Here is a 57,671-nt window from a genome sequence, read left to right as displayed (position 1 = left end):
GGAGCTTGGCCGACTCGTCGGCCGTCTCGTCGGAATAGTTCATCATCAATTCGTTGTAGCGCTCGATGATGGCGGTCTTGGCGGCGACGCCTTCCATGATGTTTTCGAACACGGTCTTGTCCGGATCGAGCGCCGGCTCCTGCGCCAGGTAGCCGACAGTGGCGCCTTCGGCGAGCCACGCTTCGCCGTTCCACTCCTTGTCGAGCCCGGCCATGATCTTGAGGATCGTCGACTTGCCCGAACCGTTGGGGCCGAGGATGCCGATCTTGGCGTCCGGATAGAAGGAGAGATGGACATTCTCGAGCACCTTCTTGGTGCCATAGGCCTTGTTGAGGCCGGCCATGTGATAGATGAACTGGCGTGCCACGCGCGCTTCCCTGAAAAACCGACTGGATTTGTCGAATTGAATGGAGGTTGGCCGCTATGTAGGCGATGCGGCGGCGAACGGCAATCGCTTTTGCCAGATCAGGCCAATCACACGGACAAGTGTGGACCGCTGCTCGTGCAGTCTGGGGGCTGTTCAGCAGCCCTTACTGGAACCCGATAGCGTCGACGGTGCCGGTCGGGCAGCCTGCCTTGTTGGTCGGCACCGAAGCCAGCAGCAGGTCCTTGAGCGCGCTGTTCGGGCCGATCGGGCCGGCGAGGCCGAGGGTCAGTTCGCCGATCAGCCGCCTGCCGCTCGACGGATCGATGACGCAGGAAACGCGCACGCGGTCCCCTGCTCCCGCCCCGAAGGCAGTATCGAAAGCGCCGCGGATCTGGTCGGCCGTCAGCTTGCCGCCGATGTTCTTGGCAAAGAGATCGCGCACCGGCGAACTGTTCACCGCGCGCATCAAATTCAGCGCGTCGGAGAAATAGTCCTGCTGGCTCTTGCCGTAGCAGGTGCCGTGCTTGATCCATTCATGCCGTTCGAGATGGGAGGCCGTTCCAGGCATCACCTGATCGAGTTCCGTGCGGGTGTTGGCGTCAAGATTGACCGGCGGCAGGTCTTTCCAGTGGGCCGGATTGTCGTTGGCCTTGTCGCTCGCCGTCGCCTGGCAATAGAAATTGCCATTCGGCTGCGGCCACAGGCCGTGCAAGGTGAAATGCGTGGCGTCGAAATCGCCGGCACTTTGTGCCCTGCATTCGGTCTTGTTCGACTTTGTCTCGCAAAACGCCGGCTGCCAGCTCAGCGCGAAGACGTATTCGGGCTTCCCCGATGCCGCCGGCTTGCCTTGCCCGTCAGGCGCGGCCGGCACGGTCGCCGCGCTGCTGCCGGAAACATGGCCGCAGCTGACCTTCACCCAGCGGCGCTCCGGATCGGCGCCCGGCACCAGGATGAGATAATGCGTCGGCGTATCCTTGTTGCCGGCAAGCAATTGATAGCTCTGCCCGGCATCGGTCGAGACATTGCCGGGGTTCTTGCCGTTCTTGATCGCTTGCGTCGCCGGACAGGCGGCGTCGGCGACGAAGCTGCCGCTCATCTTCACATCGGCATGCGCGGCCCCGGCCAGCGACGCCGCCAACATGGCCAATCCGAAAACGACACCGATGCGCATGGAGAATCCCCGGCTGAAGAAGTGGGCGACAGACTGAAGCTGTCTCCATGTCAGAATTGCGATATTTTGCTGACCGAACGCAAGAAACATCGTCGCGAAAAGCGGGTTTGCCGGATTGACGCATAATGTGGGCCGGCGCAAACAAAGCCAACGACGACAAAAGCAAGGGCGGGACCAGGCGGCATGTCATTCAGCCAGCAGCGCGTGGTTGCCTCGCCGACCGGTGCCGAGCTCAATCTTTTCGTCAGGCAGGCCGATGGCCGGGCACGCGCCGTCGTCCAGATCAATCACGGGCTAGCCGAGCACGCAGCGCGCTATGCCCGCTTTGCCGATTTTCTTGGCTCGCGCGGTTTCGACGTCTATGTCCACGATCATCGCGGCCACGGCGCGACCAAGGCGTCCGACGCTCCGCTCGGCAGGTTCGCCGACAGGGACGGTGCCGCCAAGGTGATCGCCGACGTCGACGTCATCCATGATCTCATCGCCCGCGAACGGCCGAACAGACCGGTCATCCTGTTTGGCCATTCGATGGGTGCGTCGGTGGCGCTGAACTACCTGTTGCGCCACTCGCCACGCGTTCACGCGGCAGCAATCTGGAACGGCAATTTCTCCCAAGGCCCGCTTGGGCAGCTTGCGCTCGGCATCCTTGCCTGGGAACGGATGCGGCTCGGCTCCGACGTGCCATCGCGCCTGCTGCCGAAACTCACCTTCCAGGCCTGGGGCAAGGCGGTGCCCAATCACCGCACAGTGTTCGACTGGCTGTCGCGCGACGAAGCGGAAGTGGCGAAATACATTGCCGATCCCTTGTGCGGCTGGGACGCTTCGGTGTCGATGTGGCGCGACGTCGTCGGTATGGCGCTGAACGGCGGCAAGGATGCCGGCTTTGCCGGTATCCGGCGCGACCTGCCCGTCAGCATCGTCGGAGGCGAGAAGGATCCGGCTTCCGACTATGGCAAAGGGATCACCCATCTTGCCGATCGCATGCGCAAGATGGGCTTTTCGAATCTGGTTTCAAAGGTTTATGCCGACACCCGCCACGAAAGCCTGAACGAGGTGAATCGCGACATTATCATGGATGATTTCGCCGCCTGGGCCGACGAAGTCCTCAAAGCGTGACGGATTGGCCCATTGCAAGAGCCGTGACAGCCGTTGCAGGGCTTGATAGAGGCTCTGCTTTCGCAGCAATCGCAGTGATTGCGGCAACCACGGTGATCCATGGCTGAGCCCCCGCTGAAAGGCGTCCGCGTCGTCGAACTCGCCCGCATCCTTGCCGGGCCATGGGCCGGGCAGTTGCTTGCCGATCTCGGCGCCGATGTCATCAAGGTCGAGAGCCCCGATGGCGGCGACGACACCCGCAAATGGGGCCCGCCCTTCGTCATGGGCAAGGACGGCGAGAACCTGTCGGCCGCCTATTACCATTCCTGCAATCGCGGCAAGCGCTCCATCGCCATCGATTTCTCGACCCCGGAAGGCGCCGAGACGGTGCGCCGGCTGGTCGCCACTTCGGACGTGCTGATCGAGAACTTCAAGCTCGGCGGCCTGAAGAAATACGGCCTCGACTATGACAGCCTGCGCAAGATCAACCCGCGCCTCGTCTACTGCTCGATCACCGGTTTCGGCCAGGACGGTCCGTACGCACCGCGCGCCGGCTACGACTTCATCATCCAGGCCATGGCCGGCATGATGTCGATCACCGGCGAGGTCGGCCGCGAGCCGCAAAAGGCGGGCGTCGCCATCTCCGACATCTTCACCGGCCTTTATTCGGTCATCGCCATCCAGGCAGCACTGCGCCATGCCGAGCAGACCGGGGAAGGCCAGCATGTCGACATGGCGCTTTTCGACACCCAGATCTCGGCGCTCGGCAACCAGAATTTGAACTATCTCGTCTCCGGCAGATCGCCGGTGCAGATGGGCAATGCGCATATGAACATCGCCCCCTACGAGGTGGTGCCGGTCCGGGATGGGCACATCATCCTTGCGGTGGGCAATGACGGCCAGTTCGCCAAATTCTGCGCTGCCGTCGGGCTGGACGACCTGCCTGCCAATCCCGACTTCGCCACCAATCCCGCCCGGGTCGCCAACCGGGCCAAGTTGCGCGAACGCATGGTCGAGGCGCTGAAGGTTTTTGATCGCGATCCGCTGCTGGCAAAGCTCGAAGCGGCCAGCGTGCCGGCGAGCCCGATCAACACGATCGGCCAGATGTTCGCCGACCCGCAGACGATCGCGCGCGGCATGCGGCTCGACCTGGACGACGGCCATGGCAATCTTCTGCCTTCGGTGCGCGCGCCGATGGTGATGTCGGGCACGCCGCTGGTCTATGAGCGCCCCTCGCCGCGCCTGGGCGAGCACACGCAAGAAATCCTTGCCGAACTGGAGAAGTCTGGACAATGAAGACCGGCGGACAACTCATCGTCGACGCTCTCGAAGCCAACGGCACCGACCGCATCTACTGCGTGCCCGGTGAATCCTATCTGGCGGTGCTCGACGCGCTGCACGATTCAGCGATCCGCACCATCGTCTGCCGCCAGGAAGGCGGTGCCGCCATGATGGCCGATTGCCACGGCCGCCTGACCGGCAAGCCCGGCATCTGCTTCGTCACCCGCGGCCCCGGCGCCACCAATGCCTCGGCCGGCATCCACATCGCCATGCAGGATTCGATACCCGTCATCCTGTTCATCGGCCAGGTCGCCGGCCACGCCAAAGAGCGCGAGGCTTTCCAGGAGGTGGATTACAAGAGGTTCTTCGGCGACATCGCCAAATGGGTAGTCGAGATCGACGACGCCTCGCGCATCCCAGAATTCGTCACCCGCGCCTTCGCGGTGGCGACATCGGGCCGTCCCGGCCCAGTGGTGATCTCGCTGCCCGAGGACATGCTGACCAGTGTCGTCGAAGCGCCCGTCGCCTTGCCGCACACACCGGTCGAAACGCGGCCCGGGGAAGCCGAACTCGATGCGCTTGAGAAATTGCTGGCCAAGTCCAAGCGGCCTTTCGTCATCCTTGGCGGCACGCGCTGGGACGCCGAGGCGGTTGCACAAATGCGCACGATCGCCGAGGCCTGGTCGCTGCCGGTCGGCTGTTCCTTCCGCCGCCAGATGCTGTTCGATCATCTGCATCCGAACTATGCCGGCGATGTCGGCATAGGCATCAACCCGAAGCTGGCCACGGCGATCAAGCAGGCCGACCTCTTGCTGCTGATCGGCGGCCGCATGGGCGAAATGCCCTCCTCGGACTACACGCTGCTGAAAAGCCCCTACCCGGCCCAGACACTGGTCCATGTCCATGCCGATTCCGGCGAGCTCGGCCGCGTTTACAGGCCGGCATTGGCGATCAACGCCTCGCCGTCCGCCTTCGTCGACGCTTTCGCCAAACGCAAGCCGGCCTCCGCACCCGTCTGGGCAGCCGAGACGCCAAAGCTGCATGCCGCCTATCTCGACTGGTCGACACCACCCGAAAGCGGCCCCGGCCCGGTCCAGATGGGCCCGATCATGAACTATCTCGAAAAGATGCTGCCCGACGACGCCATTCTCACCAACGGCGCAGGCAATTACGCCAGCTGGGTGCATCGCTTCCATCGCTTCCGCCGCTTCGCCACTCAAGGTGCACCGACGTCAGGCTCGATGGGCTATGGCACGCCTGCGGCAGTCGCCGCCAAAGAGCTGTTTCCAGAGCGCACCGTGGTCGCTTTCGCCGGCGACGGCTGCTTCCTGATGAACGGGCAGGAATTCGCCACTGCCGTGCAATACGACCTGCCGATCGTCGTCGTCGTCGTCAACAACGGCATCTACGGCACCATCCGCATGCATCAGGAGCGCGAATATCCCGGCCGCGTGGTGGCCACCGACCTCAAGAACCCCGATTTCGCGGCTCTCGCCCGCGCCTATGGCGGCCATGGCGAAACGGTTGAGAAGACGGCGGACTTCGCCCCGGCCTTCGAACGCGCCCGCGCCAGCGGCAAGCCGGCGATCGTCGAGATCAGGCTCGACCCCGAAGCGATCACCCCGACCCGGACGATGACCCAGATCCGCGACAAGGTTTGAGAGCCGACCGGGGCAAGTCGAGTTTCTTCACGTCCCCTCTGCCCTGCCGGGCATCTCCCCCTCAAGGGGGGAGATTGGCAGTTTCGTCGTCTCGCCCTTCTTCCAACACTGGCGATTGGCGAAACCCGAAGTACATTCGATCTCCCCCTGGAGGGGGAGATGTCCGGCAGGACAGAGGGGGCGCTGTCCCGCCAACCTTCAACGGTCAGCTACTTCGCCTTCTCGATCTGGCCGCGGACCTCCCCATTCGGGTTCGCTTTGGTGTGGACGTTGACGTAATACTTGCCGGCCTCAAGGTCAGCCGCCTGGGCATCAGTGAGCGTCTCCGACCCCTTGATCGGGCTCTTGAGTTTTTTGAACGGGATGACAGGGTCGGCGTTTTCACCCATCGCCGCAGGGCCATGGATATGCGCGGCCGTCGCCGGTCCGCTGAGGCCGGAATATTTGACGTTCCAGTTGAGCTTCTTCTTGGTCGTGTCGAAGGTGAAAGTGGCCGTGCCCTTACCCTTCGTGGTGACGGGCGGGCTCTGCTGGCTGCCGTCTAGTGTCGCCTTGAACTTTTCCATGGCTGCCAGGGCCGGCGATGCGAACAGGAAAGCGGTCGAAATGGCCAGCGCCGACAGCGCCGGTAAGAAGGATTGGGTGCGCATGAAGAACCTCCGATTGACTGTGCACGCGTCGCGGCTCCCCGGCGCGCGCATGCGCCAACGGAACGGCCTGGCGGCACAATGTATCCAACCACACGTTTTTGTGATGACGTATAGAGATCCTAGGGGCCGTCCTGTCCGGCTTTAGCGATAGCGGTCAGACCGCCGCCAGCGCCTGCGTCAGGTCGGCGATCAGATCGTCCGGATGCTCGACGCCGATCGACAGCCTGACCGTGGTCTCCAGCACGCCGATGCGCTGGCGCACCTCGAAGGGAATGCCCGAATGGGTCATGGCCGCGGGGTGACTGGCCAGCGATTCCGTTCCGCCGAGGCTCACCGCCAGCTTGAAGATCTGCAATCCGTTGAGGAAGGCGAAAGCCGCCTTCTCCCCGCCCTTGATGTCGAAGGAGAAGGTTGATCCGGCGCCGCTGCATTGCGCCCTGTAGGCGCGGCCGGCCGGCGTATTCTCGCCCAGAAACGGCAGGTAGTGCACCTTGTCGACCTTGGCGTGGTCGCGCAGGAATTCGGCGATCAGGCGAGCATTGTCGTTGGCCCGCTCCATGCGGATCGACAGCGTCTCCAGCGAGCGGCCGAGCATCCAGCAGGAATGCGGGTCGAGCTGCGTGCCGATCGCGCCGCGCAGCGCCTTGATCGGCTTGGTGATAGCCTTGCTGCCCATGGCGGCACCTGCGATCAGGTCGGAATGGCCGCCGACATATTTGGTCAGCGAATAAACCGACACGTCGGCACCATGTTCGATCGGCCGCTGGAACACCGGACCCAGCAATGTGTTGTCGCACACGATGATCGGCGTTGACCCTTGGCTCGCGCCGATCTCGTCGGCGATCTTGCGCATCAGCGCGAGGTCGACCAGGCTGTTGGTCGGGTTTGACGGCGTCTCGATCAGGATGACCGACACGCGGCCTTTCGCGACGGCCGCGTCGGCGGCCGTGCGCACCGCCGACTCATCCACGCCATCCGCGAAACCGACAGCACCGATGCCAAAACCGGAGAGCGTGCGCGTCAAAAGCGTCTCCGTGCCGCCGTAGAGTGGCTGCGAATGCAGGATGACGTCGCCCGGACGGGCATAGGCGAGCAGTGTCGTGGCGATCGCCGACATGCCCGATGAAAACAGGATACAGGCATCCGTCCCCTCATAAATCGCCAGCCGGTCCTCGACGATCTCGCTGTTGGGATGATTGAAGCGCGAATAGACCAGGCCGGAGGCGGTGCCGCTCGGCGGCTCCTTCCTGCCGGATGTGTAGTCGAAGAAGTCGCGTCCCTCCTCCGCCGACTTGAACACGAAGGTCGAGGTCAGGAACACCGGCGGCTTGACGGCGCCCTCCGACAGCTGCGGATCGAAGCCATAGCTCAGCATCAGCGTCTCCGGATGGAGCTTGTGGTTGCCGATATGGGTTTTCGACGGGCGTGGCGCGGTCATGGCTTTTCCTGCCTGTTCGAGTGAAATAGTGAACGGCAATTTATGCGATCTCGTTCCGCCAGTCCTTGCTATTTTTGGGCTCACATGGCTGCATCCCCGCAACAAATTGCCTGGAGAGACCGAAAATGCAGCAGAAGATAGCCGACGATTTCGACCTGAAAATCCTGCGTGAGCTGCGGGCCGACGCCCGCATCACCAACAACGAGCTTGCCGAGCGCATCGGCCTGTCGCCGTCGCCCTGCCTGAGGCGTGTGCGGCGGCTGGAGGAGACCGGGGTCATCAGAGGCTACACCACGCTGGTCGATCCCTCAGCCTTCGGCTGGAGCATGGTCGCCATCGCCACCATCCGGCTCAGCCGCCAGAACGAAGACGAGATCGTGATGTTCGAGGACGCGATCCGCGGCTGGGAAGAGGTGCTGGAATGCCACCTCGTCACCGGTTCGCGCGACTATGTGCTGAAAGTGGTGACGGGAAGCCTCGAACAATACGAGCGCTTCATCAAGGAAAAGATCGCGCGGTTGAAATGCGTCGCCTCGATCGAGACCAGCTTCGTCATGAACACCATAAAGGAACGGCGCCTCTGACATTTCTGCCGGAGGCGCCGCTTTCTGGATAGATGTGTTGCCGGCTAGGCTTACTTGACCGCTTTGTCGGTGATGGCGGTGGTGTAGGCGCCGGTCGGCTCCTTGGTGATGATCTTCTGGTCGAGCAGCGCCTTGGCGGTGCGCTCGTAGGTCGCCGGGTCAAGCTTGCCGTCGGCATTGTCGATCAGCTTGGCGACTTCGCTCATCATGCGCTTCTGGTGGTTTTCGTCCTGGCCGCCGCCGTCCATGACGATGCCTGCGGCTTCGTCATTGTTGTCGACGGCATATTTCCAGCCCTTCATCGAGGCGCGCACGAAACGCACCATCTTGTCTTCGAAGGCCGGATCCTTGAGCTTATCTTCGGACGCATAGAGCCCGTCCTCGAGCAGGTCGTTGCCCATGGCCGAGTAGTTGAACACGGTCAGCTGTTCCGGCTTGTAGCCGGCGTCGATCAGTTGCCAGTATTCGTTGTAGGTCATGACCGAGATGCAGTCCGCCTGCTTCTGGATCAGCGGCTGCACGTCAAAACTCTGCTTGAGCACCGTGACGCCGTCCGGGCCGCCCTCGGTCTTCAGGCCGAGCTTGTTCATCCAGGCGTAGAACGGATACTCGTTGCCGAAGAACCAGACGCCGAGCGTGTGACCTTTGAAGTCGGCTTCGGTCTTGATCGGGCCGTCCTTCGGGCAGACCAGCTCCATGCCGGCCTTCTTGAACGGCTGGGCGATGTTGACCAGCGGCACGCCCTTTTCGCGGGCAGCCAGCGCACCGCCCATCCAGTCGACGATAACGTCGGCACCACCGCCGGCGATCACCTGCTCGGGCGCGATATCGGGACCGCCCGGCTTGATGTCGACGTCGAGACCCTCGGCCTCATAGAAACCCTTGGCCTTGGCGACATAGTAGCCGGCAAACTGGGCCTGCGTGACCCATTTCAGCTGCAACGTCACCTTGTCGGCGGCCATTGCCTGGAAAGCGGCAAGCGACATCGCGCCAGCCAGAACGGGAATAATCAGTCTTTTCATTTTGTTACCCTCTGAAGTTAGTGCCCTAAACCCACCGCCCCTATCCACCACGGACAGAGGGATGCCAAAACGTGACGGCTCTTTCGACAAGAGCGACCACGCCATAAAAGACCGAACCCGCAAGTGCTGCAACTGCGATTTCGGCCCAGACCATGTCGATGTTCATCCGCCCGACCTCGGTCGAGATGCGGAAGCCCATGCCGACGACAGGCGTGCCGAAGAACTCGGCAACGATGGCGCCGATCAGCGCCAGCGTCGAGTTGATCTTCAGCGCGTTGAAGATGAAGGGAGCTGCTGCCGGCAGCCGAAGCTTCAAGAGCGTCGGCCAGTAGCCCGACGCGTAGGTGCGCATCAGGTCGCGCTCCATATGGCCGGAGGCGGCCAGACCGGCGACCGTGTTCACCAGCATCGGGAAGAAGGTCATGATGATGACCACCGCCGCCTTGGACTGCCAGTCGAAGCCGAACCACATCACCATGATCGGCGCGACGCCGATGATCGGCAGCGCCGAGACCATGTTGCCGATCGGCAACAGGCCGCGTCGCAGGAACGGCACACGGTCTGCGAGCACCGCGGTGATGAAGCCGGCGCCGCTGCCCACGACATAGCCGAAGATGACCGCCTTGAAGATGGTCTGGCGGACATCGGCGCCGAGCACCGGCAGCGAACCGGCGATGCGCGCGCCGATGGCACTTGGCGGCGGCAGCAGGATGAAGGGTATGCCGGCCCCACGCGTCACCGCTTCCCAGATGATCAGGATCCAGGCGCCGAAGATGGCCGGGATGATCAGGCGCAGCGCGGTGCGAGCCCATTTGGCGAACGGACGCAATGATGACAGCACCGCCACGCAGCGCCAGCCAAGCAGCCATGCGGCGGTGAGAAGCAGGAAGTACGGCGTCCGCGCCAGGCCTTCGAAACCGGTGATGCCTCCAATCAGCAGCCAGGCGGCCAGATGCGCGCCGATGAAAAGCACAACGGCTTCGACGATGGACGGTATTCTGGTCACCGAGATCAAAGCGGCGACAAGCAGCACGCCGAAAATCAGCCAGGTCGTCGCCACATAGGGGTATATCAACGTCCCTGCAGGCTGCGCCAGTGCATCGACTTTCGGCGCGGCGATCGGGCCGAGCGCCACTGCGATCAGGCACAGCACGATCGCCAGCACTGCCTGCCAGGAGGGTTTCAGCCAGTTCATGCCGGCCTCCCGCCCATAGCGCGGTCGACGAGGCGCCCGGCAATGCCGACCACCATGACCAGAAGGGCTGCCACCACTGAGCCAGCAACCAGCGCCGACCAGATGTCGATGGACTGGCTGTAATAGGCGCCGGCCAAGAGCTTGGCGCCGATGCCGGCGACAGCGCCGGTCGGCAGTTCGCCGACGATGGCGCCGACAAGGCTTGCCGCCACCGCCACCTTCATCGAGGTGAACAGGAACGGCACGGAGGCCGGCACGCGCAACTTCCAGAAGGTTTGCGAGGCACTGGCATTGTAGGTGTGCATCAGGTCGAGATGCATGATCTCGGGCGAGCGCAGGCCCTTCACCATGCCCACCGTCACCGGGAAGAACGACAGATAGGTCGAGATCATTGCCTTCGGGACCAGGCCGGTGATGCCGACCGCCGCCAGCACGACGATGATCATCGGCGCCACCGCCAGGATGGGAATGGTCTGCGAGGCGATGATCCACGGCATCAGGCTGCGGTCGAGCGTCGCCACATGCACGATGCCGACAGCGATGATGATGCCGAGCGCCGTGCCGAAAGCGAAGCCGAGCAGCGTCGACGAAAGCGTCACCCAGGCATTGTAGACCAGGCTGCGGTTGGAGGTGATGGGCCGCAGGAAGGTGTTCTCGAAGAAATTCACCGCCACCTGGTGCGGCGCCGGCAATGTCGGCTTCGGCTGCGACAGCGTCTTGCCGATGAGTTCGCTGAACGTGGATGTTTCACCGGCGCGACGATCGAGATCGCGCTGGAACGGCGTGTTGAGGATGACGGCGAAGACATACCAGAGCGCGACCACGCCAACGAGGATGGAGGTGACGGGAACGAGCTTATCGCGGAAGGTGTCCATCTAGCGGGCCTCAGCCGACTGGCGCCCTCCTCTCCCCAACGGGGAGAGGGTGGCCGGAGCGAAGCGGAGGTCGGGTGAGGGGGTAGAAATCTTTCCGTCAAGGCAAGCCAAGATCGTATCCAGGACCGCTCGACGTTCGGCCAAAACCTCATGATTCCAGAACCGGGGAACCGAATAACCTTGTCCGTTCAGCCAAGCTGTCCTGGAAGGGTCGGTTGGAGAATCTGCGTGCTGACTACCATCAAGTTCGACAATCAGGCTTACCTCGCGACAAACAAAATCCGCGATGAACGGTCCAAGCGGCACTTGCCTCACAAATTTGTAGCCATTGAGATGACGGCCTCTCAGCTCCCCCCAAAGCCTGTATTCAGCCTCGGTCTCGTCAACCCGCAGCTTTCGGGCGCGAGCGGTTGCCCCGACCTTTCTCTTGGTCGAATCCGTCGGCGCCGCCCCCTCACCCGACCTCCGCTTCGCTCCGGCCACCCTCTCCCCGTTGGGGAGAGGAGGGAGCCCGTCGTTTGCTCCCTCAATCGTCATAGCTGTGCCCCGCGCGCAGCCCGTCCCGCACCCGCGCTGCGATCGCCAGAAACTCCGGCGTCTCGCGGATGTCGAGCGGCCGCTCTCTCGGCAGCGTCGATTCGATGATGTCGCTGACACGGCCCGGGCGCGGCGACATGACGACGATGCGCGTCGACAGATAGACGGCCTCCGGAATGGAGTGGGTGACGAAGCAGATGGTCTTGTTGGTGCGTCCCCACAATTCCAGCAGCTGCTCGTTGAGATGGTCGCGCACGATCTCGTCCAGCGCGCCGAACGGCTCGTCCATCAGCAGCAGGTCGGCGTCGAATGCCAGCGCACGGGCAATCGAGGCGCGCTGCTGCATGCCGCCCGAGAGCTGCCAGGGATATTTCTTCTCGAATCCAGAGAGGTTGACGAGGCCGAGCGTGCGCTTGATCCGCTCGCCTTGCTCCGCCCTGGACAGGCCCATGATCTCCAGCGGCAGCCCCACATTGCGCTCGATGGTCCGCCACGGAAACAGCGCCGCCGCCTGAAAGACATAGCCATAGGCGCGTTTCTCGCGCGCCTGCTCTGCTGTCATGCCATTGACGGAAATCGCCCCCGAGGTCGGCTTCTCCAGATCGGCGATGACGCGCAGCAGCGTGGTCTTGCCGCAGCCCGAAGGCCCGATGAAGGAGACGAACTCGCCCTTGCCGATGGTGAGATCGACATTGGACAGCGCCTGCACCGGCCCGTCATTGGTCTGGAAAGTCAGCCCGAGTTTGCTTGCCGCGACGACGGCTGGCGAATTCCCCGTCATCGGCTGCCGCCTGCCTGTTTCCGTTCCTGCGGCTGGAATCCGATTGCTTTTATCGCGATGTTGTTTTCCACTTGCCCTGTCCCATTTGGCCCTGTCCCTCTGACCTTGTCCCACGCGATCGACGCCCGGAGTTTCCCCGATGTCGCCCAAACCCACTTGTCATCTTATCCGCCCTGAAAGCACTTATGAAGGCAAGCAGGGGCTGACCTATTTCGCCGGCATTGCCGCCGAGACCGTCGGGGCCTCCGGCATCTGCATGCACATGCTCACCATGCCGCCCGGCGCCCGCGCCAAGGCGCATATGCACGAGAGCCACGAGACGGCGATCTATGTGCTCTCCGGCGAAGTTCACACCTGGTATGGCGACCGGCTCGAGCATCATATCGTCGTCAAGGCCGGTGATCTCTTCTACATCCCCGCCGGCGTGCCGCATCTGCCGGCCAACCTGAGCGGCGCCCCGTCCTCTGCCGTCATTGCGCGCACCGATCCCAACGAACAGGAGAGCGTCGTCCTGCTGCCGGAACTGGATGCGCTGGTCGCCGGAAGCTGACTTCGCCGGGCTAGGCGCCCGTCGGCCAATTGCTAGAGGTTTGCGCCCGCCAGCTTCGGCAATCATCGGCACCGAGACACTTCCCCATAGACGGTGCCGTCCGTATCCGCGATCACCAGTTTCTTGGCGTTCTTGGTGCTGTGCTTGATGATGAAGGTGGCGGGCGACTTGCCCTCTTCGCCTTCGGCCTCGCACTCCGCCTTCACCACAAGCGAGCCGTCGGCCTGGACCCTATTGCCGGTGAAGGTGCAAGCGCTCGTCGCCGTGATGAAGTCGGTGTTGGTTAGAAGCAGCATGTCCTCGGCGTAGACTTCCTGGCCGTTCTTGTTGATGCAGCCGGACTTGTTGCCATAAGGTTTGGCTAGGTCGATGCTGGCCGCCGACACTTGGCTGGCCACCAGAACCAAAACTGCCGCGAAAAGAAGTCCCCCGCGCCGCACCTCAAACCCCGGTCGCCGGGATGCCGGTGCGTTCCACCTTGCGCGGCGCGGAGATTTCCTTCCACGTCGACAGCGCCCGGTTGACGGCCGCATTCGGCTCGCGGCCGACGAATTCACCATGGCCGGGCTTGGCCTTGACCTCGGACTCCTGGATCGACAGTTCGCCACGCGAGAACACGAACCGCGGCAGGCCGGTCACCTCGAAACCCTCGAAGACATTGTAGTCGATCACCGATTGCTGCTTCTTGGACGAAATTGTCTTCTTGCGCTTGGGATCCCAGACGACGATGTCGGCGTCGGCGCCCTCTACGATGGCGCCCTTCTTCGGATACATGTTGAGGATCTTGGCGATGTTGGTCGAGGTCACCGCGACGAACTCGTTCATCGTCAGCCGGCCGGTGTTGACGCCTGTGGTCCACAGCACCGGCATGCGGTCTTCAAGCCCGCCGGTGCCGTTCGGGATCTTGGTGAAATCGCCGACGCCGTTGCGCTTCTGTTTGGTGGTGAAAGCGCAATGATCGGTCGCCACCACCTGCAGCGAACCCGCCTGCAGGCCGGCCCACAGCGAGTCCTGGTGCGATTTGTTGCGGAAGGGCGGGCTCATCACGCGGCGTGCCGCATGGTCCCAGTCCTTGTCGAAATACTCGCTCTCGTCCAGCGTCAGGTGCTGGATCAGCGGCTCGCCGAACACCCGCATGCCCTTCTGGCGCGCCCGGCGGATCGCCTCGTGGCTCTGCTCGCAGGAGACATGCACGACATAGAGCGGCACGCCGGCCATGTCGGCGATCATGATGGCGCGGTTGGTCGCCTCGCCTTCCACTTCGGGCGGCCGTGAATAGGCGTGGCCCTCGGGGCCGTTGTTGCCGGCAGCCAGCAGCTTCTGCGACAGTGCCGCCACCACGTCGCCATTCTCGGCATGAACGAGCGGCAGCGCGCCGAGATCGGCGCAGCGCTGGAACGACGCATACATCTCGTCGTCGTCGACCATCAGCGCGCCCTTGTAGGCCATGAAATGCTTGAACGAGGTGATGCCCTTGTCGACGACCGTGGCCATCTCGTCGAACACCTGCTTGCCCCACCAGGTGATCGCCATGTGGAAGGAGTAGTCGCACGACGCCTTCGAGGTCTTGTTGTCCCACATCTGCAAGGCTTCGAGCAGCGACTGCTGCGGCGCCGGCAGGCAGAAATCGACCACCATGGTCGTGCCGCCGGAGAGCGCCGCGCGCGTGCCGGACTCGAAGTCATCGGCCGAATAGGTGCCCATGAACGGCATTTCGAGATGGGTGTGCGGGTCGATGCCGCCCGGCATGACGTAGCAGCCGGTGGCGTCGAACTCATGGTCGCCATGCAGGCCCGAACCGATGGCGACGATCTTGCCGTGCTGCATCAGCACATCGGCCTTCCAGGTGCGGTCGGCGGTGACGATGGTGCCGTTTCGGATGACTTTGGTCATTGACTGTTCCCTTGTTCTCTTCGCGCTTCTTTACGAGCGTCGTTTGGAAGGTGGATTCTAAGCTCACTCCACGATGACAGCCGTCTCCACCACCGCGTGGAACAAGACATCGGCACCCGCCGAAGCCCATTCCTTGGTGATCTCTTCGGCCTCGTTGTGGCTGAGGCCATCGACGCAAGGGCACATCACCATGGCGGTGGGCGCGACGCGGTTGATCCAGCAGGCGTCGTGGCCGGCACCGGAAACGATGTTGCGATGGGAATAGCCAAGGCGGTCGGCGGCATCGCGGATCGCCTTGACGCAGCCGGCATCGAAAGTCACCGGATCGAAAGCGCCGACCTGTTCGATCTCGTAGCGGATGTCGAGTGCATCGCAGATCGTGTCGATGCCTTCGCGGATGCGGCCATCCATCGCGTCCAGCACTTCCTTTTCCGGCGAGCGGATATCGACGGTGAAGACGGTGCGCCCGGCGATGATGTTGCGCGAATTGGGATAGACCTCCATGTGGCCGACCGCGCCGACGGCATCGGGCTGGTAGTCCATGGCGATCTCATGCACCAGTTCGATCACCCGCGCCATGCCGAGCCCGGCATTGCGGCGCTTGGGCATCGGCGTCGAGCCGGTATGGGCTTCCTTGCCGGTCAGCGTCACCTGCAGCCATTTCAGGCCCTGGCCATGGGTGACGACCCCGATGTCGATATCTTCATCCTCGAGGATCGGTCCCTGTTCGATATGCAGTTCGAAGAAGGCATGGATCTTGCGGTCGCCGACCTTCTCGGGGCCTTTCCAGCCGATGCGCTCCAGTTCCTCGCCGAATTTCTTGCCCTGCTTGTCGACATGCCCGTACACATCGGCCTGGTCGAGCACGCCGGCGAACACGCCGGACGCCATCATAGCCGGCGCAAAGCGCGAGCCCTCCTCGTTCGTCCAGTTGGTGACGACGATCGGATGTTTGGTCTTGATGCCGAGATCGTTGAGCGAGCGCACCACTTCAAGCCCGCCCAGTACGCCGAGCACGCCGTCATACTTGCCGCCGGTCGGCTGCGTATCGAGATGGCTGCCGACATAGACCGGCGGCAGGCTGGGATCGGTGCCTTCGCGGCGGGCAAACATCGTGCCCATTTCGTCGACGCCCATTTCGAGCCCGGCCGCATCGCACCAGCGCTTGAACAGATGCCGCCCTTCGCCGTCTTCGTCGGTCACGGTCTGGCGATTGTTGCCGCCGGCAATGCCGGGGCCAATCTTCGCCATCTCCATGATGGAATCCCACAAACGGTCTGAATTGATTCGCAGATTCTCGCCGGGTGCGGCCATCTCGAGTTCCCATCTACACCGGGGGTCTTGTCGCCCCTTGAGTGATTTACAGCTTGACCGTATGGTCAGCTTTTAAACTACACAACCTGACCAAGCGGTCAACTAGAATCTTGGGGTAGACATGGCAGAACCCACCCGCCCCATGCGGCGACAGGAGATCCGCCGAGAGAATGAAAAAACCATTCTCGTCGCTGCAGAGAAGGTGTTTGCGGAGGCAGGGTTTGGCGGCGCCACGATGCAGTTGATTGCGGATCTGGCCGGACTGCCGAAGGCAAATCTCCACTACTATTTCGCCACCAAGGAAGAGCTTTACCGGTCGGTCGTTCAAAACATCTTTGAAATCTGGCTACAGGCGGCCAATTGCTTCGACGCGGCGCGCGGGCCCATAGACGGCATCAGTGCCTATATCGACGCCAAGATGGAAATATCACGCCGCCATCCCGACGGCTCGAAGGTCTGGGCCTCCGAAGTGATGCACGGGGCGCCGGTGCTTCAGGACTATATGGAATCGACGCTGCGCGAATGGACCGACGGCCGCGTCGAGATCATCAGGCGCTGGATCGAGGAAGCCAAGATGGACCCGGTGGATCCGCGCCATCTGCTCTATATGCTTTGGGCCACGACCCAGCACTACGCCGATTTCGGCCATCAGATCGAGACACTCAATGGCGGAAAACCTCTGTCCGACCGGCAATGGCGGGAAGCCAAGGAAAATATCAAGCGGGTGATCCTGACCGGGATCGGTGCGTTGCCCGCCTGACTGTAATGGTTCGTTGCAAGCAAAAGGTCAGGTCGGCGCGCTGCCGCGCCGACCTCAACCGACCGCGTCAGTCCGTCAATCGATTGACCTCAGCACATCGCGAACATGGTCGATCAATTCGTTGATCTGGCCCTTGGTGATGATCAGCGGCGGCGACAGCGCGATGATGTCGCCGGTGGTGCGGATCAGCGCGCCGCGCTCGAAAGCCTTGACGAAGGCCGAGAAGGCCCGCTTGGTCGGCTGGCCGGCGATCGGCGCCAGCTCGATCGCACCGATCAGGCCGATGTTCCTGATATCGATGACGTTCGGCTCGCCCTTCAGCGAATGCAGCGCGTCTTCCCAGTACGGCGCCAGCTCCTCGCCACGGGTCAGCAGGCCCTCTTCCTTGTAGGTGTCAAGCGTGCCGAGTGCGGCCGCGCAGGCGATCGGGTTGCCCGAATAGGTGTAGCCGTGGAAGAACTCGATCATGTGCTCGGGGCCGGTCATGAAGGCGTCGTGGATCTCCTTCTTCACAAACACCGCGCCCATCGGGATGACGCCGTTGGAGACGCCCTTGGCGGTGGTCATGATGTCGGGCGTGACACCGAAATAGTCGGCGGCGAACGGTGTGCCGAGACGGCCGAAACCGGTGATGACCTCATCGAAGATCAACAGGATGCCGTGCTTGGTGCAGATCTCGCGCAGCTTCTCCAGATAACCCTTCGGCGGCAGGATGACGCCGGTGGAGCCGGCGACCGGCTCGACGATGACGGCGGCGATGGTCGAAGCGTCGTGCAGGGCGACGATACGCTCCAGCTCGTTGGCGAGTTCCGCGCCATACTCCGGCACACCCTTGGTGAAGGCGTTCTTTTCCGGCAGATGCGTGTGCGGCATATGGTCGACGCCGCCGAGCAGCGTGCCGAACATCTTGCGGTTGGTGACGATGCCGCCGACCGAAATGCCGCCGAAATTGACGCCGTGATAGCCGCGCTCGCGGCCGATCAACCGGGTGCGCGAGCCCTCGCCCTTCACACGGTGATAGGCGATCGCCATTTTGAGCGCGGTCTCGACCGATTCCGAGCCGGAATTGGTGAAGAAGACATGGTCCATGCCCTTGGGCGCCAGGTCGACCAGGCGGTTGGCCAGTTCGAACACGATCGGATGGCCCATCTGGAAGGCCGGCGCATAATCGAGTTCGGCAGCCTGGTGCTGGATCGCCTCGGTGATCTTCGGACGGCAGTGGCCGGCATTGACGCACCACAGGCCGGCGGTGCCGTCGAGCACCTTGCGGCCGTCGCTGGTTGTGTAATGCATGTCCTTGGCGGACACCATCATGCGCGGCGCCTGCTTGAACTGCCGGTTTGCCGTGAACGGCATCCAGAATGCACTGAGATCGTTCGGCGTGACTTTCAGCCGGTTGGACATGACCAGGACTTCCCCTTGTAAACTGTTTCGCTGCGCCCAACGCTTGGTCTTTGCCGCGTTTTCATGCTACGCAAATTTTTGACCGATTGGACAAACGTTAGCACCGCCCTTTAGGCGGTCAAGGATTACTAGCGGAAATGCGGCACCTGAAGTGCGTTCCACAGGCTAGGGAAAAACTGGTCCAGAGAATTGGTCCAGACGAGCCTCAACACGAGGGCTTGCAACGGTGACCATCGGCACGGATGCCCCTCGCCGCACCCGCATCCAGCAGGAAAAGCGCGAACTCATCCTGGAGGCGGCGCTTGAGGTCTTCTCCACCAACGGCTTTCGCGGCTCGACCATCGACCAGATCGCCGAAGCTGCCGGCATGTCGAAGCCGAACCTGCTCTATTATTTCCGGCGCAAGGAAGACATCCACGAAACGCTGATGCAGCGCCTGCTCGACACCTGGCTGGCGCCACTGCGCGAACTTGACGACATTGGCGATCCCCTAACCGAACTGCGCAGCTACATCAGGCGCAAGCTGGAGATGGCGCGCGATTTTCCGCGCGAGAGCCGGCTGTTCGCCAACGAGATCCTGCAAGGTGCGCCGCGCATCATGCCGCTGCTGGCGGGCGAACTGAAAACGCTGGTCGACGAGAAGGCCGCCGTCATCAAGGGCTGGATGCGCGCCGGCAAGATCGCCAAGACCGACCCGTGGCACCTGATCTTCTCGATCTGGGCGACGACGCAGCATTATGCCGATTTCGACGTCCAGGTCCGCGCCGTGCTCGGACCGAACCGCGGCGGCGACGGCCGCTTCGAGGATGCGGCAAGATTTCTCGAGCAGTTGTTCCTCGATGGGTTGAAGCCGAAGGGCTAAATGGTTTCGTCATTCTAGGGCGAAGCAAGGAGCGAAGCGACGCGGCGCAGACCCTAGAATCCATGCCGCGACTTCAACGCGCCGCAAAGGTCCAAATTCTGCTCCGTAGTACTCTTCGGCAAACGTCCCGGCATGGATCCTCGGGTCTCCGCGTCCGCTTCGCCCGTGGATGACGAAGCCGAGGGGGACGCCAGCCAACCTCAGGCGCTGCGCCGCTCGGCCGGCAGCGCGTCCAGCAATGCCTGCAGCTTGGCGATCGAATTCTGCTCGGCTAACGGCGTGTAGACGATCAGCTTCATGTCCGAGCCGTCGCCGATCGACAGGCTCATATGCTCGAAGGTCATGGCGCCCGCGCTCGGGTGCCGGACATGTTTCACCCCCGACAACCGGTGCGCGACGTCGCGCTGCGGCCACCAGGCACGAAATTCGGGGCTCGAACGCGTCATCAACTCGATCAGCCGCTCGAAATCCGGATCGCCGACATAGCGGGCGCTCGTGGCCCGGAACGAGGCCAGCACGGTGCGCGCCAGTTGCTCCCAGTCGACCAGCAGGCGCCGGTGGTGCGGGCTCGTGAACACCATGTGGACGACGTTGCGGGCGTCACCCTCCAGCAGGCCATAATCGCCGAACACCGCCACCGCCGCCGGGTTCCAGGCCAGCACGTCCCAGCGCCGCCCGACGACATAGGCCGGCTGCAGCACCAGGCTCTGCAGCATGTGCAGCAACGGGCCATCGACCTTTTCCGGCACCACGGCACGGCGCTCCGGCTGCTGGCGGTCGGCAAGGATGAACAGATGCTGTTTTTCGGCGGCGTCGAGGCGCAGTGCTTCGGCGAGCGCCGTCAGCACCTCGACCGAGGGCCTGACCTCCCGCCCCTGCTCCAGCCATGTGTACCAGGTCGTGCCGACACCGGCGATCATCGCCACCTCCTCGCGGCGCAAGCCCGGCGTACGTCGCCTGAGACCGGTGGTGATGCCTGCGGCCGAGGGCGTCAGCCTTTCGCGGCGCGAGCGCAGGAAGGCGCCGAGTTCGCGCCGGCGGCTGTCTTCAGCCGAACGTGTGGGGGCCGCGTGAGGTTGGGACTCCATGCGCGTATTATAGCAGTATTGATACCAGGATAAAGTTTGAACTGTTTGGCCAGCGCCAACTGCCCCATCTTCCGTTCAGAGCAACAGAACGGAGGCTCTGAACATGGAACTCAAAGACAAGACGATCCTCATCACCGGCTCGACAGACGGCGTCGGCCGCGTTGTCGCGCAACGGCTCGGCGCCGCGGGCGCCCGTGTGCTGGTGCACGGCCGCGATGCAACGCGCGGCAAGGCTGTTGTCACCGAGATCGAAGCCGCCGGCGGCAAGGCCGAGCTTCTGGTCGCCGATCTCTCTTCGCTGGCCGAGGTGCGCCACCTCGCCGAGGCGGTGCGCGCCCGGACGAACCGGCTGGACATCCTCATCAACAATGCCGGCATCGGCACAGCGGGCCAAGGTGCCAAAAGGCAGGTGAGTGCCGACGGCTATGAACTGCGCTTCGCGGTCAACTATCTCGCCGGTTTCCTGCTGACATCGGAGCTCCTGCCATTGCTGAAGGTGAGTGCGCCGGCGCGCATCGTCAATGTCGCCTCTGCGGGGCAGCAGGCGATCGACTTCAGCGATGTCATGCTGACCCGCTCCTATGACGGGGTGCGCGCTTATTGCCAGAGCAAGCTGGCGCAGATCCTGTTCACCGTCGATTTGGCCGAACAGTTGAAAGGCACCGGCGTCACCGTCAACGCATTGCATCCGGCGAGCTACATGAACACAACCATGGTCCGGCAGGCCGGGGTGACGCCGTGGAGCTCGGTCGAGACCGGCGCCGATGCCATCCTCAATCTCGCCACCTCACCCACGCTCAACGGGAAAAGCGGCCTCTATTTCGACGGCCTGCGGGAATCCCGCGCCGATGCTCAGGCCTACGACGCCAAGGCAAGGCAACAGCTGAGAAGCTTGAGCCTCGATCTCATCGGCCCGGCCTCCCTCACATCGAAGGAACAGCATTGATGACCAAGGCAATCCAACACACCGTCATCATCGGCGGCTCGTCCGGCATCGGGCTGGCGACGGCGCGCAAACTGCTTGGCCCGGACATGAAGGTGACCATCACCGGGCGCAACGAGGAGAAACTGAAGAGCGCTTGGAAGAGTCTTGGCGGCGCTGCCGGGAAGGCTGCATTCGACGCCTCGAAGCCGGATGAAGTCACCCGGTTCTTCGAGCGCCTTGGTCCATTCGACCATCTGGTGCTCGCGGCCAGCGGCGGCAAGGGCCTCGGCCCGTTCCCGGCGCTTGACCTGAGTGACATCGGCAGTGGCGTGGAGGAAAAGGTCCGCCCGCAGCTGTCCTGCCTGCAGGCCGCCTTGCCGACACTCAACAAGGCCGGATCGGTCACCTTCATCTCGGCGGTGTCGGCGCAGCTCGCAACGCCCGGCGTCGCCGGTATCGCCGCCATCAACGGCATGCTGTTGACCGTGGTGCCGATCCTGGCGATGGAGTTGAAACCGCTGCGCGTCAATGTCGTGGCGCCAGGCGTCATCGACACGCCCTGGTGGGACTTTCTGGCCGAGGAGCAGAGGCAGGCGCTGTTTGCCGACTATGCCGGCAGGACCCCGGTCGGCCGCATCGGTCGCGCCGAAGACGTTGCCGCGGCAATAGCTTTCCTCGTCTCCAACGGCTTCATGACCGGTCAGGTGCTGACCTGCGACGGCGGACTGCGATTTGCGGCGTAGCGTTCCTCGGGCGCCGACAGGCTTTTCACCCTCAATTGGCTCTTTTTGGACCGCCCCGCACGCTCTTTTCGCCGGGGCTGTCACCGCCCGGTCTCACCGCATCTGAAGCGGTCTTTTCCGGAACATAGGAATAATCAGGCGTATCAGCCCCATACATCTTGTTGTCGATCGCCTCTTGCCAGCTGAAATCCGCGTCGGACGGTGAAACGTCGGCAATGTCATGGCGGGAGGAGCGAGAGTGCAGCCAGTTCGGGGTGATCTCTCGGACCAATTGTGCAAAGCGTCCCATCGAAACCGTTCCTTTCCTTGCCCTTTCCAGGAGGCGCGATCGCGGTTGCGTCGGCTGGATCTAAAGTTGACCTCTCAGCCAGGCCAGCGTCTCGACAACGTCGGCAAGCCCGTACCGCGCTGCGGTGTGCGCTGGTGGTTTGACGCGGATCGATATGCCGCCGGCATCATTGACGGCCTCAAAACCGTTTTCATCCGACGTGTCGTCGCCCAGGAAGACCGGGCGACGGCCCGTGAATGGCGCAATTTCCATGAAACGCCGGATCGCGGCGCCCTTAGCGGCCTCGAGCGGCAGCAGTTCCACACCGGCATTGCCGGGAACCACCCGGTAGCCCTTTGGCAGCGTGGCCAGCGCCTGCTCGACAAGCTGCGTCGCGCGCGGAAGCAGATGCGGGGCGGCGCGCGTGTGGATGGCCAGCACCCGTCCTTTGCGCTCGATATAGGCGCCACGACCGAGCTCGGCCTCGATCTCGTCGGCAAGCGCAGAAATATCCGCCGGCTCATCCGCGACTTCGACGTCGTCGTTCGGCAGGAGCCGATGTTCCAGGCCATAGAGCCCGGCGGCGCGCAGCTTCAAAGGCTGAAACAGATGATCGACAGCCGCGACGGAACGGCCTGTTATGAAGGCCAATGCCCCGTTCAGCTTGCGATCCAGGCCTTGCAGCAAGGAGCGGAGCTCATCGCTGACCGAGACGGCGTCCGGGTGTTCGGCATGTTCCAGCAGGGTGCCGTCGACGTCGAGGAACAACGCCCATTCGCCGGTCAGCACAGTGTGCGGTTTCTCCATGACGGCCTGTGGCTTGTGCAGGGTCTCGCCAACAATGTTTTGCAGCGCATCGCTCATGACATCGCCACCCGTCTGCGTTCAAAAATGGAGACGACATTGTCGACGCTGGGCGGCGGATCGCTGACGGCACCGGTCACCCGATCGAGGTCCCCGCGCTTGCGCAAACGCGCCGCATCCAGAAGCATGCTGCCGGCCCAGCGATAGACATTGTTGTTGCGGATTGTCTCGCGCATGGGGCGCATGCGCTCGCGCTGTTCTTCGGGCGACATGGTCAGTGCCTGCAACAGCGCTCCGCTCATCATGGCGGCATCGTAAGGGTTGACGATAAGCGCCTCCAGCAATTCGCGCGAGGCGCCGGCGAATGTGCTGAGCATCAAAACGCCCTGCTCGTCGTCGCGCGCGGCGACGAATTCCTTTGCGACGAGGTTCATGCCGTCATGCAGGCTGGTGACCATGCATATGTCGGCGGCCCGATAGATCTCGTAGACCTGTTCTTGCGAGTGATGTTCGGCCACCATGATCACCGGCCTGTAGCCCTCGCTGCCATAACGCCGGTTGAGCTCTTCGGCATAACGGTGGCACTCGTCATGGAGCAGCTTGTAGGCGGGCAGCCTGCCGCGGCTGGGTGCCGCGATCTGCAGGAAGACCAGTTTTCCGATCCACTCAGGCTGTCGCTTGAACAATTCGTTCAAAGCGTGAAACCGATCGAGAATGCCCTTGGTATAATCGAGGCGCTCGACCCCGACGGCCAGCTTCACATCCGCTTTAAGGCCGAACCTCTCGCGCATGCGAGCGCGGCAATCGTCGACAGCGGGAACTTTCGCCAGCAGGTCCGCCGGCCATTCTATCGAGATGGGATAGGCGTGCACCAATGTGGTCCGTCCGCCGTAGGAGATGGCCGCATCGGCCCGCTCGATGCGGCTTTCCAGGAAGCGATCGACGCTTTCGGTGAAGTTGTTGGCATGGAACTGGGTGTGGAAGCCGATGATCGAGCTGCCGAGCAGGCCTTCGAGGATGCGTTCACGCCATGGGCAGATGCTGTACACTTCCGAATTTGGCCACGGGATGTGCCAGAAAGTGATGACGATCGCCTCCGGCAAGCGCTCGCGGATCATGCGCGGCAGCAGCGCGAAATGGTAATCCTGGACCAGCACGATCGGCCGCTCGTTGCGCGCCTCGGCAACCACCGTATCGGCAAACTTCCGGTTGACGGCTTCATAGGCAGCCCAGTCGGAGGCGCGAAAAATCGGCCGGGTGAAGGCGATATGGCAAAGCGGCCAAAGGCCCTCATTGGCGAAACCGAGATAATAACCCTGATGCTCTTCCTCCGTCAGCCAGACCCGGCGCAGCGTGTAGGACGGGTTGCCAGGCGGCACCTGCACGCGATCGTGGTCGTCGACGGTAAGGCGGTCCGCCGTTCCGCCGCCATAGGCGATCCAGGTGCCCGCACAGGCGCGGGTAATGGGCTCGAGCGCCGACACCAGCCCGCTGGCGGGGACGAGCAACTCGACGCCGTCGTCCTTCACATTGTGGATGTACGGCTCGCGATTGGACACCACGATAACCTGCGCATCGGGCAGATCGTCGGCCAGGATCTTGCGCAATGTTTCTGGCGACCAGGTCACCAGCGCGGCATCGGCCGATTGGCCGTTCTTTTCGAACTCCCGTATCACCTTGCGCGCGGCCTCCGCCGCCACATCTTCGCCTGCCGTATGTGGGACGGCAGGAGGATGACGGCGACGGTGCCGCGATATGGAGAGGAATACGGCAAGAGCGGAAAAACCGAGGCTCGCGAAAATCAGAACCCAGAGCAGGTCCGCACCGTAGTTTGTCATTGAACGTCAACTCACCCCGGCCGTCGGCGACCGTTTGTTCGTGTTTCCCGTTTGAAACGGTCCGCCGGCCACGTGGTCGGCGTTCGGACCAGTGTTTTTGCAACGCACAAGGCCTGGATCGGTTCCGCCAATTTTGTTCGGATCATGTTCTTACTATGAGCGGCACCAACCCTTCATGGCGGTCGGCCAGGAAAGCGACGACCCGGTCGCCGACGCGCTGGAAGGTGAGATCGACGACCCGGTCGCCGACGCCCAGGTGCCGCAGTGTCAGCGTGTCGATGCCGATCGGCAGCCTGGGGCGGCCGACGCGAATCTCACCCTCCCAGCCGTCGATCTCCAGGCCAAGACAGGCCTGCATCAACATGAAAGCGGAGCCCGCCGACCACGCTTGCGGCAGGCAGGCGACGGGATAGGCGATGGGTGCTTCGCCCGGCGCACGTGTAAAACCGCAGAACAGTTCGGGCAGCCGCATGTTGAAATGGACCGCGGATTCGAACGTGCCGCTCATCAGGCGAACCACGCTTTCGCGCTCGCCATAGCGCGCCAGCCCGGCACCGCAAAGGGCGGTATCGTGCGGCCAGATCGAGCCATTGTGGTACGACATCGGATTGAAGAACACGGCATCGTCGGCGAGCGTCCGCAGTCCCCAGCCCGAATGGAAGGAGGCGGAAAGCAGCTGGTCAGCCACCATCTGGGCCCGCGCCGGCTCAGGCAATCCGACAAAGAGCAGATGCCCCGCATTCGAGGTCCGCACCTTGCAGGGCTCGCCGGCGCCGTCGATTGCCAGCGCATAGAAGCCGAGATCGTCAAGCCAGAAATCCCGTTCCACGGCAACCCGCATCGCTTCGGCGCGATCATCCCAGTGGTCGGCCCTGTCGTTCTCGCCCCGGCGACGGGCAAGTGCCGCCAGCCCCCGGAAGGCGGCAAAGACGTAGCCCTGCACTTCGACAAGGGCGATCGGGCCCTTGGGAATGCGGCCATCGGCATGGAAGACCGAATCGAAACTGTCCTTCCATCCCTGGTTGGCGAGGCCGGACTCCGCCGCTCGCTGGTAAGTCACGAATCCGGTCTCCCGGCCCGCCTCCTCCGTCCATTCGGCCGCGGCGCACAGCGACGGCCACAGGCCGTCGATGAACGCCATGTCACCGGTACGATCGGCGTAGGCACAGGCAAGATAGATGTAGAGCGGTGTCGTATCGACGCCACCGTAGTAGCGGCCAAAGGGAAGCTCCCGCAGCGCCACCATTTCGCCCTTGCGGGTCTCGTGCATGATCTTGCCCGGCTGCGAATCGCTGAACGGCGATGTCTCGGTCGCCTGATGCTGGGCCAGAAAGGCCAGCACGCCCCGCGCCAGGCCCGGATTGAGCCACAGCATCTGCAGCGCCGAGATGACGCCGTCGCGGCCGAACGCCGTCGAGAACCAGGGGATGCCGGCATAGGGATAGGGGCCGGTCGCCAGCTCGGTGGTCAGCAGCGCGACATCGGCGCGAGCGCGCTCGACCCAGTCGTTGAAGACACGGCCCGAGCTGCGCACCGTCGCGCCATGGCGACGTTTGGCCCGCATGCCAAAACGGGCGCGGGCGGCAGCGGCGCGGAACCGGTCGCGGTCGGGCTTGTCGGCCACCTCGGGACCGACCTCGACATAAAGCACCTTCCTGCTGCGCTTGGTCACGGCGATCAGGAAATCGGCACGGTTGGCACTCAGTTGGTCCGGCGCCTGCGAGAACGATATCGCCGAGAGGCGGGCCAGGCCATCGAGCCCATCATAGCGCAGCAGGACCGACGTCGCGTTTGTTTCGGCGGCATGGGCCAGCCCGCGCTTCAGCCGTGTCGAGCCACGCACTTCGAACATGTCGCGGAAATCGGCGGAATAGTGCAGGGAAACGCTGATCGTCGAGTGTTCCCGGCTGTAATTGGAAAGGGTGATGCGTTCAAACAGCCTGTCCTGCCAAAGCAGTCTGACGCGTTCGATGTGAATGGCTCCCTGCGGGATGTCGCGTCCACCGGCGCTCTGTATCGGCAGATTGGTCAAATTGGTGGTGAACAGCACATTGTCCTGGCTGAGCGAGGCGCCGAGCAGAGATGTCTGCCTGCCGCCGACGGTCAGCCGGAACTCGGAAAGAACCCGCGTGTCGTCGCGAAAGAAACCGTCGCCGGCGCCACGTATGTCGCCATAGGCGTCGGCAACGGCGAAGCAATCGCCCTGCTTGAGCGCAAACAACCGATGCGGCTCGCGAGGGGCGGTGGCGTCGAGCGATGCAAGCGCAACCGCAGGATCGAGCTGGCGCTCATCGAGTTGGGCCATTCGTCAAAGATCCCTGTTGTTTCGTTGCCGTGGCTCGAGCACGTCGCTGCTCAAGACGCCTTCGCCGTGCTCGGGACGCCGATCAGGCCCGCATAGGCGGCCAGATAGTCGCCGGCCATTCTTCGGGCGGAGAACCGCTTTTCGAAAACGGCCCTCACCTTTCGCCTGTCGAGTTGCAGCAAGTCCGGCACCGCAGCGACCGCGCTATCCATTGTGTCAGCGATAAAACCGGTGACGCCTTGATCGATGATCTCCGGCAGCGCACCGCAATTCCAGCCGATGACCGGTGTACCGCAGGCCATTGCCTCGATAGCGGCAAGGCCGAACGGCTCCGGCCAGTCGATCGGGAACAGCAGGCCTGCCGCCTTGCCGAGAAATTCCGCCTTCTGGTTTTCCTCGATCTCACCGACATAGACAACGCGATCGCCATCGATCAAAGGCTCGACCACCTCACGGAAATAGGCGCGATCGTCGTCGCCGATCTTTGCCGCGAGCTTGAGCTTGAGCCCCGAACGCAAGGCGATCTCGATGGCGCGATCCGGGCGCTTGTCGCGTGAGAACCGGCCGAGGAAGGCAAGGTAGGGTTCTTCGGCGGCCGTCTCGAACGTCGGTTCGTAGAGAGCAGTCGGCAATCCGTGATGGATCGTCGCCAACCAGTTGGCGTTGGCAAGGCCCGCCTTCTGGCTGTGCGAAATGGAAATCAGGGGAAAGCGCGGGAACCGTTCATAGGCCGGCGCCAGGTCGACATAATCCAGCCTGCCATGCGGCGTCGTCACCGTCCGCTCCGCAATATCCTCAAAGAAGGAAAAATGCAGGAAGTGGCTGAGGTGGAAGTGGATGACATCGAACTCCGACGCCCGTTCCCTCACCTGCGCAAGCATCGAAAGATGCGCCGCGATCTCGGATTTGAGCGGACGCGGATCGAGGCGCAACGCGCGTTCCCGGCTGGGTACCAGCTTCGCGGAGGTCTGGCTGTCGCCACTGGCAAACAGCGTCACCTCATGACCCAGATCGACCAGCGCTTCGGTCAGATACGAGACGATGCGCTCGGTGCCGCCATAGAGCCTTGGCGGCACCGATTCATAAAGCGGCGCGACATGGGCGATTTTCATATTTCATCCTGGATGCTGGGCATGCAGGTGTGAAATGCGTCAACGGCTCGATTGGTTCCGATTTTATGGTCGAGCCGTCGGCACCAGAGGCCGCAGTCGGCATGGAACTGTGCGTTAAACGGATTGCGCGATCAGGGTCAGAAAGCCACCGCTCAGGGCAACATTCCCGACGAAGCCATTGATGCGGGACGCACGGTCCGGACCCTGATGGTCCCAGAAATTGTGGAACATCGGCGTGGCGACGATGAGGAACAGCAGCAGCACCGTGGCCGCGAGTGCCGTCCACAATCCTGCGATGACCAGCACACCGGCGGCGACCTGAAGCACGATACCAGTCCACAGTGCCAACCGCGCCTGCGGCACACCGCGCGCGGCCATCAACTGGGTCAGGAAGGCCGCGTTCTGGATGTTGCGCAGGCCGGCGAAAACGAAGGCGCCGCCGAGCAGCAAGCGAGCGAGAAACAACAAGGTCGAAGGCAAATCCGCAGGCATCAAACTCTCCCCTTTAAAGGTTTAAGGCAGTGGGAGCGCGCTCTCCACGGCGCTCCCAACATGATTGGACAATCAGGCGGCCTTGGCCGCCGGCATCGGATGTATGGCTTGGAACGGGATGCACAGCCGGTTCCAGGTGTTGATCATGCCGAGCGCAACGGACAGCTTGACCAGCTCCTCTTCTGAGAAATGCTCCAGCGTACGTGCATAAAGTTCGTCCGGCACGCCGTTGTTGGCGATCAGGGTGACGGCTTCGGTCCAGGCCAAAGCCGCGCGTTCACGCTCCGAGAACAGCGGCGATTCCTTCCAGGCTGAAACCAGATAGAGCCGCTGCTCGGTCTCGCCGTCGCGCCTGGCCTCGCGGCTGTGCATCTCGACGCAGAACGAGCAGCCATTGATCTGCGAAGCCCTGAGCTTGATCAGGTGCAGCAGGCTCACCTCGAGCCCGCATTCGTCCACCGCCTTGTTGAGCGCCGACACCGCCTTCATGATCTCCGGCGCCTTGGCGAAAAATTGCAGCCTCTGTTTCATCGTCTCGTCCTTTCACGTCTGCTTGGGTTTTGAGGTTTTGGGGTTAACTGGATTTCTGCGGCCGCTGGTGGCGCTCGACAAAGGCGCAGCTCGCAGCAAGCGACCTGGGATCGCCTTCTGCCGCATAGGTGGCCACGATATCGGACAGCTTGGTCTCGGCGAGCGCGGCGCGATAGGCGCGTTCGGCCTTCAGCATCGCGGCGTTGATGCCGCAGGGTTTCACATAGGCCGACGCATCGAGCTTCACCGGACCGCGCTGGCGGATCTCGCCGCAGCGGAAGGCCGGCTCGCGGCCCTCGACGGCCAGCACGATGTCGAGCAGCGTGATGCGCTCGGCTGGCCGCGCCAGCCGATAGCCACCGGCAGGCCCGGGCACCGATTCCAGGACGCGCGCCGCGCTCAGCATGTTGAGATGCTTGAGCAGATAGCTCGGCGAAAGGCCAAAGGCCTCGGCGAGAGCGGCGCCCGGCATGGTGCTATTGCCTTCCACACTGGCCAGCGTGGCGGCGCAATGGATGGCTGCTTCAACACCCTCGCCCAGCTTCATCGAACAGGTTCCTTATTCATGGATACATACTATCGTGGATAATTCCTATCTGCAATAGGAAAATGAAAAACGGCGCTCGAAAGCGCCGATTTTCTCTTGGGGGTAGTTCCTACTCCGCAGCCACCTTGGCCATCGGGTTGTTCGGGTGCGTGGTCCAGTTGGCGTAGACCGGCGATACCGGCCTGCCGGTGCGCTGGTCCATCACACCGGCTGCCAGCGGCTCCATGGTAATGCAGTTCTCGACCGGGCAGACATTGACGCAGAGATTGCAGCCGACACACTCGGCCTCGATGACCTCGAAGTGCCTGACGCCGTCGACCATGCTGGTGATCGCCTGGTGCGAAGTGTCCTCGCAGGCGATGTGGCAGCGGCCGCACTTGATGCAGGCATCCTGGTCAATATGCGCCTTGGCGACGTAGTTCAGGTTGAGATACTGCCAATCGGTGACATTGGGCGTGGCGCGGCCGACGATGTCGTCGAGCGAGGCGTGCCCCTTCTCGTCCATCCAGTTTTCCAGGCCCGCGATCATCTCCTGCACGATCTTGAAGCCGTAGGTCATCGCCGCCGTGCAGACCTGCACATTGCCGGCGCCAAGCGCCATGAATTCGGCCGCGTCACGCCAGGTGGTGATGCCGCCGATGCCGGAGATCGGCAGGCCCTGCGTTTCCGGATCGCGCGCGATCTCGGCCACCATGTTCATGGCGATCGGCTTTACCGCCGGCCCGCAATAGCCGCCATGCGAGCCCTTGCCGTCGATGGTCGGCTGCGGCGCGAAGCTGTCGAGATCGACACCAGTGATCGAATTGATGGTGTTGATCAGCGACACCGCGTCGGTGCCGCCGGCATGTGCTGCGCGCGCGGGCTTGCGCACATCGGTGATGTTGGGCGTCAGCTTGGTAATGACGGGCATACGGGTGTTCTGCTTGCACCAGCGCACCACCATTTCGATATATTCCGGCACCTGGCCGACGGCGGCGCCCATGCCGCGTTCCGACATGCCGTGCGGACAGCCGAAATTGAGCTCGATGCCGTCGGCCTCCGTCTCCTCGACCACCGGCAGGATCGCCTTCCAGGCTTCCTCGACGCAAGGCACCATCAGCGAGACGACGATGGCGCGGTCGGGCCAGTCCTTCTTGACCTGCTTGATCTCGCGCAGATTGACCTGCAGGTCGCGGTCGGTGATCAGTTCGATGTTGTTGAGGCCGAGCAGGCGGCGGTCGGCGCCCCAGATCGCGCCGTAGCGCGGACCGTTGACGTTGACCACCGGTGGGCCCTCCTCGCCCAGCGTCTTCCACACCACGCCGCCCCAGCCGGCCTTGAAGGCGCGGATGACGTTGTAGGCCTTGTCGGTCGGCGGCGCCGAGGCCAGCCAGAACGGATTGGGCGACTTGATGCCAACGAAATTGTTTCTGATATCCGCCATGCTCATGCCCTCCCGTTCGAGGTCAGTGCCCGATTGATGCTCTCCGCAGCGTCGCGTCCCTGCGCGACCGCCGAGACGGTGAGGTCGTCGCCACCGAAGATGCAGTCGCCACCGGCCCAGACCTTGGCAAGCGACGTGCGACCTTCCGAATCCACCTTGATGCGGCCGGCTTCGAGCTCGATCGATGCACCGCTGCCGTTGAGGGCGGCCGGGACAAAGCTCTGGCCAATCGCCTTGAACACCTGGTCGGCAACGAGCGTCAGCGTCTCGCCGGTGCCGGCAAGCCTGTCGCCGTTGAGGGCGGTGTATTCGAGTTCGACGGCAGTGACCTTGCCGCTCTCGGCGATCACCCGCTTCGGCTGCAGCCAGTGACGGATGCTGACGCCATTGGCAGCGGCCAGATCCTGCTCGAACTCAGACGCATTCATGTGCTCCTGGCCGCGCCGGTAGCAGATCGTCACCTCCTCGGCGCCGAGCAGCTTCGACTGTACCGCGGCGTCGATGGCCGTCATGCCGCCACCGATGACGACGACGCGGCGACCAACCGGCAGGCCGGAAAGGTCGCTGGCCTGGCGCAGCTCGGCAATGAACTCGACCGCGTTGATGACGCCGTCAGCGTCCTCGCCATCGGCACGCAGCGCATTGACACCGCCAAGGCCCATGCCGAGAAACACCGCGTCGTAATTGCGGATCAGATCCGACAGCTGATAGTCGCGGCCGAGCGTCTTGCCGTTCTGGATGTCGATACCGCCGATCGCGGTCACGTAGTCGACTTCGGCCTGGGCGAAATCGTCGACGCTCTTGTAGGCGGCGATGCCGTATTCGTTGAGGCCGCCGGCCTTCGCGCGCGCCTCCAGGATGGTCACGTCATGGCCGTGGCGGGCGAGCCGGTGCGCGGCGGCAAGGCCGGCCGGCCCGGCGCCGACCACGGCGACCGTCTTGCCGGTCGGCTCGGCGCGCGGATAAAACTGCTTGTTCTCGCCCATGGCGACATCGGTGGCGTAGCGCTGCAGGCGGCCGATCTGCACCGGCTTGCCTTCCGCCACCTCGCGCACGCAGACTTCCTCGCAAAGCGTCTCGGTCGGGCAGACGCGGGCGCACATGCCGCCCAATATGTTCTGGTCGAAGATGGTCTTGGCCGAACCGATCGGATTGCCGGTCGAGATCTGGCGGATGAACAGCGGAATGTCGATCGAGGTCGGGCATGCATTCATGCACGGCGCGTCGTAGCAGAAATAGCAGCGATCGGATTCGACCAGCGCCTCGTGGTGATCGAGCGGCGGATGCAGGTCGGAAAAATTATCCGCATACTGGTCGGCCGAGAGCCTGCCGCCCGCAATGCCTTCCCTGAATTGGCCTTCTGGCATCGTCAGTTCCCCATGTTTTCTTTTGGGGAAGGCTAGCACGTTTTATTTTTTTATCAATTGGTCAATTTTCGACGCAAGTCACTGAAAAGGCTCGGCAATAATATGATTTTTTTACTCATATTATTGCGACTGCGGTCGGGTTTGCAGTGCGAGCGAAAGGCCAGGCTCAAGCTTGCGGCCATGGATGGCCCTGACCTCCTGCGCCACCAATTCCTGCAATCGCCACAGATTGCGGTCGCGGATGCCGAATGCTTCGAGATGGCTGACCGTGTTGTAGAGATATTCGGCGCCGGATCCGATATGCCCGCAGGCTCTGGCCAGCACGCTCGCCACTCTGTCCAGCGGCTGGTTCAGCGACGTTCCCCTGCCCTTCACGCCCACCCAGAAGCCGAGCGCGCGCAGCTTACCCTGCGGCGTATGCACCGGCAGCCAGCGAACCGTCTCGATGCTTTCATGGTCGCTGATCTCGCGCCGCAACAGCCTTTCGATCTGCGCCGGCTTCTCACCCTCCGGCAAGCGATAGATCACGCCGTTGCAGCGCCCGCCCCGCTCGAGCGCCATCATCAACCCAGGCTGCTCGGCGCTGCCGCGCCAGCGCACCATGTCGAGGCAGAAGGAGCGGTGCCAGCCGAAGGCCGTGGCGAGCTGTTGCTCGACCGACTCGAATTCCGGCTTCCAGATCAGCGACCCATAGGCGAACACCCATAACGGTCCCTCATCGGCTTCATTGGACAGTCGCAAGGCGAGGGTTCGAAAGTCCTCGTCGTCCATGTCTGTCCAGCTCGGGTCCGGACCGGGATCGGCCTCTTCCCGATGGCACAGTGCGACAAGCTCGGGCGTGAGCGACATCAAACGCATGGACGACAACCCCTCATCACCGCAGAGAAATCGAAAACCGCTGGATGCGCAATCAGGGAACGCTTGGCACACACACCCATTGTTGTCCGGGCGGTGTCGGATTTCCGTCGTGAGGATCGTCCTATGATGGACGACGATCGATCCATGAAAGGTGAGGAGACCGAAAATGCCAAAAACCCCGATGCCCTTCTTCTGGTACGAATTGATGACATCAGATCTCGACGCCGCCGAGGCGTTCTACACCCAAGTGGTCGGCTGGACGGCGCAGCCCTTCGATAAGGCACCCGGCATGCCGCGCTACATCGTCATGAATGTCGGCGAACGTGGCGTCGGCGGCCTGATGACCTTGCCCGAGGATGCCGCCAAGATGGGCATGCCGCCTGCCTGGCTCGGCTATATCCACACCAGGGATGTCGATGCCGCAACTGCATCGCTGGAGAAAGCCGGCGGCACCGTTCACCGCCAGCCCGACGACATTCCGGGCGTCGGCCGCTTTGCCGTCGTCGCCGATCCGCAAGGCGCGACCTTCATGTTCCTGCAGCCGAACGGTCCCGACCAGCCTGTCGTGCCGGCCAGCACGCCGGGCCACATCGGCTGGCACGAGCTTTACACGTCGGACTGGAAAGCCGCGTTCGATTTCTATTCCGACCAGTTCGGCTGGGTCGACGCCGGCGATTTCGACATGGGCCCGATGGGCACGTACCAGACTTTTACGGCCGGCCCCGAATCCGGCGGCGGCATCATGAACAAGCCCGCGCAGATCCCGGTCCCGGTCTGGCAATTCTACTTCAACGTTGCGGCCATCGACGCGGCGGCCAAACGGGTCACCGACAATGGCGGCAAGATCCTGATGGGGCCGATGGAGGTCCCCGGCGGCAGTTGGATCGTGCAGTGCCAGGACCCGCAAGGCGCGCACTTCGCCTTGATGGCGCCAGTCCGCTGACGGCGATCGAACACCGCCGACACAAAGTGCGGGCCTTCATCGGACCACCGATGAAGGCCTCCCCCTGCCTGGCGCCGCCTCATTCCGGCGCCAGCACCGCAACCTTCAACTCAGCTTTTTTCGCGCCGCTGAACTGGACGGTGGCCGGGCCGGGCGCAAGCTTGAAGCGCACGCTCTTGCGGATGCCAGGGCATGTTTTCACGCCACTATAGCCCGCCGACTTGATGGCCTGGCCATCCTGGATGACATCGATCCAGGCCTCCCCCGAGAGACTTATCTGGATGGCTCCCTCGGACGGCACCTCCACGCTGGCGACGGCCCCGAAACTGTCTGATGCCGGCGCACGTTCGGGCGCTACCGCAAAACCGGCTTTCTCTACCGGCACCAGCGCCAGGTCCGCAGCCGCACCAACCGCCAGTGCCGCTCCGGACGGCGTTGCCGGTGCCGCGGCAAACAGGGTCTGCTCCCGCGTCACGGGCCACTTGAAGGCCTCACAGCCGGCATCCTCGGCCATGGCAAAGCTGGTGCCTGCAAGAATTGCGAAGAGGCTGATGGCGACTTTTTTCATGGCAAAGGGAACCCACATTTCTAGAGTGGCCGCACTAATACAACCGCAACGATAGAAATGCAACCCTTGCGGGAAAAATATGAAGGGTCAAGCTGGGGACATTTTCAATCACCGATTGTTGACGCCAGGCCATGGGAAGTGAATGGTCCATTCCTGGGCGATAATCTATGGCCGGACGGATTGAAAATGGAGTCATTATGAAGCTTTTCGAAAGCCTCTCCAGATACCAGCCGCAGGCGCTCGGCGTGTTGCGCATCATGACCGCGCTGCAGTTCATCGAGCATGGCAGCCAGAAACTGTTCAACTTCCCCGTCAGCGTCGATCCCCACGCCCTTTCCGGGCTGACCACGACTGCCGCCATCCTCGAATTCGCCGGCGGCATCCTGCTCGCGCTGGGCCTGTTCACGCGACCGGTGGCATTCCTTCTGGCCGGCGAAATGGCGATCGCCTATTTCATGGCGCACATGCCGCGCGACTTCTTCCCGGTCAACAATGGCGGCGATTCGGCGATCTCGTTCTGCTTCATCTTCCTCTATCTGGTGTTTGCCGGCGCCGGCGCTTTCGCGCTGGACAGCCGCCGCAGCGCCTGACGCCAGAAAGAGGATGCGGGCCTGGTGCATGTCGCCCAAAAGTGCCCGGCGGTCTTGGGACAACGACATCCACAAAACAGGAATCTGAAGCGCATCGGCGAAGCCGAAGCGCTTCAAGCACGCATCCGTTCGAAATTGGCGTCGAACAGCGGCACCGCCTGAATGCGCGCCGCATGGCGCTTGCCCAGCAGCTCGATCTCGAAGCCGTCGCTCTCATCAGCGATCTCCTTCGGCACATAGCCGACGGCGACGGATTTCTTCGAATGATGCGCATAGCCACCCGACGTCACCCAGCCGCGCACCGCACCATCGAACCAGATCGGCTCATCGCCAATGACATCGGCATCGTCGGCATCGACGATAAAAGCGCGCAGGCGCAATTTGCCGCCCTGCCTGCGCTCGGCCAGCGCCGCGGCCTTGCCTATGAAATCGGCGTCCTTGCCGTAAGCAACGAAGCGGTCGAGCCCCGCTTCCAGCGGCCCGTAGATCGGCCGGTACTCGCGCCCCCATGAGCCGTAATTCTTGTCCAGCCGCAGCGCATTGAGGGCGCGCGAGCCGAACAGGCCGATGCCGAATTCCCCGCCCGCCGCCATCAGCGCTTGATAGGCGGCGCGCTGGTATTCCTGCGCCACCCAGATCTCGTAGCCGAGATCGCCGGTATAGCTCACACGGCCGACCAGGCACGGCGCCATGCCGATATCCATCCGGCCAATGGCCATGAAGGAAAAGGCCGCGTTGGAGACATCCGAGCGCGTCGCCTTTGCCAGCACATCCCGCGCCTTCGGGCCGGCGATCGACAGACCGGTGAGCTTCGCGCCCAGCGCCTCGATGCGGACCGATCCATCGTCAGGCAGGTGCTTCTCGAACCAGCGCATATGGTATTGCTCGGCGATGCCGGAGCCGGCGAGGAACCAGCCCTCGCTTCCGAGATTGGCGAGGGTGAAATCGCCGATCAGTCTGCCGTCTTCCTTCAGCATCGGCGCCAGCGTCATGCGGCCGGGCTTGGGCAGTTTGCAGGCAAGCATCCGGTCGAGCCAAGCGGCCGCTCCCTCACCCGTCACCTTGTATTTGGCGAAGCTCGAAATCTCCGACAGGCCGACACCGTCGCGAACTGTGGCGACCTCCTTGGCGACCTGCGTGAAATCGCTCGAGCGGCGCCAGGAGAATTCGTCCTTGACGCCTTCCGGCGCGTACCACAGCGGCACTTCCAGCCCATAGGCAACGCCCCATTGCGCACCCTTGGCCGACAGCAGGTCGTAGACCGGCGTCGTCTTCAGCGGCCGCCCGGCGGGCAGCTCCTCATTGGGGAAGCGGATCGAAAAGCGCCTGGAATAATTCTCGCGCACCTTGGCGTTGGTATAGGCCATCGTCGCCCAGTCGCCGTAGCGCGCGACATCCATCGCCCAGATGTCGGCGCCGGGATCGCCCTCGATCATCCAGTTCGACAAAGCGAGGCCGACGCCGCCGCCTTGCGAAAACCCGGCCATGACACCGCAGGCGACCCAGAAGCCCGGCAGCCCGCGCACCGGCCCGACCAATGGGTTGCCGTCGGGCGCGAAGGTGAAAGGCCCGTTGATGATCTGCTTGATGCCCGTGTTCTGGAAGGCCGGGAAATGGCGGAAGCCGACCTCAAGCGACGGCGCGATGCGGTCGATGTCGGGCGCCAGCAATTCATGGCCGAAATTCCATGGCGTCTGGTATTCGGACCATGGCTTGTTGGCCTTTTCGTAAGTGCCCATCAGCATGCCGCCGCGCTCCTGGCGCAGATAGAGCTCGCCATCGAAGTCGACCGCGTGGATGATCTCGGTGCCGGTCTTGGCGTTCCAGGCGGCGACCTCCGGCATGTCCTCGGTGATCAGGTACATGTGCTCCATGGCCAGCACCGGCAGTTCGAGGCCGACCATGCGGCCGACCTCGCGCGCCCACAGGCCGCCGGCGTTGACGACATGCTCGGCCACCACCTCGCCCTTGTTGGTGATGACCCGCCACAGCCCGTCAGGGCGCCGCACGATGTCCTCGACCTTGGTGAAACGCTCGACCTCGGCGCCGAGTTTCCGCGCGGCCTTGGCATAGGCGTGGGTGACGCCGGAGGGATCGAGATGGCCGTCCTCTTTGTTCCTGACCGCGCCGACGAACTGCTTGGGATCGAGCAGCGGCATCAGTTCGGCCGCTTCGTTGGGCGAGATCTCCTCGAGCTCGATGCCGAGATAGCGGCCCTTGGCGACGACGCCGCGCAGCCAGTCGAGCCGCGCCTCGGTCGCTGCCAGAAGCACGCCACCGGTCAGATGCACGCCGGTCGCCTGGCCGGAAAGCTCCTCGATCTCCTTGTAGAGATTGATCGTGTATTTCTGCAGCTTGGCGACGTTGGGGTCGCCATTGATGGTGTGCATGCCCCCGGCCGCGTGCCAGGTCGAGCCTGAGGTCAGCTCGTCGCGCTCGAGCAGGACAACGTCGGTCCAGCCGTGGCGGGCGAGATGGAACAACACGGAGCATCCGACGACGCCACCGCCAATGACCACGACCTTTGCATGCGATTTCATGGATTTTTTCTCTGATATCAGTGAGTTGAATGGGTGAATGGATTCAAGCTGGGAACGATCACGGCTCGCCCTGCCCGATCGCTTCCTTGCGCCTGGCCATGTAAGCCTCTAGCGCCTCGCGCACGGCGATATCCATCACCGGCTCGACATAGTCCTCCAGCGCTTTCTTCCACAGCCGCGTCGCGCGTGCCGTGGCGTCGAGGCCGCCGGCTTCCTGCCAGGCTTCGTAATTCTGCCAGTTGGACAGCATCGGCTGGTAGAAGGCAGTGGCGTAGCGCTCCAGCGTGTGCGGCTCGCCGAAGAAATGCCCACCGGTTGGCACCGCACCCAAAGCCTCGACGGCGAGTTCCGCCTCATTGACTTCGATCGGGCGCAAGAACTCCATCATATGCTGGATCATCTCGACATCGATGATGAGTTTTTCGAACGACGCCGTCAGCCCGCCCTCCTGCCAGCCGGCGGCGTGGTAGACGAGGTTGCCGTGGCCGAGCACCGCGCCCCACAGTGCCATCAGCGTCTCATAGGCGCCCTGCGCGTCGGCGGCATTGGAAGCCGAGCCCGGCGTCGTGCGGTAGGGCAGCCCGTAGCGCCGCGCCAGTTGCCCTGACGCAATGTTGGCCTTGGTGTTCTCAGGCGTGCCGAAGGCCGGTGCGCCCGACTTCATGTCGACATTGGAGGTGAAGGCGCCATACATGACCGGCGCGCCCGGACGGACAAGCTGCGTCAGCACTACGCCGAACAGCGCCTCGGCATTCTGCTGCGCCAGCGCCCCGGCCAGCGTCACCGGGCTCATCGCCCCCATCAGCGTGAACGGCGTCACCGCCACCGACTGGCCGAACTCGGCCATGGTCATCAGGCCTTCGGCCATCATCTCGTCGAAGCGGCGCGGGGAGTTGACCGAGATGATCGTGGTGATGCCGGGATCGTCGCGCATCTGGTCGAGCGTCAGCCCACGCGAAATCGCCATCATCTCGATGCCGTCCAATGCCCTGCCCCGGCCGATCGCCGAGACATGGAAACTCTTGTCGGTCAGCGTCAGATTGGTGAAATAAGTGTCGAGATGGCGGGAGTTTGCCGGCAGCTCCACCGGCGCGCAGACCTGGTTGCCCAGCATGTGGATGCAGTTGAAATGCTGCGCCAGCCGTGTGAGATCCGAATAGTCGCGCAAATTGCCGGCGCGGCGGCCGCGCTCCATGTCATGGACATTGGGCGGCCCGGCAACGAGGGTGAAATTGATGGTGTTGCCGCCCAGATGAACCGCGTTGGCCGGGTTGCGCGGCGTCAACACATAGCTGGGCTGCGTGGTCTTCAGCACGTCTTCGATCAGGCCGCGATCGATGCGGACATTCGCTGAGGCATGATCGACCCTGGCGCCGGCCTTCTCGAACAGCGACAGCGCGCGCGGACTCATCACCTCGATGCCGAAATTCTCCAATATGTGCATCGACGCCTGATGGATCTGCTTGATCTGATCGGGCGACAGCATGGCCATTGGCGGATAGGGATTGGTCACCCGCCTGAGCGGCAGTTGCGGAATGGCCGATGGCCCCCGATTGCTGGTGCGCTCGGCGCCGCGTTTGCGTCTTGGTTCGTTCATGCCTGGCATCAAAGCCCCGGCAAACCAGGCAAGCTGTCATAAATACGCCGTTTGCGGGCGTGATTTTAGCCACGGCGGCATTTCCGCAGTATCCATTTATAGAATACGACGAAATATGTCGGATTGTTGATATGGGATTTCCTCGAGCGACCGCTCGGGCGAAGCGTTAATGGACGCTGCAAGATTCCCTTTATGATTTCGGCCTATTGCTCTGCCGATGCGTAGTTCGAGTTTTAGTAAAATTGGTGCGGTTTGCGTGCTGCTGGCGCTTTCGGCCTGCGCCACGCCGCCCAATCACATCAACAATGTCTGCGCCGTCTTCGACCAGAATGACGGCTGGTTCGACAACTGGCAGTCTGCCGCCGAGCGCACCCAACAGAAATATGGCATTCCCGTTCCCGTACTGATGGCGACGGTGCGCAAGGAATCGGGCTTCAAGAGCAATGCAAGGCCGCCGCGTACCAAGCTGCTCGGCTTCATTCCGTGGAAGCACGTCTCCACGGCCACCGGCTTCTCGCAGGCGCTGGACGGCACCTGGTCGCAATATCAGCGCGAGACCGGCAACTGGGCGGCGCGGCGGACGAAATTCGCCGATGCGGTCGATTTCGTCGGCTGGTATCATTCCAAGACATCTGACACCTACGGCGTCGCCCGCAATGACACCTACAATCTCTACCTTGCCTACTATCTCGGCTGGACCGCCTATGGCCGCGGCAACAGGGGCGATGCCGGTGTGCAGGGCTATGCCCGGGCCACCGACAAGATGGCGCGGGACTATGCCCAGCAGTTGAGCGAGTGCGGGAACTGAGCTTGCCGCATCGTTGATCTCGATCTTCGGACGGTCAGCTCGGCCTTTTGCCGCGCGGACGCTTTGGTGGCGTGCCAGCAAAACCGGGCCCATCGCCATGCGGCGCATCGTCCGGCATACCTTCGTGCGCGGCGTGTTCCTTGTCGAACTTGATCACGGGCTCCATCTTGGCCAGCACGTCGTCGGAGAGCCAGCACAGGCTCATATGACCGTCGCCGAGATGCTTGACCGGCGGCACCTTGGTCTCGCAGAGATTGTCCGGCACCAGCTTCTTGTAGCCACAACGGGTCTGGAACGGACAGCCGGGTGGCGGGTTCATCGCCGACGGGATGTCGCCTTCCAGCACGATGTGCTTCTTCACGACACTCGTGTCGGCGATCGGGATCGCCGACAGCAGCGCCTCGGTGTAGGGATGATAGGGCGGTGCGAAGATCTGGTCGGTCGTGCCTTGCTCGACGATGTAGCCGAGATACATGACGACGACGCGGTCGGCGATGTAGCGAACGACGGACAGATCGTGGCTGATAAACAGCATCGTCGTCTTGTTCTTGCGCTGGATGTCCATCAGCAGTTCGGTCACCGCCGCCTGCACCGACACGTCCAATGCCGAGACCGGCTCGTCGGCCACCACCACCTTGGCGTCACCGGCAAAGGCTCGCGCCACGCCGATGCGCTGCTTCTGGCCGCCCGAAAGCTGACGCGGCTTGCGGGTTTCGAATGCCCGCGGCAGCTTCACCAGGTCGAGCAGCTCCAGCATCCGCTTGCGGCGATCGGCAACCGTCTTGCCGACATTGAACTTCTCCAGCGTGCGGATGATCTGCGAACCGACCGAATGGCTGGGATTGAGCGTGTCGAACGGATTCTGGAACACCATCTGGATCGACGACACCGTGTCGACGCTCCGTTTGTCGATCCCCGTCGACTGGATTTCCGTGTTGCCCAGCGTCACCGTGCCGGCACTTGCCGTCTCCAGCCCGAGCAGCACCTTGGCCAGCGTCGACTTTCCGCAGCCGGATTCGCCGACGATGGCGACCGTCTCGGATTCGCGCGCCATGAACGAGATCGTCTCGTTGGCCTTGACGACGCGGCCCTCGCTCGAGCCGAACACCTCGCTGCCGCCGACCCTGTAATATTTTCTGAGGTCCTCGATCTTGAGCACCGGCGCGCCGGGCACGACGCGCTCATTGACCTTCTTGGCACCGGGTGGCAGCGCTTCCCAGTCGATCTCGTTGAAGCGCACGCAGCGCGAGAAATGGCCTTCGTGACCAGCGACCTCGATCATCGGGATTTCGGCGGCGTTGCAGACACCCTCGACGAAATGGTGGCAGCGCGGGCCGAAATTGCAGCCCTTGGGCCGCTCGTGCGGCAGCGGCAGCTGTCCGGGGATGGAGATCAGCGGCCGTGAGTTCTTGTCGGCGCCCGGCAGCGGGATCGAGCGGAACAGCCCTTGCGTATAGGGGTGGCGCATCCGGTCGAACACGTCCTTGATCTTGCCGGTCTCCACCGCTTCGCCCGAATACATCACCGTGATGCGATCGCAGGTTTCCAGGATCAGGCCGAGATTGTGCGACACGAAGATCATCGACGTGCCGAACTTTTCGCCCAGCCCCTTGACCAGATCGACGATGCCCGCCTCCACCGTCACGTCGAGCGCCGTCGTCGGCTCGTCGAGCAAAAGCAGCGCCGGCTTCGACAGCAGCGCCATGGCAATGACGATGCGCTGCTGCTGGCCGCCGGAGAGCTGGTGCGGATAGGAGCGCATCATACGCTCGGGATCGGGCAATTTGACCGAGCGCACCATATCGAGGGCGCGTTTATAGGCCTCTTCCTTCGACACCTTGTCGTGGATCAGCGGCACTTCCATCAGCTGCTGGCCGACCTTCATCGCCGGGTTCAGGCTCGCCATCGGCTCCTGGTAGATCATGGCGATCTTGTTGCCGCGGATGGAACGCAACTCCTCGTCGGAGAGTTCGCCCATGTCCTTGCCCTGGAACTTGATCTTGCCGCCGACGATCTTCCCGATGTTGGAGAGGTCGCGCATGATGCCGAGCGACACGGTCGACTTGCCGCAGCCGGATTCGCCGACAATGCCCATCGCCTCGCCCGGCATGACGGTGCAGGAAAAATCCATGACCGCCGGTATCTCGCCCTTGCGGGTGAAGAAGGAGATCGACAGGTTCTCGATCTCGATGATCGGCCCTTTGGTTGGCCCGGGGGTCGGCTTGGCGGGATTTCGAACTGCCTCGTTCATGGGTCGCTCCAATCCTGGTTCTTCCAGGCCTGTTTCTCTCAGGCCCATCGGGTCGAAACCCGCGACATCAGTCTTTCATCGATTGTTCGCGCAGCGAGTCGGCGAGCAGGTTCAAGCCCAGCACGAACGACATCAGTGCGATGGTCGGCGGCAGCGCCGGATGGATGAAGGAGCGCAGCAGGCGGCTGGCGTCCTTGATCGCGGTGCCCCAGTCCGGGCTTTCCGGCGCCAGGCCAAGGCCGAAATAACCGAGCGTGCCGAGCAGGATCGTGGTGTAGCCGATGCGCAGGCAGGCATCGACGATCAGTGGCCCGCGCGCGTTGGGCAGGATCTCCCACAGCATGATGTACCAGGGCGATTCACCGCGCGTCTGCGCCGCCGCCACATAATCGCGCGTCTTGATGTCCATCACCAGGCCACGCACGATGCGGAACACGCCGGGGCTGGAGGCGAACACCACCGCCACGAAGATGTTGAGCTGGTTTGGATCGATATGGACGATGTGCAGCGGGTCCTTATCGAACACAAGGCCGAGATAGATCCAGCCACCGAGGATCAGGGTGATGCCGAGCAGGATGTAGAGCCGGTCGGGCCGGTTCTTGTAGCGGGTCCAGAACAGCACGCTGAAGAAGATGATCGGAAACAGGAAGAACACGCCGGCCATGCCATAGGGGATCGGCGTGTCCATGATGCCCGGCGTCACCAAGAGGTAGAACAGCAGGATCACCGGGAAGGCGAGCACAAGGTTGGCCAGGAACGACAGCACGGTGTCGATCTTGCCGCCGTAATAGCCGGCGGGCAGGCCGAGCGTGATGCCGACCATCAGCGCGAAGCCGGTCGCGGCAGGCGCGATGATCAGCACGATCTGGCTGCCATAGACCATGCGCGAAAACACGTCGCGCGCCAGCTTGTCGCCGCCGAACAGATAGGTCAGCCCCGACTGCGGTTCGACGGCGCCCGGCAGCACGTCCTTCATGATCGGAATCTGGGCCAGCGGATCGAAGGGCGATATGGTCGCGGCGAAGATCGCCGTGAACAGCCAGAACAGGCAGATGCCGACGCCGACAATGCCGACACCGCTGTCGAACAGCTGGCCGTAGAGCGCCAGCTTCTTCTTGTAGGCGAAGCTCGCGCCCATGACGATGACGAGCGCGATCCAGACCGGCCAGAAGCGCGACAGCACTTCGAAAACGACGGTGAAGCCACTGATGTATTGAACCGGCATCGGCTTCGCTCCCTACTGAACTCTGATACGCGGATTGAGAAATGCGTAGCCGACATCGGAAATGAGCTGCGTGATCAAGACGATGAACACCGAGACCAGCGAGCAGCCGAGCAAAAGGTCGATATCGTTGTTGCCGGCCGCCTCGACCAGCGTGTAGCCGAAGCCCTGGTAGCGGAACATCACCTCGACGATGACGACGCCGGTGAGCAGCCAAGGGAACTGCAGCATGATGACGGTGAACGGTGCGATCAGCGCGTTGCGCAAGGCATGTTTGACCACCACGCTGCCGAAGGAGAGACCCTTCAACCGCGCGGTACGGATATATTGCTGCGTCATCACTTCGACCATCGAAGCTCGCGTCATGCGGGCGATATAGCCGATGCCGTAGATCGCCAGCGTCATCACCGGCAGTGTGAAATTGTAGAAGGTGATGCCCTGGCTGGCCGAAGCCGCCGAGCCGTTCAGCCAGCCTAGCCATGAGGCGAAGATGACGGTGAAGATGACGCCCGACACATATTCAGGCGTCGCCGTCGAGGCGATCGACGCCACGGACAGCACCCGGTCGGTTCGCGACCCCTCACGCATGCCGGCCAGAATGCCGATCAGCAGCGAGATCGGCACCATCACCGCCAGCACCCAGAACATCAGGATGCCCGTAGCGCCGAGTGCCGGAAACAGTTTTGAGGCGACGGTCGCCTTGAACTTGGTCGAGCAGCCGAAATCGCCCTGGAAAACGCCGGCAAAGGTCGGCACTAGCGGATCGTTGCAGAAGGAGAAACGCTGCGCCGGCTTACCGGTCGCCGGGTCGGTTACCGGCTGCTTGGGCAAGACACCAAGCCACTGGCCGTAGCGGACGAAGAAGTTCTGCCGGTAGCCATGGTTGACCAGCCAGCTCTCGAGCTGCTCGGCCGACGTATGCATTTCGGTCTGGCTGATCGCCAGCTTCTTCAGATTGGGTTCGAGGTTGATCAGGAAGAAGACGACCATGGTCAGGCACAGCATCGTCAATGCCATGGTGCCAAGACGCCTGATAACGAAGGAAAGCATGGCGGCCCCCTGCCGATGGGTTGGGGTTTGAGCCGGCTATGAAAGCCAACCCTGCCGTGACCGGCGGGGCTGGCTGTCAAACAGGCCTTCGGATGCGATCAACCCTGTTTTTGTTGCATGGCCTTGCCCGCGAGTCCGCAACTTTTTTGAGAATGTGCGGACCAGCAGGGACGGACAATGCAAAGAGCGAGGGAAGGGAGCGAGCCCCTTCCCTCCATGTCGATGCGATATCAAGCCTGGTCGAGCCAGACCTTGCCGTAGTCGCGCTCGAAGGTCGGGTGCATCTTGTAGTTCTGCACCGCCTTCACCGAGTGGCTGTAGAGCTTGCGCCAGTACGGCTGGATCATGATGCCGGAATCCTGCAGGATCTGCTCGATGTCCTTCATCATGTCCTTGCGCTTGGCGGCGTCGGCAACGGCGAGCGCCGCATTGAGCTTGGCATCCCAGTCCGGATTCGACCAGCCGGCCTCGTTCCAGGCCTCGCCGGTGCGATAGGCGATGGCCAGAACCTGGACGCCGAGCGGACGCATGTTCCAGTTGGTCATCGACAGCGGATACTTCGTCCAGTCGTTCCAGAACGTGGAACCCGGCAGAACGGTGCGCTTCACCTTGATGCCGGCGTCGCGCAGCTGGGCGGCGATCGCATCGCCGGTGTTCTTATGCCAGTCTTCGTCGACGGTGATCAGCTCGTGTTCGAAGTCGGCTTGGCCGGCTTCCGCCATCAGCGCCTTCGCCTTGGCCGGATCACGGGCAACCTTGGGCAGCTCGTAATATTCCGGATGGATCGAGCAGACATGGTGGTTTTCGGCGACCGAGCCGGCATTGCCGTAGCCGAGCTGCAAGACGACATTGTTGTCGACCGCAAGCTGCAGCGCGTTGCGCACCTTCTGGTCGCCATAGGGCTTGTTGTTGACGTTGGTGCGGCAGACGATGGTCGACGCGGTGACGATTTCCGACTTCACCAGGTCCATGCCGTCGAGGATCGACACATAGTCGGCCGAAGTCTCGAAATTGGTGTGCACTTCGCCGGCCTCGAAAGCGCTGACCATGGCTGCCGGATCGGTGCCGTAGTCGATGAATTCCAGGCCATCGAGGAACACTTCGCCGTCCCACCACTTGTCATCGGTGCGGCGCTTGTAGACCACCTTCTGACCGACATCGTAGGAGACGAGTTCGAACGGACCGGTGCCGATCGGGCAGGCCTTGAAGTCGCCGCCCTTCTCATCGAAGGTCTTGTGGACGATCAGCCCGGGATAGTCGCACATGTTCGGAATCAGCGCGATGTCCGGCTTGCTGAGCTTAAGCACGACCGTGTGGTCGTCCGGCTTGGTCACGGCGCTTTCGTCGAGCTTGTCGTCCTTGACCAGCGAGCCGAGACGGCCGGGCATGGAATTGCCTTCGGCTTTCTTGTCAGCCCAGCGCTTCAGGTTGAAGATGACGTCATCGGCGGTGAAGGCATCGCCATTCGACCAGGTGACGCCCTTGCGCACATGCAGCGTATACTGCGTGGCGTCGTCGTTGACGTCCCAGCTTTCCAGCAGATAGGGGCGAAACGTGTATTCGGAGGTGTACTTGACCAGCGGCTCCAGCGCCTGGCGCTCGGCATTGGCGATTTCCGACCAGTCGGCCTTGCGCGGGTCCTTGGGATCTTTGATCCACTGGGCGATCTTCAGCGTGCCGCCCTTCTTGCCCTTTACCTCTTCGGCCTTCGCCGGCGTCGGATCGGCGAGGCCGAGCAAGCCGTAAGCCATTGCCGTCGATGCGCCGAAGACGCTGGCCATGGCCAGGAATTCGCGGCGGTCCACCTTGCCTGCCTTGGCTTCTTCGGCCATGGCCAGGATGTGATCCGGAACGCGATCGCCATTACTCTTATAAATTGTCATGACTTAACTCCCATTGTTGGCTTTCCGCCTTTTAACATTCCGCATCCAGGCCATGATGTCAAAGACGGCGTGGATTGAGAACATGTTAGGGAATGTGCAACTTTGAAAGGGGAGCGGTTCGCGTGATAACGACAGTCTTGGCGCAAATTTGCTACTGCCCGACGGATTCTTCTGGAATCGCGATAGTCGATTAAACTGAGACATTTACTCTGGCCCGCACAGCACCAGAATCGATCCACCATGAGGCCAAAAGCCCCGCCGGACTGTCAGTATTCCTTCTCGTAGAAGATGCCGCCCTTGGCTTCGCCGGCATCGTTGGCCTCGCCGCGCAGCTTGACGCCGCGCCCGACATTGAGGTCGATCGTCGCCTTGCCCGAGCCCGGCTTGTCGCCCTTCTGGATGGTGACATAGGTGCGGTCGTTGAGGTATTTTCCGGCCGAAACCGCCGTGCCGCCCTGATCGTCGGTGGTGACGTCGAGATCGTCGACGCCAATGGCGCTGCGCAGGTTTTCCAGCAGCGACGTCGAGCCGCCGACGCCGGCCAACTGCCCCGCCGCTTCGGCGAGTTGGGCGATCTGCAGCGGCGACAGGTTCGACATCGAGCGGCCGAAGATCAATTGCGCCAGCACCTCATCCTCGGGCAGCGCCGGCACCGAGGAGAAGGTGAACTTCGGATTGGTCGCTTCGCCCGACACCACGATGGTGACGGTGGCGCTGGTCGTCGTCGTGGTCGCCGTCAAATTGAGATAGGGCACCAGCGAGCCGGAAAACCCGACCGTGCCTTCGGTGAAGGTCAGCCGCTTGCCGAGGATCGACAGTCGTCCGCGCTGCAAGGTGAAGGTGCCGACCGCTTGCGGCGACGAGGCCGGGCCGGTCAGCTTCAGCGAGCCGCCAAGTTCGGCATCAACGCCCCTGCCCTGGATGAAGATCTGATTCGGCGCGTTGACCGTGACATCGAGCGCAAGGCCGCTACCGCCGCCCTTGCCGCTGGTCGTCGGCGGCCGCAGCGCCTTGTCCTGCGCCTTGACCGCGCCCGGCGCGTTCTTGTGCTTGACGTCGAGCGCCGCCAGCGAGCCCGGCAATTTGTCGGGAACGGTGATCACCGTCTTGGCGAGATTGACGGTGCCGGCGATGACCGGTGCGGAGGTCAGCGGTCCCTTGATCGTCAGGTCGCCGCCGAGATTGGCGGTCACCACCCTGCCGTCCGTATAGCGGCCGTCGACCAGCTTGATCGACAGGTCGGCCGGGAAACCCTGCGCCGGGTTGATGCCGACCGTGCCGCTGGCCGACAGGCTGCCGCGCGTCGACAGCGTTCCGGTCAGCCGGTTGATCCTGGCGACGCCGCCGGCAATCGAGACATCGGCGGCGAGATCGTTGACGGCGAGGCCGGAGCGCGCATCGACAAGGCGCGCACCCGAGGTGCTGATGCTGCCGCCGATGACGGGCGATGTCGCCGGACCGCGCACCTGCACGTTGACATTGGCGGTTCCAGACAGTGACAGGCCCTGCGCGGCCAGCTTCTGGCTGAGCAGGCCGAACGGCACGACGCCATTGAAGTCGAGCACCAGTGACGGCGTGCCGGCCGTCGTCACGGTGCCGCCGCCCTTGAGGCCAAGGCCGGCGCCATCGCCGACATTGGCATTGAAGGTCAGCTTGTTGCCGCCGAAGGTGCCCGACGAGGAGACACTCACCGCACCGACACCGGCACCGCGCGTCTGCGAGGTCTGCACGCCGGCCGCGTCGAGGTTGAAGGCAATGGCGGGGTTCGCCGGCGTACCCGTCACCTTGACCGTGCCTGAGATCGAACCGGCGGCGTCGAGCCCCGGCGAGAAACTGTTGGCGAGCGACATCGGCACCCGCGCCAGCGTCGCATTGATGTCGAGCGCCGTGCCGACCTTGCCGGTCACCGTCGCCGTGCCGCCGCCAAGGTTGAGCACGAGCCGGTCCAGCGTCGTCGTGCCGTTGGCAATGCTGACGGTCGAGGCCTGGGCAATGGCCGCCTTGATGCCTTGTACGGTCGCCTGGCCGGAGGCAAGCTCGATGGTCGTCGTGCCGTTGGCCACTTTCACCCGGCCGGCGGCCTGTGCCGGAATGCCCTTGACGGTTGCGCCGCCGGAGAAGCCGGTCCAGTCGCCGTCGCGCTTCAAGTCGACATCGATGCCGCTGATCACGGTGCCGCCCGACGTGACGGTGTCGGCGCGGATCTTTCCGGAGATCACGGGCGCCGCCAGATAGTTGGCGACCAGCGCATCGATCGAGACGGCTTTCGCCTGCAGGTCGCCGCGCGTAATCGATGCTGTCGCCGCCTTGATTGCGACCTGTGGCGCATTGCCGTTCTTCGAAAAGGCGATCGTGCCGCGCACATCGCCTTCGGCCTTCTCCAGGGCAAGTGCCGCCAGCGGGCCGATATCGGGCAGGTCGAGCGCGATGGTGCCGACTGGCACGAACTTCTCATCCAGCGCCAGATCGCCGGAAATCCTGTTCTTGCCGAGCGACAGCAGCAGGCCATTGATGGCGCTCTTGCCGTCCGCCGTCGCCAGCACCGCACTGCCTTGCAGCGCCTGGCCGGCGACATTGCCGGTCAGCTGCACATTCGCCGCCGGATTGGCGGCATCGGCCTTGCCGGTGGCGGTCAGCTTCAGCCCGGTGATCTCTCGCGCCGCCACGAGAAGGCGGTCGCTGTCGATGGTCAGCGACAGGTCGGGCGCCGCGGCCGGGCCCTGCGCGTTCAACGCAAAAGCGATGGCGCCCTTGGCGTCTTTCGACAGCAGCGAGATGTCGCTCAGCGCACCCTTGATGTCGGCGGCCACCTTGTTGTCGGCAAGGCTGGCTTGCCCGTCTGCGGTCAGCGCGCCCGAGGTCAGCTTCAATCCGCCTATAGCGATACTGCCGTTGGGGTCGCGCTTCAGCGTGGCGCTGATCTCAGCGCGTTCGCCAAGCATGCCGCGTGCCGCCGCCGGCAAGGCCGACGATGGGGCATCCGCCTTCAGGTTGAGGTCGATGGCACCGTCACGCAGCGATACCTGGCCGGCAACCTGGCTGTTCAGCGCATCGCTCTTGAGCGAGCCGCTGTCTATGGCAACCGCATCGGCTGTCAGGCGACCGCTGAGCGCCGCCATGACCTTGCCGGCGATCAGCGGCGCAATCACCGGATTGTCGAGACCGACCTTGTCCACCGACACTGTGCCGGAAACCGGCCCTGCGCGGTTCTTCAGATCGAACGCATCCGAGTGCAACGCCAGGGCAAGCCCGTCCACCCTCGCTGGACTGGTGACGATCGAGGGCAGGATCGCAGAGACATCCAGGCGGGCCCGCGTGCTCTCGCCCGCCGCCTTTGCCGACAAGGACCGGATTTCGATCTTGACCGGGCTCTCGGCGCTGCCGACAGTCAGGGGCAGGCTGGGGCCGGATGAGATGAGATCGAGCGCAAAATCGCTGGCGCCGTTCGGATTGAGGGTGCCGGCTGCCTTGCCGGAAATCTTGTCACCGGTCAGTGTCGCTTGATCGAGCACAACGCCGCCGGCCATGGTGTAACTGCCTGCCGCGTCGACATTCAGCGCCCCGAGCCCCGCCTGGCGAGTCTGGCTGGTTTCGACCCCAGCCAGCTGCGCGTTGAAGCGGACATCGGGAGCGGCCGGCGGCCCGGTCACACCAGCCGTGCCGCTGAGCGTGCCGACAGCGTCGAGGCCGGGCGAAAATTCATTGGCGAGCGCCGCGGGCAGTGCTGAAAATTGCGCCGCGAGGTCGAGCGTCTGACCGGCAGTGCCCGACAGCGTCACCGAACCGCCGCCGACATCGAGCGCCAGTTTCTCGATGCTGGCCGTGCCGTTGGCGATGCTCAGTGTCGACGCCTGAGCGATTGCGGCCTTGATGCCGCGAACCGTCGCCTCGCCCGAGGTAATCTCGACGCTCGTCTTGCCGTCGGCGATCTTCACCCGGCCGGCAGCGGTCGCCGGAATGCCCGCTATGGTGGCGCCGCCGGTGAAATTGGTCCAATCGCCGTCGCGCTTCAGGTCGACGCCGATGCCGCTGATTTCGGTGGTTCCGGAAGTGACGCTGTCAGCCTTTATCGAACCGGCGATCGCCGGCGCCTTGAGATAATTGGCGATCAGCGCATTGACGGTGATGGCCTTGGCCGTCACGTCGCCACGCGTGATCGAAGTGCTCTTCGCATCGATCGCGACGGAGGGCGCGTCGCCCTCCTTGGCAAAGCCGATGGTGCCGTCGATGTCGCCCGTCACCGCCTGGCCGGCCAGTGCGGCCAACTGGTCGATAGCGGGCGCGTCGAGCGTCAGCGTACCGAGCGGCATGTACGTGTCGTCCAGCGCGAGATCGCCCGAGACCTTGTTGTCGCCTAGCGAGACCAGGAATCCGTTGATCGAACGCTTGCCCTCGCTTGTCACCAGTGCTGCCTTGATATCGAGCGGCTGGTCGTTGACGGAGCCGGTCAGCGATACGTTGGCGGCGGGACTGGTGATATCGGCCTTGCCGCTTGCCGTCAGCTTGATGCTCTTCACCGTGCGGCCCGATGCCGTCAGGCTGTCGCTATCGGCGGTAACGGTGAAGTCGGGCGCCGTCATGGCGCCGCTTGCCGACAGCGCGAAATCGACGCCACCGGCAACCGGCACGCCGACTGTCGGCGACAGCACGGAAACGTCGCCCAATTTGCCCTTGATGTCGGCCTGGATGTCGGTGCCCTGCATGCTGGCCGTGCCGGCGGCGCTGAGCGTGCCGGACGTGAATTCGATCGAGTTGGCGGCGAAGGATCCCTGCGGATCGCGGGCCGCGGTGGCCGAGAATTTCACCCGGGCGCCAAGCACCGAGGCGATCTGCGGCGGAAAGGCCGTCGCCACGGCATCCGCGTTCATCTTCAGCTGCATCGACAGGTCGGCAAGCGCCACCGTCGCCGTCAGAGAGGCGTTGAGCGCGTCGGAGCGCAGCGTGCCCTGGTCGATGGCAATGGCATCCTTGCTGACCGACCCGGCCAGATCGACATCGATCTTGCCGGTGATCAGCGGCGCCAGCGTCGCCACGTCGGTGTTGAGGCCACCCGCCTGCAGCTTGACGGTGACCGGCCCGGCGCGGTTCTGGATGTCAAAGCCGTCGGAATGGATCTGCGCCGCCAGATCATCCAGCCGCGTGCCGCCGGCGACGATGGAGACGAAGGAGGCGCCGATGTCGATGATCGGCGCCTTGCCGTCGCCGAAGGCGCGGGCGGTGGCATTGCTGATCGCCAGCGTGATCGGTTGCGCCTTGCTGCCGACGCTGATCACCACGGGCGGACCCTTGGCGGCGAGTTCGATCGAGAGGTCGCTGGCGCCGGCAGGATCGACAATGCCGGTCGCGGTGCCGTGCACCGCATCGCTGTCGATGTTGGCGCGGTCGACACTGACGCCACCGGCCGATGTGGCGGTGCCGGCGACATCGAAGCTGGTCTTGCCGGCAAACAGCGGCTTGAGATTCTCAGGCAGGAAGCGAGCGAAATCGCCGTCGCCCTTGGCCTCAACATGATTACCCTTGTCGGTCAGTTGGTGCCGGCCTGTCAGCTGGGTGACGATCTTGCCGTCGACCGAGAACGTGCCGATGCCGTTCCAATTGGCGAGCGGCCCGGTGCCCGAGACAATTATGTCGACCGGCGGCGTATCGGGCAGCTTGAGCAGATTGGCGATGATGCCGCCTGCCGGCTCCGAGGCCTTGAGGTCAAGATCGAGCCTGTTGTCCGCCGGCGCAAAGTGGATCTTGGCATCGACATTGCCTTGCTTGCCGTCATGGCGGGTGACGTTGAGCACCGTCTCGACCGCCAGAGGCGCGGCATCGGCCTTGAGCATGCCCCTGGCGGCAAGTTCGGCGATGCCGCTGCCGGCCAGTTGCTGGCCAAGCGCGATCTCGGGCAGGTCGATCTGCTTGATGTCGATGGAAACCGGCAGCGTCGTCGTGCCGCCGCTCGGCGCCGGCTGCGTGCTGGCCCCCGGCAACCGGGCGAGTTCTATGCGCTCGGCAGCGATGCGGTCGGCGCTGAAGTTTTTCGACAGCAGCGCCAGCGGCGACCAGTCGACGGCCACCTTGCGCGCCACCAGCCAGGCACCCTCGCGATCCTCCAGCACGACATGGTCGACGCTGAGGGCTCCCGACCAGATGCCGTCTATGCCGCTGACCGTGATCTTGCGGTCGTCGGTCGATGCCAGCCGCGAAATGATGCCGGCGAGATTGTCGCGGCCGCGCTCGGTCTTGGTTAGCACCACCAGCGCGCCGATCGCTCCCGCAATCACGATCAGCAGGGTGTAGAGAACAATGCGGAGGATGCGCCAGACTGTTTTCATCGCTCAGAATGCCTGTCCGATGCCGGCATAGATGCCGAAATGCGGATCGCCCGGATCGCGGTTGAGCGGCACGGCCGCGTCGATGCGCAGCGGCCCGAACGGCGTGACATAGCGCAGGCCGACGCCGGCGCCGACCTTGACATCGGAGAAATCGGGAACCGATTTGGTCGACACGGTGCCGGCATCGACGAACGGCACGATGCCGATCGTGTCGGTGATGGCGATGCGCATCTCGACCGAGGTTTCGAAGAAGGACAGGCCGCCGATCGGCTGGCCGGTGAAATCCTTCGGACCGATGCCCTGATAGGCGTAGCCGCGCACCGAACCGCCGCCGCCGGAATAGAAGCGCCGGTCGGCCGGCACATTCTGAAGCCCGGTGCCGACGATCGACCCGATGGCGACACGTTCGGCCAGCACGAACTTGGAAGCCGAATCCAGCGACTGATAGGCCGATCCCTCGCCCTTGAGCTTCAGGAAGGCCGCACCATTCAAAATGTCGTAGCTCGGCTCGGCATAGGCCAGCACCCGGAAGCCGCTGGTCGGGTTCAGGCGGTTGTCCCTGTTGTCGTAGACATATTGCAGCGGAATGCTGGCGATCAGGTATTTGTGCTTGCCGAAAGCGTCGTGGATGCGGGAATAGTCGAGCGCCACCTCGGCGGAAACCGTCTGCTTCTTGGTCAGTTCGTAGGACAGGCCGGCGCTGCCCTTGACCGAGAAATGGTCATAGGCATCAGGATGTTCGAGCACTGTCTTGACGCCGGCGAAGAACTTCGATGCCGGTCCGATCACACCGGGTTTCTCGAACATGATGCCGGCATTGTAGTTGAGTTCGCCGAGATCGTTGCTGCCGATGCCGCTGATCTTGCCATCGATGCGCAGCTTCTCGGCCCGGCCGAACAAATTGCGGTGGCCCCAATAGCCCTCAAGGCCCAGCCCCTCGGTGTTGGAAAAAGTGCCGCCGACGCCGAAATAGCGTGGCTTGCGCTCGCTGACCTGGACGCCGATCGGAATGTTGCCGTCGGCATCGAGCTTGTCGGCTTCCTTGAACGTCACGCTGTTGAAGACCTCGAGCGCCAGCAACCGGTCGCGCGCATCGTCGATCTCTTGCGGCGAGTATTGCCGGCCGCGCTTGAGGCCGGTCATGTATTCGGTGAAGTCGCGGTCGACCTTCTCGGTGCCTTCCACGGTGGTCGGGCCATAGCCGGCGACCGGTCCGGCGGCGACCGTCAGCGTCACGTCGAGCGTCGAGGTGGCATGGTCGGCGACGATCTGGCGGTCCGTCACCTCTGCCAGCGGCCTGCCTTGCTCCTTCAGCGTCCGCACGATCAGCGCCTCGGCCTTGAGCACTGCGCCGGATCCGGCGTCGCCGCCTGATATCAGGCCATAATCGGCGCTCATCAGTCCTGCCGCGTCGCCTTGCAGCCTGATATTGCCCAAGATGAATTTCGGCCCGGTAGCAATGTCGATCGCCACGGGAACCGGCTGCGGACCCTTGAATTCGGCATCCGGCGGCAAATCGTCGAGCGGCTTGCCGTCGATGGTGACGGTGACGACGCCTTCGTAGCGGGCATCGGCATAGAGCGCGGCGACAAGCTGTTCGCGGTCGCTGCGCGCCTTGGCCATCAGCCCGAGCGAGCCTGAAACCGGACGCTCCTCGTCGCTCTTCAGCGCCGAGGCATTTTCGAGCTTCTTGACCAGGTCCTTGTCGGCGTCGGGGGCATTGATGGTCACGGCGTAGCGCAGCGGATCGACGATGTCGGCATCCTCGTCGCTGGACGATCCCCACAGCTTGAAGCCGAAAAGCTCGAAAGCGGCCGCCGGGGGCGATTCGGCGACGAGCACGGTCGAGCACATCATGGCCAGCAGCAGGGCGCGCAGAAGCGCACGCCCTGGCGCGCGACCTCCTGACATCTGCTCTTCATGCGCCGGCATTAAGACAACCTAGGTTACAAAACTAAAATTGGAATGAAGTTCTGAAGCGCTCGTAAAGGGGCCACAATCCAATTGTCTGAAATAGGACGGGCTTGGAATTCACACCTTTTGCGTCGCCGCAAGAAAGCGTGATCCCCTGTCCTATGGAGGTACTACCGGTCATCGACCGGAAAGGAAACCGTTGGCAGGCGGACCCCTGCCGCGTCCTTGTGTTGACAAGCCTGACTGAAGCTTGATCATGCCCGGACGTCAGCTGTGTCTGGAGGGGTGTTATGGCAATGCGCGCGGCTCGTGGTCTTTCGATTCTGATTCTCCTGTTTTTTGCCTGGGCCAATGTCCTGGCCTGGAGCAGCGTCGCGCAAGCGGCCGAGGCCCGGCGTATCGCGACAACGGACAATTCCGATTATTTCGGTTTTGATCTCAGGTCCGACCAGAATGTGACAATCGACCAGTGCAAGACGACATGCCTGGGAGACCCGGCCTGCCGTGCCTTCACCTACAATAAAAAAGCCAAATGGTGCTTCCTCAAATCCGACTACAACCAGTTGAAAACCTTCAATGGCGCGGTCGCCGGCAAGGTCGTCAACATCGATGGCGATCCTGATATCGGCGCGCCGCCGGAACTCGCCTTCTTCCCCAACTGGATGGCCGACCAGGCCCAGCAATACCGCAACAAGCTGCTCGGCCCGGCCTATGACAAGCCGACAGAAGGCATGGCTGCCTTGCTGAGTGCCGCCGAACAGGCCGTGCTGACCGGCGACCACCGCTCCGCCATGCTGAAATACGAGGCCGCTGTCTCGGTACTGCCCGATGATGGCCAGCTCTGGCTCAACCTGGCGCGTGAAACGCTGGCCGTGCAGCCCGCCGCCAGCACATCCGAAGCTTCCACTTTGCCGACGAACGGCACTTCGGCCGCATTCAACGCCTATAAACTACTGCGCACCACCAAGACGCGCGCCGAAGTGCTGGCGCTGCTCGGCAACGGCCTCGACAAGCGCGATCTCTACCGGCCGGCGCTACAGGCCTATGAGGCGAGCCTTGCCCTGAACCCGTCGCCGGCGGTCCAGGCCGACTATGCCGATCTGAAGGCGCGCAAGGGTTTCCGCGTTATCGACCACACCATCGACGCCGACACCAGCGCGCCGCGCATCTGCGCGCAATTCTCCGAGGATCTGGTCAAGACCGGCGTCGATTACGCGCAATTCGTCACCGTCGACAATGCACCGCCCAAGGGCGTCGAGGCCAAGGACAAGCAGATCTGCGTCGAAGGGCTGGAGCATGGCCAGCACTACGACGTCACCTTCCGCGCCGGCCTGCCGGCGGCAATCGGCGAAGTGACCGCGGCACCCGTGGTGCTGTCGATCTATGTCCAGGACCGCGCACCGTCCGCCCGCTTCACCGGTGATAGCTTCGTGCTGCCGGCCGGCGCGCGCCGCGGTATTCCGATCGTTACCGTCAACATGAACGCCGCCGAGATGAAGCTCTATCGCATCGGCGATCGTTCGCTGGCACAGCTTCTGTCGGGCTACCAGTTCCTGCACCAGCTGGACGGCTATGACATCTCCAACATTTCCGAGCAGATGGGCGCGCCGGTCTGGCAAGGCCAGCTCGACATCGCCAATGACCTCAACAAGGAGGTCACCACCTCCTTCCCGGTCGACGAGGCGGTGCCGCAGCGCAAGCCCGGCGTCTACGTGCTGACCGCCCAGGCCGTCAACAACAAGAGCGACGACTACAACTCGATGGCCACGCAATGGTTCGTCGTCTCCGACATCGGCCTGTCGACCTATACCGGTCAGGACGGGCTCAATGTCTTTGCCCGTTCGCTGGGCAGCGCCAAGCCGATCGCCGGCGCCGAACTGACGCTGGTCGCCAGGAACAATGAGGTTCTGGGCACGGCGACGTCGGATGCCGACGGCCATGCCGTCTTCAACCCCGGCCTGACGCGCGGCGACGGCGGCATGGTGCCGGCCGTGCTGATGGCCAAGCAGGGCGACAATGACTTCGTCTTCCTCGACATGGGCCGGGCCGGCTTCGACCTGTCCGACCGCGGCGTCACCGGGCGCGCGGCGCCAGGTGCGCTCGACGTCTATGCCTGGACCGAACGCGGTATCTACCGCGCCGGCGAGGATGTTCATGTCGCCGCACTTGCTCGCGACGGTGCCGCCAAGGCGGTCGAAAACCTGCCGTTGACCTTCATCTTCTCGCGCCCCGACGGCGTCGAGG

General features: G+C 63.3%; 47 protein-coding genes (2 of these 47 running past the window's edge). 13 read left to right on the top strand and 34 right to left on the bottom strand.

Translation table 11 applies throughout. The annotated features are described in order from the left end of the window. Both ettA and LB559_RS28870 read right to left on the bottom strand, forming a co-directional pair. Positions 1 to 367: the 5' end (the start) of an energy-dependent translational throttle protein EttA gene (gene ettA / locus LB559_RS28875; RefSeq protein WP_013530923.1), read on the bottom strand. Its footprint begins 1,283 nt before the window's first position; 367 of the gene's 1,650 nt are visible here — the first part of the coding sequence; the start codon lies at positions 365 to 367; its stop codon lies off the left edge, out of view. A 163-nt stretch (positions 368 to 530) separates the two neighbouring features. Then, positions 531 to 1,538, bottom strand: a complete 1,008-nt coding sequence (locus tag LB559_RS28870) for a ribonuclease T(2) (RefSeq protein WP_013530922.1) — start codon at positions 1,536 to 1,538, stop codon at positions 531 to 533. 183 nt (positions 1,539 to 1,721) lie between these two features. On the opposite strand from LB559_RS28870, the gene LB559_RS28865 reads away from it, so the two are divergent. The 3 genes from LB559_RS28865 (at position 1,722) to LB559_RS28855 (ending at position 5,575) form a co-directional block, all read left to right on the top strand. Continuing rightward, positions 1,722 to 2,654 (top strand): alpha/beta fold hydrolase, encoded by a 933-nt coding sequence (locus LB559_RS28865; RefSeq protein WP_024501494.1) that lies wholly within the window; start codon positions 1,722 to 1,724, stop codon positions 2,652 to 2,654. A 99-nt stretch (positions 2,655 to 2,753) separates the two neighbouring features. Further along, a complete protein-coding gene (locus LB559_RS28860; protein ID WP_027160659.1) occupies positions 2,754 to 3,929 on the top strand; it encodes a CaiB/BaiF CoA transferase family protein in 1,176 nt (391 codons plus the stop codon). Next, positions 3,926 to 5,575 carry a thiamine pyrophosphate-binding protein gene (locus LB559_RS28855; protein ID WP_224675567.1) on the top strand — a complete coding sequence of 550 codons (1,650 nt, stop codon included), beginning with the start codon at positions 3,926 to 3,928 and terminating at the stop codon, positions 5,573 to 5,575. The genes LB559_RS28860 and LB559_RS28855 overlap by 4 nt, the downstream gene beginning before the upstream one ends. A 209-nt stretch (positions 5,576 to 5,784) precedes the next feature. Here the strand turns inward: LB559_RS28855 and LB559_RS28850 are convergent, their stop codons facing one another. Next, complete coding sequence (locus tag LB559_RS28850) at positions 5,785 to 6,225, bottom strand: CHRD domain-containing protein (protein ID WP_013530918.1); 441 nt, start codon at positions 6,223 to 6,225, stop codon at positions 5,785 to 5,787. Between the two features lie 154 nt (positions 6,226 to 6,379). Further along, a complete protein-coding gene (locus LB559_RS28845) occupies positions 6,380 to 7,663 on the bottom strand; it encodes a cystathionine gamma-synthase family protein (protein WP_024501497.1) in 1,284 nt (427 codons plus the stop codon). Positions 7,664 to 7,788: 125 nt separating this feature from the next. Between LB559_RS28845 and LB559_RS28840 the strand changes: the two genes are divergently transcribed. Beyond that, on the top strand, positions 7,789 to 8,247 hold the full coding sequence (locus LB559_RS28840; RefSeq protein WP_024501498.1) for an Lrp/AsnC family transcriptional regulator: 459 nt from the start codon (positions 7,789 to 7,791) through the stop codon (positions 8,245 to 8,247). A gap of 50 nt (positions 8,248 to 8,297) precedes the next feature. Here the strand turns inward: LB559_RS28840 and LB559_RS28835 are convergent, their stop codons facing one another. Genes LB559_RS28835 through LB559_RS28815 form a run of 5 tightly spaced genes read right to left on the bottom strand, consistent with a single transcriptional unit; the run spans position 8,298 to position 12,657 of the window. Further along, positions 8,298 to 9,269, bottom strand: coding sequence for an ABC transporter substrate-binding protein (locus tag LB559_RS28835; protein WP_027160663.1), 972 nt, complete (start codon positions 9,267 to 9,269; stop codon positions 8,298 to 8,300). A 40-nt stretch (positions 9,270 to 9,309) separates the two neighbouring features. Then, complete coding sequence (locus LB559_RS28830; RefSeq protein ID WP_224675566.1) at positions 9,310 to 10,464, bottom strand: ABC transporter permease; 1,155 nt, start codon at positions 10,462 to 10,464, stop codon at positions 9,310 to 9,312. Continuing rightward, entirely contained in the window at positions 10,461 to 11,339 is an 879-nt protein-coding gene (locus LB559_RS28825) for an ABC transporter permease (protein WP_224675565.1), read from the bottom strand. The genes LB559_RS28830 and LB559_RS28825 overlap by 4 nt, the downstream gene beginning before the upstream one ends. Continuing rightward, positions 11,340 to 11,876 carry an endonuclease domain-containing protein gene (locus LB559_RS28820; protein WP_084015802.1) on the bottom strand — a complete coding sequence of 179 codons (537 nt, stop codon included), beginning with the start codon at positions 11,874 to 11,876 and terminating at the stop codon, positions 11,340 to 11,342. Beyond that, on the bottom strand, positions 11,866 to 12,657 hold the full coding sequence (locus LB559_RS28815) for an ABC transporter ATP-binding protein (RefSeq protein WP_013530913.1): 792 nt from the start codon (positions 12,655 to 12,657) through the stop codon (positions 11,866 to 11,868). Before LB559_RS28815 ends, LB559_RS28820 begins: the two co-directional genes overlap by 11 nt. Before the next feature lie 139 nt (positions 12,658 to 12,796). On the opposite strand from LB559_RS28815, the gene LB559_RS28810 reads away from it, so the two are divergent. Continuing rightward, positions 12,797 to 13,207, top strand: coding sequence for a cupin domain-containing protein (locus LB559_RS28810; RefSeq protein ID WP_013530912.1), 411 nt, complete (start codon positions 12,797 to 12,799; stop codon positions 13,205 to 13,207). 62 nt (positions 13,208 to 13,269) lie between these two features. Here LB559_RS28810 and LB559_RS28805 read toward each other — a convergent pair whose 3' ends face one another. From LB559_RS28805 to LB559_RS28795, 3 genes are all read right to left on the bottom strand, one after another. Then, a complete protein-coding gene (locus LB559_RS28805; protein ID WP_224675564.1) occupies positions 13,270 to 13,605 on the bottom strand; it encodes a hypothetical protein in 336 nt (111 codons plus the stop codon). Positions 13,606 to 13,648: 43 nt separating this feature from the next. Further along, complete coding sequence (gene hydA, locus LB559_RS28800) at positions 13,649 to 15,100, bottom strand: dihydropyrimidinase (RefSeq protein ID WP_024501503.1); 1,452 nt, start codon at positions 15,098 to 15,100, stop codon at positions 13,649 to 13,651. Positions 15,101 to 15,163: 63 nt separating this feature from the next. Then, the gene (locus LB559_RS28795) at positions 15,164 to 16,414 is read right to left on the bottom strand and encodes a Zn-dependent hydrolase (protein WP_013530909.1); all 1,251 of its coding nucleotides are present in this window, start codon (positions 16,412 to 16,414) and stop codon (positions 15,164 to 15,166) included. A gap of 121 nt (positions 16,415 to 16,535) precedes the next feature. Here LB559_RS28795 and LB559_RS28790 point away from each other — a divergent pair, with 121 nt between their 5' ends. Next, positions 16,536 to 17,174 carry a TetR/AcrR family transcriptional regulator gene (locus LB559_RS28790; protein WP_013530908.1) on the top strand — a complete coding sequence of 213 codons (639 nt, stop codon included), beginning with the start codon at positions 16,536 to 16,538 and terminating at the stop codon, positions 17,172 to 17,174. Between the two features lie 75 nt (positions 17,175 to 17,249). Here the strand turns inward: LB559_RS28790 and LB559_RS28785 are convergent, their stop codons facing one another. Then, positions 17,250 to 18,578 (bottom strand): aspartate aminotransferase family protein, encoded by a 1,329-nt coding sequence (locus LB559_RS28785; RefSeq protein ID WP_013530907.1) that lies wholly within the window; start codon positions 18,576 to 18,578, stop codon positions 17,250 to 17,252. A 226-nt stretch (positions 18,579 to 18,804) separates the two neighbouring features. Between LB559_RS28785 and LB559_RS28780 the strand changes: the two genes are divergently transcribed. Then, positions 18,805 to 19,440: a TetR family transcriptional regulator C-terminal domain-containing protein gene (locus tag LB559_RS28780; protein WP_013530906.1), complete on the top strand. Its 636-nt coding sequence runs from the start codon at positions 18,805 to 18,807 to the stop codon at positions 19,438 to 19,440. Positions 19,441 to 19,640: 200 nt separating this feature from the next. Here LB559_RS28780 and LB559_RS28775 read toward each other — a convergent pair whose 3' ends face one another. After that, a complete protein-coding gene (locus LB559_RS28775) occupies positions 19,641 to 20,528 on the bottom strand; it encodes a helix-turn-helix transcriptional regulator (RefSeq protein ID WP_224675563.1) in 888 nt (295 codons plus the stop codon). Between the two features lie 103 nt (positions 20,529 to 20,631). Here LB559_RS28775 and LB559_RS28770 point away from each other — a divergent pair, with 103 nt between their 5' ends. Beyond that, on the top strand, positions 20,632 to 21,474 hold the full coding sequence (locus tag LB559_RS28770) for an SDR family oxidoreductase (protein ID WP_224675562.1): 843 nt from the start codon (positions 20,632 to 20,634) through the stop codon (positions 21,472 to 21,474). Then, on the top strand, positions 21,474 to 22,196 hold the full coding sequence (locus LB559_RS28765; RefSeq protein WP_224621770.1) for an SDR family oxidoreductase: 723 nt from the start codon (positions 21,474 to 21,476) through the stop codon (positions 22,194 to 22,196). The genes LB559_RS28770 and LB559_RS28765 overlap by 1 nt, the downstream gene beginning before the upstream one ends. A gap of 31 nt (positions 22,197 to 22,227) precedes the next feature. Here LB559_RS28765 and LB559_RS28760 read toward each other — a convergent pair whose 3' ends face one another. The 11 genes from LB559_RS28760 to LB559_RS28710 all read right to left on the bottom strand — a co-directional run bounded on the left by LB559_RS28760 (position 22,228) and on the right by LB559_RS28710 (position 33,741). Next, complete coding sequence (locus LB559_RS28760) at positions 22,228 to 22,485, bottom strand: hypothetical protein (RefSeq protein WP_024501507.1); 258 nt, start codon at positions 22,483 to 22,485, stop codon at positions 22,228 to 22,230. Between the two features lie 60 nt (positions 22,486 to 22,545). Next, the gene (gene otsB / locus LB559_RS28755; protein WP_224675561.1) at positions 22,546 to 23,328 is read right to left on the bottom strand and encodes a trehalose-phosphatase; all 783 of its coding nucleotides are present in this window, start codon (positions 23,326 to 23,328) and stop codon (positions 22,546 to 22,548) included. Next, positions 23,325 to 25,106, bottom strand: a complete 1,782-nt coding sequence (locus tag LB559_RS28750) for a trehalose-6-phosphate synthase (protein WP_224675560.1) — start codon at positions 25,104 to 25,106, stop codon at positions 23,325 to 23,327. Before LB559_RS28750 ends, otsB begins: the two co-directional genes overlap by 4 nt. Before the next feature lie 142 nt (positions 25,107 to 25,248). Beyond that, positions 25,249 to 27,411 carry an amylo-alpha-1,6-glucosidase gene (locus LB559_RS28745; RefSeq protein ID WP_024501509.1) on the bottom strand — a complete coding sequence of 721 codons (2,163 nt, stop codon included), beginning with the start codon at positions 27,409 to 27,411 and terminating at the stop codon, positions 25,249 to 25,251. A 50-nt stretch (positions 27,412 to 27,461) separates the two neighbouring features. Further along, the gene (locus LB559_RS28740; RefSeq protein ID WP_224675559.1) at positions 27,462 to 28,523 is read right to left on the bottom strand and encodes a glycosyltransferase family 4 protein; all 1,062 of its coding nucleotides are present in this window, start codon (positions 28,521 to 28,523) and stop codon (positions 27,462 to 27,464) included. 114 nt (positions 28,524 to 28,637) lie between these two features. Next, on the bottom strand, positions 28,638 to 29,015 hold the full coding sequence (locus LB559_RS28735; protein ID WP_013530897.1) for a DoxX family protein: 378 nt from the start codon (positions 29,013 to 29,015) through the stop codon (positions 28,638 to 28,640). A 72-nt stretch (positions 29,016 to 29,087) separates the two neighbouring features. After that, positions 29,088 to 29,546, bottom strand: a complete 459-nt coding sequence (locus LB559_RS28730) for a carboxymuconolactone decarboxylase family protein (protein WP_024501510.1) — start codon at positions 29,544 to 29,546, stop codon at positions 29,088 to 29,090. A 43-nt stretch (positions 29,547 to 29,589) separates the two neighbouring features. Continuing rightward, on the bottom strand, positions 29,590 to 30,093 hold the full coding sequence (locus tag LB559_RS28725; protein ID WP_013530895.1) for an RrF2 family transcriptional regulator: 504 nt from the start codon (positions 30,091 to 30,093) through the stop codon (positions 29,590 to 29,592). A gap of 109 nt (positions 30,094 to 30,202) precedes the next feature. Further along, positions 30,203 to 31,516 (bottom strand): NAD-dependent dihydropyrimidine dehydrogenase subunit PreA, encoded by a 1,314-nt coding sequence (gene preA, locus LB559_RS28720; protein WP_013530894.1) that lies wholly within the window; start codon positions 31,514 to 31,516, stop codon positions 30,203 to 30,205. Positions 31,517 to 31,518: 2 nt separating this feature from the next. Beyond that, the gene (locus tag LB559_RS28715) at positions 31,519 to 32,883 is read right to left on the bottom strand and encodes an NAD(P)-dependent oxidoreductase (protein ID WP_224675558.1); all 1,365 of its coding nucleotides are present in this window, start codon (positions 32,881 to 32,883) and stop codon (positions 31,519 to 31,521) included. A gap of 120 nt (positions 32,884 to 33,003) precedes the next feature. Then, positions 33,004 to 33,741, bottom strand: coding sequence for a gamma-glutamylcyclotransferase (locus LB559_RS28710; protein WP_224675557.1), 738 nt, complete (start codon positions 33,739 to 33,741; stop codon positions 33,004 to 33,006). Between the two features lie 166 nt (positions 33,742 to 33,907). On the opposite strand from LB559_RS28710, the gene LB559_RS28705 reads away from it, so the two are divergent. Then, positions 33,908 to 34,684 carry a VOC family protein gene (locus LB559_RS28705; RefSeq protein ID WP_013530891.1) on the top strand — a complete coding sequence of 259 codons (777 nt, stop codon included), beginning with the start codon at positions 33,908 to 33,910 and terminating at the stop codon, positions 34,682 to 34,684. A 79-nt stretch (positions 34,685 to 34,763) separates the two neighbouring features. Here the strand turns inward: LB559_RS28705 and LB559_RS28700 are convergent, their stop codons facing one another. Beyond that, complete coding sequence (locus LB559_RS28700) at positions 34,764 to 35,252, bottom strand: hypothetical protein (RefSeq protein ID WP_084652544.1); 489 nt, start codon at positions 35,250 to 35,252, stop codon at positions 34,764 to 34,766. A gap of 197 nt (positions 35,253 to 35,449) precedes the next feature. Here LB559_RS28700 and LB559_RS28695 point away from each other — a divergent pair, with 197 nt between their 5' ends. Next, entirely contained in the window at positions 35,450 to 35,842 is a 393-nt protein-coding gene (locus LB559_RS28695) for a DoxX family protein (protein WP_013530889.1), read from the top strand. Between the two features lie 113 nt (positions 35,843 to 35,955). Here the strand turns inward: LB559_RS28695 and LB559_RS28690 are convergent, their stop codons facing one another. After that, positions 35,956 to 38,382 (bottom strand): FAD-dependent oxidoreductase, encoded by a 2,427-nt coding sequence (locus LB559_RS28690; protein ID WP_224675556.1) that lies wholly within the window; start codon positions 38,380 to 38,382, stop codon positions 35,956 to 35,958. 58 nt (positions 38,383 to 38,440) lie between these two features. Further along, positions 38,441 to 39,979, bottom strand: a complete 1,539-nt coding sequence (locus LB559_RS28685; RefSeq protein WP_224675555.1) for a trimethylamine methyltransferase family protein — start codon at positions 39,977 to 39,979, stop codon at positions 38,441 to 38,443. Between the two features lie 217 nt (positions 39,980 to 40,196). Between LB559_RS28685 and LB559_RS28680 the strand changes: the two genes are divergently transcribed. Beyond that, on the top strand, positions 40,197 to 40,787 hold the full coding sequence (locus tag LB559_RS28680; RefSeq protein ID WP_013530886.1) for a transglycosylase SLT domain-containing protein: 591 nt from the start codon (positions 40,197 to 40,199) through the stop codon (positions 40,785 to 40,787). 34 nt (positions 40,788 to 40,821) lie between these two features. On the opposite strand, the gene LB559_RS28675 is transcribed toward LB559_RS28680, so the two are convergent. The 6 genes from LB559_RS28675 to LB559_RS28650 all read right to left on the bottom strand — a co-directional run bounded on the left by LB559_RS28675 (position 40,822) and on the right by LB559_RS28650 (position 55,445). Further along, complete coding sequence (locus tag LB559_RS28675) at positions 40,822 to 43,038, bottom strand: ABC transporter ATP-binding protein (RefSeq protein WP_224675554.1); 2,217 nt, start codon at positions 43,036 to 43,038, stop codon at positions 40,822 to 40,824. Positions 43,039 to 43,105: 67 nt separating this feature from the next. Continuing rightward, the gene (locus LB559_RS28670) at positions 43,106 to 44,263 is read right to left on the bottom strand and encodes an ABC transporter permease (protein ID WP_013530884.1); all 1,158 of its coding nucleotides are present in this window, start codon (positions 44,261 to 44,263) and stop codon (positions 43,106 to 43,108) included. Positions 44,264 to 44,275: 12 nt separating this feature from the next. Next, positions 44,276 to 45,310 carry an ABC transporter permease gene (locus tag LB559_RS28665; protein ID WP_013530883.1) on the bottom strand — a complete coding sequence of 345 codons (1,035 nt, stop codon included), beginning with the start codon at positions 45,308 to 45,310 and terminating at the stop codon, positions 44,276 to 44,278. Positions 45,311 to 45,540: 230 nt separating this feature from the next. Further along, positions 45,541 to 47,193, bottom strand: coding sequence for an ABC transporter substrate-binding protein (locus tag LB559_RS28660; protein WP_013530882.1), 1,653 nt, complete (start codon positions 47,191 to 47,193; stop codon positions 45,541 to 45,543). Positions 47,194 to 47,459: 266 nt separating this feature from the next. After that, positions 47,460 to 53,513 carry a translocation/assembly module TamB domain-containing protein gene (locus LB559_RS28655; protein WP_224675553.1) on the bottom strand — a complete coding sequence of 2,018 codons (6,054 nt, stop codon included), beginning with the start codon at positions 53,511 to 53,513 and terminating at the stop codon, positions 47,460 to 47,462. 3 nt (positions 53,514 to 53,516) lie between these two features. Beyond that, positions 53,517 to 55,445 carry an autotransporter assembly complex protein TamA gene (locus tag LB559_RS28650; protein ID WP_224675552.1) on the bottom strand — a complete coding sequence of 643 codons (1,929 nt, stop codon included), beginning with the start codon at positions 55,443 to 55,445 and terminating at the stop codon, positions 53,517 to 53,519. A 272-nt stretch (positions 55,446 to 55,717) separates the two neighbouring features. On the opposite strand from LB559_RS28650, the gene LB559_RS28645 reads away from it, so the two are divergent. Beyond that, positions 55,718 to 57,671, top strand: the beginning of a protein-coding gene (locus LB559_RS28645) for an alpha-2-macroglobulin family protein (protein WP_224675551.1). It continues 3,545 nt past the right edge of the window; only the first 1,954 of its 5,499 coding nucleotides appear in the window; its start codon is at positions 55,718 to 55,720; the stop codon falls past the right edge of the window.

The sequence above is a fragment of the Mesorhizobium sp. BR1-1-3 genome, from assembly GCF_020165455.1.
Taxonomy (GTDB): domain Bacteria; phylum Pseudomonadota; class Alphaproteobacteria; order Rhizobiales; family Rhizobiaceae; genus Mesorhizobium; species Mesorhizobium ciceri.
This window is presented reverse-complemented; position numbering and strand designations above follow the sequence as displayed.

Bases quoted from the DNA above. Each gene is read 5' to 3' on its own strand.
- LB559_RS28870 (WP_013530922.1), bottom strand. From the start codon at position 1,538: ATGCGCATCGGTGTCGTTTTCGGATTGGCCATGTTGGCGGCGTCGCTG.
- LB559_RS28865 (WP_024501494.1), top strand. From the start codon at position 1,722: ATGTCATTCAGCCAGCAGCGCGTGGTTGCCTCGCCGACCGGTGCCGAG.
- LB559_RS28860 (WP_027160659.1), top strand. From the start codon at position 2,754: ATGGCTGAGCCCCCGCTGAAAGGCGTCCGCGTCGTCGAACTCGCCCGC.
- LB559_RS28855 (WP_224675567.1), top strand. From the start codon at position 3,926: ATGAAGACCGGCGGACAACTCATCGTCGACGCTCTCGAAGCCAACGGC.
- LB559_RS28850 (WP_013530918.1), bottom strand. From the start codon at position 6,225: ATGCGCACCCAATCCTTCTTACCGGCGCTGTCGGCGCTGGCCATTTCG.
- LB559_RS28845 (WP_024501497.1), bottom strand. From the start codon at position 7,663: ATGACCGCGCCACGCCCGTCGAAAACCCATATCGGCAACCACAAGCTC.
- LB559_RS28840 (WP_024501498.1), top strand. From the start codon at position 7,789: ATGCAGCAGAAGATAGCCGACGATTTCGACCTGAAAATCCTGCGTGAG.
- LB559_RS28835 (WP_027160663.1), bottom strand. From the start codon at position 9,269: ATGAAAAGACTGATTATTCCCGTTCTGGCTGGCGCGATGTCGCTTGCC.
- LB559_RS28830 (WP_224675566.1), bottom strand. From the start codon at position 10,464: ATGAACTGGCTGAAACCCTCCTGGCAGGCAGTGCTGGCGATCGTGCTG.
- LB559_RS28825 (WP_224675565.1), bottom strand. From the start codon at position 11,339: ATGGACACCTTCCGCGATAAGCTCGTTCCCGTCACCTCCATCCTCGTT.
- LB559_RS28820 (WP_084015802.1), bottom strand. From the start codon at position 11,876: ATGACGATTGAGGGAGCAAACGACGGGCTCCCTCCTCTCCCCAACGGG.
- LB559_RS28815 (WP_013530913.1), bottom strand. From the start codon at position 12,657: ATGACGGGGAATTCGCCAGCCGTCGTCGCGGCAAGCAAACTCGGGCTG.
- LB559_RS28810 (WP_013530912.1), top strand. From the start codon at position 12,797: ATGTCGCCCAAACCCACTTGTCATCTTATCCGCCCTGAAAGCACTTAT.
- hydA (WP_024501503.1), bottom strand. From the start codon at position 15,100: ATGACCAAAGTCATCCGAAACGGCACCATCGTCACCGCCGACCGCACC.
- LB559_RS28795 (WP_013530909.1), bottom strand. From the start codon at position 16,414: ATGGCCGCACCCGGCGAGAATCTGCGAATCAATTCAGACCGTTTGTGG.
- LB559_RS28790 (WP_013530908.1), top strand. From the start codon at position 16,536: ATGGCAGAACCCACCCGCCCCATGCGGCGACAGGAGATCCGCCGAGAG.
- LB559_RS28785 (WP_013530907.1), bottom strand. From the start codon at position 18,578: ATGTCCAACCGGCTGAAAGTCACGCCGAACGATCTCAGTGCATTCTGG.
- LB559_RS28775 (WP_224675563.1), bottom strand. From the start codon at position 20,528: ATGGAGTCCCAACCTCACGCGGCCCCCACACGTTCGGCTGAAGACAGC.
- LB559_RS28770 (WP_224675562.1), top strand. From the start codon at position 20,632: ATGGAACTCAAAGACAAGACGATCCTCATCACCGGCTCGACAGACGGC.
- LB559_RS28765 (WP_224621770.1), top strand. From the start codon at position 21,474: ATGACCAAGGCAATCCAACACACCGTCATCATCGGCGGCTCGTCCGGC.
- LB559_RS28760 (WP_024501507.1), bottom strand. From the start codon at position 22,485: ATGGGACGCTTTGCACAATTGGTCCGAGAGATCACCCCGAACTGGCTG.
- otsB (WP_224675561.1), bottom strand. From the start codon at position 23,328: ATGAGCGATGCGCTGCAAAACATTGTTGGCGAGACCCTGCACAAGCCA.
- LB559_RS28750 (WP_224675560.1), bottom strand. From the start codon at position 25,106: ATGACAAACTACGGTGCGGACCTGCTCTGGGTTCTGATTTTCGCGAGC.
- LB559_RS28745 (WP_024501509.1), bottom strand. From the start codon at position 27,411: ATGGCCCAACTCGATGAGCGCCAGCTCGATCCTGCGGTTGCGCTTGCA.
- LB559_RS28740 (WP_224675559.1), bottom strand. From the start codon at position 28,523: ATGAAAATCGCCCATGTCGCGCCGCTTTATGAATCGGTGCCGCCAAGG.
- LB559_RS28735 (WP_013530897.1), bottom strand. From the start codon at position 29,015: ATGCCTGCGGATTTGCCTTCGACCTTGTTGTTTCTCGCTCGCTTGCTG.
- LB559_RS28730 (WP_024501510.1), bottom strand. From the start codon at position 29,546: ATGAAACAGAGGCTGCAATTTTTCGCCAAGGCGCCGGAGATCATGAAG.
- LB559_RS28725 (WP_013530895.1), bottom strand. From the start codon at position 30,093: ATGAAGCTGGGCGAGGGTGTTGAAGCAGCCATCCATTGCGCCGCCACG.
- preA (WP_013530894.1), bottom strand. From the start codon at position 31,516: ATGGCGGATATCAGAAACAATTTCGTTGGCATCAAGTCGCCCAATCCG.
- LB559_RS28715 (WP_224675558.1), bottom strand. From the start codon at position 32,883: ATGCCAGAAGGCCAATTCAGGGAAGGCATTGCGGGCGGCAGGCTCTCG.
- LB559_RS28710 (WP_224675557.1), bottom strand. From the start codon at position 33,741: ATGCGTTTGATGTCGCTCACGCCCGAGCTTGTCGCACTGTGCCATCGG.
- LB559_RS28705 (WP_013530891.1), top strand. From the start codon at position 33,908: ATGCCAAAAACCCCGATGCCCTTCTTCTGGTACGAATTGATGACATCA.
- LB559_RS28700 (WP_084652544.1), bottom strand. From the start codon at position 35,252: ATGAAAAAAGTCGCCATCAGCCTCTTCGCAATTCTTGCAGGCACCAGC.
- LB559_RS28695 (WP_013530889.1), top strand. From the start codon at position 35,450: ATGAAGCTTTTCGAAAGCCTCTCCAGATACCAGCCGCAGGCGCTCGGC.
- LB559_RS28690 (WP_224675556.1), bottom strand. From the start codon at position 38,382: ATGAAATCGCATGCAAAGGTCGTGGTCATTGGCGGTGGCGTCGTCGGA.
- LB559_RS28685 (WP_224675555.1), bottom strand. From the start codon at position 39,979: ATGAACGAACCAAGACGCAAACGCGGCGCCGAGCGCACCAGCAATCGG.
- LB559_RS28680 (WP_013530886.1), top strand. From the start codon at position 40,197: ATGCGTAGTTCGAGTTTTAGTAAAATTGGTGCGGTTTGCGTGCTGCTG.
- LB559_RS28675 (WP_224675554.1), bottom strand. From the start codon at position 43,038: ATGAACGAGGCAGTTCGAAATCCCGCCAAGCCGACCCCCGGGCCAACC.
- LB559_RS28670 (WP_013530884.1), bottom strand. From the start codon at position 44,263: ATGCCGGTTCAATACATCAGTGGCTTCACCGTCGTTTTCGAAGTGCTG.
- LB559_RS28665 (WP_013530883.1), bottom strand. From the start codon at position 45,310: ATGCTTTCCTTCGTTATCAGGCGTCTTGGCACCATGGCATTGACGATG.
- LB559_RS28660 (WP_013530882.1), bottom strand. From the start codon at position 47,193: ATGACAATTTATAAGAGTAATGGCGATCGCGTTCCGGATCACATCCTG.
- LB559_RS28655 (WP_224675553.1), bottom strand. From the start codon at position 53,513: ATGAAAACAGTCTGGCGCATCCTCCGCATTGTTCTCTACACCCTGCTG.
- LB559_RS28650 (WP_224675552.1), bottom strand. From the start codon at position 55,445: ATGCCGGCGCATGAAGAGCAGATGTCAGGAGGTCGCGCGCCAGGGCGT.